Genomic DNA, 52,373 nt, shown 5'->3' with positions numbered 1-52,373 from the left:
TGTTCCCTCGTATTCCTGTGCATGATAAAATCATGCTACAGGAGGAACAGCCATGGCTAGTAAAGAACTAATAGCAAAGCTTAGAGAGAAATACATCCAAAATCCGCCGGAAGGCATGTCGGCGAACGAAATCCGCGAGATGGATGATGAAGACCTTCTCGACATGGATTACTTTATGCATGAAGATGATGAATTCTTTGACGAGGTAGATTGGTAATTTAAAACCAACATACCTCCGCTTTGCGTGGCCCGGTCTTGTCCGGGCCTTTTAATTCAAGGTTTTGCCGCAAGGCGAAATTTCCTATTAAATCAAAAAGAGCGGCACACTAAATATTAGTGCACCGCCTCGTTTTTCGCATTCAGCTCATAATTCTTATTTTATTTTCACACTCTTGGAGAGCCCTTTTTTAGCAAAGATCTTTCCATAGCTCTTCTTCATTTTTGCAGGAACCTTGATTGTAGCGTTACTGCTGATTCCTGAAAATGCCTTGCCGGCAACTGACTTCTTCGTTAGCTTTGAGGACTGAATCTTTATAGTCTTAAGGCTGGAGCAGCCCTTGAAGACATTTGCTCCGATGGATTCAATGTTGGATCCAAGAGTTACCGTTTTAAGCTTGCTGCAACCCTTGAAGGCCTTGGAGCTGACAGCTGTTACTGTGTAGGTAACATCGTCAACGGTTACGGTCTTCGGAACTGTGACTCTTGTAGCCTTCTTATCTGTGAGTCTCTCGAAGGTTACTGTAGGATTAGCCTTATCATCGGAAGTTACTCTGAATCTCTGTCCACGTCCAAATGCAAATGCGCTTCCGCGTCCCTTTGCTTCCTTACCGCTTAATATCTTGTCAGTTTCAGGTCTGTGAATCTTGTCAGGATCTATCTGTGATTTATCTTCTACCCATTCTGCATAAAGAGTAAAGCTGTTATGTACCGGTTTTGAAAAATCGTAGCCTTGTGTGCATGCTTTATCAGTGTACCATCCACCAAAGCCATATCCTCTGGGGTAATTGCTTATACTGATTTGATGCGCACATCTTCCGTCAGCAATCTGCTGAGGCTTGGGAGCAGTTACATTCTGGCCATTCATATCAAAGGTAACCGTGTAAACCGGACGGGATGCATCAAATCTAACCGTCTTCGCATCCTTGGAATCACCACCCATAATTGTGTAGAATGGATCACCGCTTTGACTCTTGCCGAAGCTGTAGCTTTCTGGTTCGAGAATAGCCACAGTATCTGCGACATTAACGCTCCTTTGCTTACCACCGTAAATAGCACACTGACCAGCTTTTATCGTTGTTAATCCGCCCTGAATATCAATAAGTCCTGCGCTTGTTTTGAGGCCATAGGCTTTCGCATCAATATCAACTATTCCATTGTTTATCGTAACTCCGGATCCTCCGAAAATACCTATATCTGTATCTTTAATGGTAAGCTTTGTATTCTTGCCATCAACCTTTACGCCCATTGCTGAGAAAATACTTGTGTTTGCACCACTAATACGAATATCACCGTCAATGGTTACATTCCCCAAATAACTGTAAATCGGATATGCATCGCTGTCTCTGGCAACAATATCAGCATCTCCTACAATCCTGATTGGCATACCTGTATAAATAAATGATTTAACACTATTTACAGTCTCGCTGTCCTGATAAATTCCAAACCATCCGTCAAGGTTAAGGGTATTATTTGCCGGATCAAATGATACCTTGCCATTAGCATTTACCGGAATATTATCCATATTAAGAGTTGTTACTCTGGTACCGTCAACCCAAAGGTTATACTGCTTACCCTTGTTCCACTTTGCATAGAGAGTTATACTTCTTTCTACTTTAGTATTAAAATCATATTCTTCACCATCTCTGCAGTCTCTTGAGGTATACCACCCGCCAAAGAAATATCCTTCCCTCGTAGGATCTTCGGGACGATCAAATGTGCTTCCTTTGGGCCTACCATTCCAAGATGTTTGTTTTGAATTAAAGCCCAACTGTTCATTAGTATCAAATGTTACATAGCATATGCTATCTTGCCCCATAACAAGATCAAGATCATAGGCATAAAGGCGATCCAGCTCACCTTCTTCATGCTTCAGCTTTACTATTGTCGAATAATCTCCATAGGTACCAACTCTTCCCTGTATAGGCTTATTCAGAGTATAACCATAAGCTAAGAAAAGACCGCCTTTTCTAGCCTTTACTGCCATACCTCCATTGCAGGCCATCTTATATGTACCTCCAAATAAGCAGACATCCCCCCAAGATGAATAAATGCCGTCTGAATAGCCCTCAATATTAATTGAGCCATTATTGACACATACTCCAAACAATCCATAAATGGCTGCCGAATCTTGTGGTGTTTTCGTAATTGTGATTTTTGTATTTTCTCCGTCAATAGTAATCTTTTGTCCTGCAAATAGTGCGCCATTACCGCCTTCAAAAGAAAAATTACCTTGAATATCAAGATATGATTCTGTTGATATCGCTGTAACATCATCTTCATTTTTGAGGTTTAATTCAGCGTTTCCTCTGATTTTCAGCGGTAATTTGGAATAAATCTTGGAACGTGTTCCATTATGCACAGTGTTCCCGTCAATTCTATAAACCTCATCCAAATACAGAGTATTTGTGTCGGGATCAAAATATGAATGTGTTTTGCGAGTAAATGGACCCACCACAATATCACTAAGGTCATTGCAATTCTCACTGGTTATCCTGGTTGCGCCAATCCACAAATCATATTCGGTTACTGCGTGTACCTTTGTCTTCACACCCGCGAGTACAAGCAGCGTCATGCACAGCATGAACAGCCATTTTGACAGTCCTGTTAATAGTTTCCTTTTCTCCATTCTCTTTTCCCCCTTGTGGAATTTTATTTCATAGAACACGCTTTAAATTGTAATAAAATCACAAAAATTCCACTACCGCCATTTGGGGGTATTTTCAATATGAGTACTCTTTATCTTACCAATCATCTATGGCCATTTCTTTTTTACATTCTTTTTATTTGGGTGCTCAAAAAATACGGACGATAATGCCTTTTAATAACATACCGTCCGCAAGTACAACAATTTTTCCTACTTCCTATAGATTTATTGTATCCATTTTCCGCCAGTACAATAAATCCAACTAATTCTTATATATTTGTTGTCAATAGTTTTTGTAAATACAATAAATCCGAATGATTCTTCTTGATTTGTTGTTGCGCCATTTTTTATAAACAACAAATCAGGCGGATTTTCTTGATTTGTTGTTACTCCAATTTTTATATACAACAAATCCGACGGATTCCTCTTGATTTGTTGTTACTCCATTTTTTATGTACAACAAACCACATACAATTTCGCTGATTTATTGTCTGGGCCGGCAGAATCTTCATCGTAGAATCTTCTTCGCAGAATCGTCTTCTAAAAATCTTCTTCGTAGAATCATCATCCTTGCAGCCCTCTTTGCTCTTATAGTCTGCATTCCCACTTCAAGAATAATAGATATGCGAGTGCCTTCACATCACATTTATATTGATCCGGCACTTACCGATCTCTTCTGTGATTCGGTGCTTCATCTGTTCCGAGACAGTTCTGACCTCGTCATAGGTCATATCCGGGCGAAACTGCAGGCCGATATCTATGTGCTTGTACTTGCCGTTAACTCTGCTGTTTACGTCGCCGAGAAGTTCATAGGAATCGTAGAATTCGTTCAGCACCTTCACTATCTTGAGCTGGCTCTCCTCGTCTATAGTGAGGTCCGCCAGTTCCATGAAGGCTTCACGAATATGGCCGTAGATTATTATTGAAAACGGGATGGCCATGATTATGCAGACGATCGGGGGAAAATAGTATATCCAGGATTTCTTGCTGAAAACAAGGCTTATGGCAAGCGTCAGAATTGATACGAGATCAAATCCAAACTCCTTCTGGGCACCAATGTATGCGGTGTGCAGCATCCTGCTGTGCTCCTTCTTGGAGAGTTCTTTTTCCCTGAAAAACACAAAGATATCGATAAGAACGCCGATAATGCTGACTATGAGCGCAAATACCAGAAATTCCTCCTCCTGTTCCCGCTCTATTAGTTTTCTTACTGAAAAGAACACCACACAGAAAAGACCTGCCATGTCGAACATCTCACAGCTAAGTGCGGAAATTGCCTCAACCTTACCGGTGCCGTAATTGAATCTGAACTTCAGATTTTTTTGAAGTTTTTTGGAAATAATAAAGAGTATAAGGCTCGGTAGGAGCACACTCAGGTTCTCAATGAATTCCATCCACAGGACCATGTAATCACTGGCCATAGCTGCAATGAAAGAAGCTATTGTGCCGGGAATTCTGTAAAGAGTGAGCATGAGTGCAATTTTTTCCTGCCGTACCAGTACTTCATTTTTCATGTTTTCCCCTCATCCGTCAGCTGCGCTGACACCTTCTCCAAAAGGAGAAGGCATTATCAATCGTCGAGTTTCATGCCGTTGATGCTAAGGTCGAAGCCCTCGCGGACGCTCTTCTCGGCGTATTTGATACCCTGTCTGACGCCCTTCTTGGCGCTCTCTCCAAGTTCCTTCGCGTTCTCGGAAAACTCCTTTACTCCCTCGGGAAGGCTCTCCTTGAACTCCTCAAGGTTCTCTTTGAAGTCTTCCTTGAAGTCATCGAAGTTCTCCTTCATTCCGCCGTAGATGTTGCGCGGGATGTCGAAGATGTGCTCGGTACCCTTGACTATCATTGATGCCGACTCGAGGAAGTAGTCCGAGCTCTGCTTCTTTCTTCGAGGAAGTGTTCCGTCCGCGACCATATCCCTGATCACGCCGTATCTCTCATAAGCTGCGTGCACGGCATCCTCCCAGGAGATATAAATCTCATCCATCGCATGCTGACCGGCGTCTCTCATTGTGTCATGTTTATCGGACAGTTCTTCCAGGAGTCCGGCCATAGATTCGGCAGTCTCCTCGATCAGATATCCGTTTCTCGCATGAGTGATTCCCTCTGCTGCGCAGGAGCCCTTTATAAGCACGCTGGCAAGTCCGCAGGCTGCTGCCTCTCTGACAACGATTCCATTGGTGTCGTATACGGAAGGAAACAGGAACAGGTCTGCTCTGGTATTCCAGGCACGAAGCATCTCTCTGTCGTGGATAGGACCTGTAAAAATAACCTTGTCAGTTATTCCATACTCCTTCACCTTCGCCTGCATCTCTTCAAGGTCCGCACCGCCGCCGACAAATACCATGCGGTAATCCACATTCTTCTCACTCAGGATTTTGAGTGCATCTATGATAAGCGGCAGTCCCTTGTACTTCATCATTCTTCCGACAAAAAGAAATACCGGAAGTCCCTCTGGAAGGTCGTACCCGGAAGTTACTTCTTTTACCTTATCCTCTGAGACTCTCCCCTTGGGAAAATCGACGCCGTTATTCATAACGCGAAGTTCGCCCTCGTATCCCAGCGAACGAAGATTATCTCCCGCACCTTCGGATACCACCCAGACTTCGTCACAAGCGGATATATTTTTAACCATAGCCTTCACGGTCTCATTTTTAAGAAAGCCCTCTCCGACTGCTCTTGCAATATCGACATCAAACTTGGTGTGATAGGTAAAGATGATCGGCGCGCCGGTCTCGTTCTGCAGTATCCTCGCCATAATTGTGGAAGCTGCAGGACAGTGCGTGTGAATGATGTCCGGCCCGAACTCAGCCATCTTCATGATCTCGCGCATCGCCAGAGGATTCCCCGTGCGGTAGCCCGCCACAAGATCTGTGGTATCAAGGCTGCTGTAGGGAATGACCTCGTAAGGATATCCCTCATAGCTCGCGTCAGGGTATCTGGGAGTCCCGACAACAACTTTTGCCCCTATATCATTCGTAAAAATTCTTCCGTAGTTCATGACCACGTTAGCCACGCCGTCAATAACTGGCGGAAACGAGTCATTAAGTAAACAAATATTCATACACCCCTCCTGTTTTATATTGAAAATCCCGGAATTGCCGACATATTCATCAAAATAATTCTCATCGTAATTTATGTGATATAATGTAGTAGTCAAAACCACCTGCATACAAATCTGTATGCATTTTCAGCCTTTTGACAATATATATTGTATTACTTTTTGGGAGGATTATATAGTGAGTTTTAAAATAGTTACGGATACATCCTGCAACCTTCCTTTGCGGATCCTTGAACCTGAGGATATCAAGCAGGTTCCTTTTTCATACTATCCGAAGGACAATGAGGATGACATCCGTCAGTGCTTTGATATAGAGAATTTTGATGGAAAGGGCTACTACGAGAGCATTAAAAATGGCCTTCTCTGCAACACTACCCAGCCCTCACCGCAGTACTACTACGATATAATGTCTGAATATGCCAAGGAAGGCTACGACTGTCTCTACGTCGCAATGTCATCAGGAATAAGCGGCGCTTACAACACTTCGCTTATCGCAAAGGATATGCTGGAGGAGGAGTTCCCGGACAGAAAGTTCTACATGCTTGACACCAGGGCCGCATCTCTCGCCGAGGGCATCATTGTCATGAAGGCTATAGAGTACAGAAAGCAGGGCCTTTCAATAGATGAAGCTTATGAAAAGCTGACCTACGATTCAAAATGCGTATATCAGATTTTCACGGTGGATTCCCTTCGTCATCTCCAGAGAACAGGTCGTCTCTCCAACGCAGCGATGATCATAGGAACCGTACTTAATATAAAGCCCATCCTTCGCGGTAATGAATTCGGTAAGATCATCAATTTTGATAAGGTTCGCGGAAACAAGAAAGCAATTCAGGCAATGGCGGAAGTCTACGATAGAATTGTCAAGGATGCCGGCTCCCAGACAGTGTGCATAGCCCACGCCGACAACGACGCCGACACTGCTTACCTGATAGAGCTTCTTAACAAAAACAATCCTCCGAAGGAGATTCTCTCCGTCATGTACGAGCCCGTAACCGGCACCCACGTCGGTCCCGGAACCGTAGCACTCTTCTTCATGGGTGACGAGGACTGTCGGTTTAAACAATAAAAAATAGCGCCGGGGAGGCGCTATTTTTTACATATTCTCACTCAAGTATATCTGAACTCTGTTCTGGATGACATCTGCTACTTCCTCGGCGGTTTTCTGACCTTCGTAAAAGGCTCCGGCCTCCTCAGAGATAATGTTGTTTACGGTATCCTCGTAAACCATCGTCCTTGTTACCGACTTGATGAAGTCCACAAGTTCAGTGGTCTCTTCCTTGGAAAGCTCGGTAATCTCTACCTCTGTATCGCCCACACTCCAAAAATGCGATGTCTCCTGCTTTTTACCCTGTGCGTCGATGTAGTATGGCTTCTCCTGAGCCTTGGCTGCAAGAGCCTCGAGAGCATCTTCCCTTGAAGGGAATCCCCACTCAATCTTCTTCTGATATTCATCCGATAAAAATGACTTCATGAACTCCCAAGCTACATCCTTGTGTTTGCAGTCGCTGTTCATAGCAATCTGAAGATTTGTGGAGATGAAGGATTCTCCTCCGTCGGTTGTAGGAAAACCGTTAAATACAATATCTTCCCCAAAGTATCCCTTTTTCAGAACCTGATAGTCATCAAAAGAGCTTATGTAGTATTCAAAAAGAAGTGACTTATTCTCTCTGTAGAATGAGTCAAAGTCCTCGTAGTCGTAGCCCGTCCCCTCCATATCTTCGGGAAGCTGCTTTACAAGATTAAGAAGATCTATGAATTCGGGCGTGTCGAAATTGCAGGTGCCGTTTTCATAATCAACAAAGGTACTGCCGACTGTGGAATAGAGCTCGGCGGCTGATGCTCTGTTCATAGAGCCCATTCCGAGCTTGGGATCAATCCCATTATTCTTACATACATCCGTGTAATTCTTAAGCGTTACTCCGTCATTCCCCGCTTTCTTTTTTGAAGCAACGCAGGTATCAACGTAAAATGAAGGAATTACACTGTACATCTTACCGTTTATCCTGGTTGCATCAAGAATGTTCTGCAGAAAATCGGAAGTGTTAACATCCTGATCAGCCTCAAAATAAGGATCGAGCGGTTCAAATACGCCTTTCTCCGCATAGCTCTCGATCGGCATGTTGTAGTCCAATACCAGCATGTCAGGTCCCTGCCCCTGAGTAAGTGCCAGACCGATTTTCTTTACTGTGTCGCTGTAAGCCTCTGCATCGTCCTCTGTATCGTCCTCTGTGTAATCAACAATTTTTATCTTATACTTGTCGTTAGACTTGTTGAACTGTACAACCTGTTTTCTGACTGCTTCAGGCACAAAAGTTGTTCCGATCGTAAGAATCTCTTTGTCAGTTACTTCGGAAGGCTCCACCTTGTTCATGCAGGCGAGTTTTCCATAGCCGTAATCAGTACTATTTATCACAAAGAGCTTTCCCTCACCGGCTTCAGCGATATAACTGATGTATTCTGTCATTATATCCGAGGCAGTAAAATCGCAAATGAGCGTTGTCTTTTCATCGCCAAGATTGAATGCCTCGATGTTACCGCGATCCGAGGTATAAAAATCATAAGAATTGCCGGCATACAGACTGGATGCATAAATGTTGTCCGGAAGCGATACATCCTTATCAAAAGTCCCGGTCTGCGGATTATATTTATTCAGGATGCTTCTGCTGTTATCGTCCCACTCATCCTCCGAGAGATAGACTGTGCCATCTTTTGATGCAAAGAGACTGCCGTAATAATAGTCGTCGTTCTTATCTCTTGTTGTGATATGCTTTCCCTCACCGGTTTTCATATCATAGAGCGAAATATTACCGTTGCAACAGGTCATGACGCCCTCGCCCTTAACAAAGACTAAGGACTGAACGTAGCTCTTTAAATCTTCCTCCAGAAGCTCGACATCAAAAAGGACCTCGCCTGCAGGTGACAGCTTAACAAGATGGTAGTCGGAGGATGCTTCCTCTTCCGCAAACACAGTAGTTTCTGAAGCCACATCATTTGGGTTCATCTCAATGTCTTCGCTCTCGGATTCAGCCAAAACTGCGCCGGCAGAAGCCTCCTCATCCTGTGACTCCTCAGATGACTTTTCCTCTTCTTCATCATTCCAGATGCTCTTAATAATATAGATGTTCCCATCTTCATCACAGGTCATGTTGTCGAAGTAGGAATTGTCATCATCACTGATCTCGATTTCTTCAGCCTCACCGGTCTCGAAGGACACCTTGAAAAGTTTGTTTGTCTCCGATTCTTCTCCGTATGTGGTTGCAAGCACATATAATCCGTCTTTTGTGGTGCAGCATTTGTTTACGCCGTAGTCACCCTCCATAGGAAGTTCCATATCATCCATGGTAAAAATATGGTCCTTGTCAATCTGTGCCTTAGTCTGCACAGTATCCTTAGGAGCATCCTCCTTCTTTTTGCCGCAAGCACATAAAAAAGCCATAGAGCATACCATGCCTATGGCGATACCCCTTCGTATAGCATACTTATTCATACCGTTTCCTCCAAAGTTAGTAATTCATATGTTGTAATATATTGAAGTGGCGGTCCCCTCATCCGGCACTTCGTGCCACCTGTCTACGCTCCGCTCCGGTCCGCGCTGGACCGACGTCCCCTGGACGTCGAGCGCCCCCCAAGGGGAAGGCTTTAAATGCTTCTTATACTATATCAAAAAATGCCTCCCCTGTCAGAGATTTCCGTCGCATTCCCCAAGTGCTTTGATATATATGTTCTCGTCCGTGACGCCCTCATCGCTTCTAAGGGCCATACCCACATTGACCATAACGGTGACGTTATTGCCGTCGACAGCATTGATTCCCTCAACGTTTTTCTTCACCTCACCGGCTAAATATTCCAGCGCTTCCCTGGTCTTGACGTAAGTAAGTATCGCGAAGTAGCTCTCCTTCGTCCTTGCAACAGCGCATGTCTGCCCGGTAACTTTAACGATCTTCCGGCCTATCTCAAAGAGAAGCTTATTAGATACATCCTGGCCATAGGTTGACAGTATTCGCTGATACTTTGTGTTTCTAAGAAGGATTAGTCCGTAGTTTTTACCCTTATCCGCATGTTGAACGGCATACTCCGTCGTACTTATGAAAATACCTTTCGCATTCATAAGTCCGGTTACGCTGTCCACATTTGAAGGAATGGCAATCTTTTCAAGCCTGTAGAGCTCCTCGTCCCTATCCTGGAAAAAGCCCACCAGACCAACTATCTCACCATTTCTGTAAATCGGCATCTTTTGACAGGTGATCTCATGCACAACTCCTGAGACAATGCACTGTCCCTGAACGTCAATCACCTTCGCACCGTTTTCCAGAACGTCAAACTCATCGTTCATATAAGGGTCTTCATCAACATGCCACTGCATGTCCTCGTCGGTTTTTCCGACTATTTCTTCAACAGATCTAAGACCGTAAAAATCGAGGAATGACTGGCTCGCACCAAGAAATCTGCGATTTTTGTCCTTCCAGAAAAACTTGATGGAAGAATCCCATATCATATTTTCCCAGAGCTCAGAGTATGTTATTGCTCCGCTGTCAGCAAGATACTTATCGACAAGTGAGCGCGCAGAAGCTGTGAGACCATCCAGTATCTTGGATATCTCATCGGGTACTGTCTTATAACAAATAAGAAACTCATTTCCTCCGGCTCCCGGAACCATCATGACGATCACGTTTTTCCTCTTGAAGGTTCCATCAGGCTGTTTAATTCTGAATATTTTCTCAATGTATCCCTTTTTGCTGCTCTCCACCCTCTCCCTTAAAGTCTCAATATCCATGAATTTTAAGAAATCCTGTCTCTCGGGAGCGTAAATGACCGACTCTACGAAAAGGTTGATAGCCTTCTTCATATCGGAATAAACATAGGTGGCACTATCAAGATACTTAAATCTCCCCAGCAGAGGTGCTATGATATTGGTCTCAATATTTACCAGATCAACCACCTCAAACAGACGATTCAGTTCCCTGATCTTGCTGTCGAGTCTGTCTCTCTCGCTGGTATTCTGGTCGAGTGTTATGTTTATAATCGAGCCCTTAATTATATGATGTCCGTTATGCGATGCGAGGCACTTAGCCCTGAAACGCAGATAGTATCCGTTATCTGTGTAATAAAAAGTCTCAATATTTGAGCTTTTCTCTATGGTATTTGCGAACTCCCTGTATTTTCCAAGAAGCGGTGTGCCCGGTGAATATAGTTTTCTGTCAATTTCCTCGGGAGTCGTTTCGCCCTCAAAGTCATGAAATACCTGTTCCAAATAAGCCTTATTCACAAATAAAGTATGGAAAGTCTCGCCGTCATCCTCGATTATTTCAAGCGGAATATCCGTATCCTTTACATGAATGCCGGCAATTTCATAAAAATGTCTCCACTCACGCCTTTCAATCTTAACGCTCTTTTCTCCAAGGAGTGTCAATGTATCCTCTATGGGTCTTGGCTTTCCGAAATAGTAGCCCTGGATCTGCTCACAGCCGATGTTTCTGAGAAATTCGAACTGTTCCTTTGTCTCAACGCCCTCTGCCAGCGTTTTAATTCCTATGTCTTTGGCCATAGCCACGGTCGAGCGCAGAATCGCCTTGGATTTCTCGGTAAAAGATGTAAGGAAGTTCATATCGATTTTCAGCATGTCAAAATCGTAGTCCTTCAGGAGGTTAAGCGAAGAGTATCCACTTCCGAAGTCATCCATCCAGATTTCGTAGCCCGCTTTTCTGAACTTATCTATGACATCATGAAGAGAGCCCTCATCCGATACGAAGACGCTCTCTGTTATCTCAATATGAATATAATCTCTGGGAATGTCATAATCCTTAATCGCATTTTCCACAGACTCGAACATGTCACACATCACAAAATCCAAGCGTGAAAAGTTGATGGAAACAGGAACCACCGGCAACTTGTTTGCAATGCGTTCGCTCAATATCCTACAGACTTCCCTCACCACATAGGCGTCCAGCTTGTAGATGAGTTTATTGTCCTCCAATGGCTTTATAAACCTGAAGGGAGCAAGCATTCCCCACTGTGGATCATTCCATCTCGCCAGAGCCTCCATACCACAGAGCCTTCCCGTGAGCGCACGAATAACAGGCTGGAAGTATACTTCTACCCAGCCCTGCTCCAAAGCGGTATCAAATTTGCTTATGACATGCTCTGTGATTTGTTTTTCCATGATAATATTTTAGCTGATTTATTGCTAAAAATTATCGACTTTAGATATTCTTACTGAATTTTAGAGATATTTAAGAGATTCCCCTCATCCGGCACTTCGTGCCACCTGTCTTCGCTCCGCTTCGGTCCGCGCTGAACCGACGGTCTACGTTCCACTCCGGTCGTTGCTAAGCACTCGTCCCCCGGACGAGTAGCAACCCCGGACGTCGAGCGCCCCCGGAGGGGGAAGGCTTTGTCAGGGATTCACCCGTACATTCGTAATTGCGCAGATATCTCCCGTAATAGCTGCGTAGAGCTTGTCGCAGTCCTCCTTGAGGGTGGTCTTGTTCTTGATGAACAGTCCCAGGACCTCGGTGGTCGAGATAACCGTATTGCCGTCGCGCTTGAAGGTAATGGTGCAGTCTGTGCCCTCCTTCATGCCCTTTTTCCAGGCTTCCCAGCTGTCAAAGTTATCATTCATATTGACAATTATCCTGTTCGAAGAGTATTTGCCGTCCTCCCAGGATTCGCCGTCTAATCTTATAAGTGCATATTCATGATAATCCGGTGCTTCAAAATCGACTTCGCCGCTCTTTGAACTAAAGAGCACCGCGTAGGCGCAGTGCCAGATAAGTCTTGCAGCCGGAAGGCTCTTTGTATGGAAAGTGAGTGTAAGCTCATCATCTATCGGAACACCCTTGGTTGCCTGTGTTCTGTGACTGTTTATCTGAACATTCGGTACATCGCCCTCAGGTCCATCAAGATAGCTTACAAACTCAGCAATTCTCGGGATGTAGTCCTCAGCAACCTTATCCTTGGACTTGGCTATGCTGACATCACTGATATCACAATATTCCCCTGTAAGCCCCATATAAACAAACCTGGTGGAGTCAGGAAGCGCAACTATTACTTCAACCTTCTTAACCCCGTCATCAATTCTTACAAGAAGATGATCGATGCACTTAACCGCTTCTATATCATATACCCTGTCAATCGGCGCAGCATCGTCGCTAACTACTGCTTCCTCAGAGGTTTCGTACTCTATCACATTAGTCTTTACTTTTCTCGTGCCATCACCGATGACCGTGCCGTCTGCGGTAACCTCACAGTACTCAAAATAACTCAGCTCCCTGATGATGCTCTCCTCTTCATGAGCTCTTCCGTCAAAGGAATCAAAGAACACCATTGAAGGCCCCTTCCTGTTCTCGGAAGTAACCTCATCGCAGTGATATTTGAAATTCATCTTTGTGATAAACGGAGAAAGCAAAACTCCGACGGATATCTCGCTTCTGTACTCCCCAAAATGCATTCCGCCCTTGTCCAAAAGCTCCTGCAGGGTGTTCTTTTCTCTCTTACTGAATTCGCCGTCGATATCCACAAGGCACTGCGCAATCTTAACTATCTCGGGATCAAACTGTGTTCCGGATCCCTTTATGATTTCTTCCCAGGCAAGCTGCTGAGGGAGTGCATCCCTGTAGCTTCTGCTGGAGGTCATGGCATCAAAAGTATCCGCCACCGCAATAATCCTTGCGATTTCGGGAATATCCTCACCCTTTAGACCATCCGGATAGCCCTTTCCATCGAACCTCTCGTGATGATAATGCGCACCAATACTAAGGTATGGGTACTCACTGATACTTGAAAGAATCTGATTACCGATAATCGGATGCTGCATGATAACATCATATTCCTCATCCGTAGGCATTCCGTTCTTATTGATGATAACGTCGGAGATACCGATTTTCCCTACATCATGAAGAAGAGCAGCATAATAAACCTCTCTACAGTCTTCCTCATCCTTACCCATCGCTTTTGCAATCTTCACCGAGTACTCTGCCACCCTGAGGGAATGTCCTCTTGAATACTCGTCCTTCGCATCGATAGCACTGACAAGCGCAGTAGCCGTCTGTTCAAACAGTTTTTGTGAAAAGACCTGCTGTTCCTTCAGGTGTTTAATCTCATTATTCTGCAGTTTTTCAATTTCCCTGTTTCTGCGGAAAATAAGCACAACAGCCAAAAGAGAGACAAGGCCTGTAAAAAATCCCGGAAATATCAAAAGATTATGTGAGAAGATAATTCCGCTCATTAAATTAAAAATGGTAATCGCATAGAAAAACAGGCTTATGACAAAGCCCGGTATGCCGTAAAACACGACAAGACATATGATAATTCCGTTTTGCACGGAATCAAAGGCGCCTGCAAAAGACGTGATCGCCAGCGGCTGCCCCATCACAACCAGTACATCATCTGAAGTAGCGCAGTACCTCGTGAACCTTGCCACAATCAGATATAAAATAATCAGAATAAAAAACCCTATCTTAGGTAGACGCAGATCCCCTTTTCCGCGATTGTTCCCCATGACTTTCCTCACAAAAATTCCCTTATAGTATCAAGCATCTTATTTACTTCAATCGGCTTTGTAATGTGACCGTTCATACCGCTGTCTTTAGCGTTATTGATGTCCTCTGTGAAGGCACTGGCGGACATGGCTAGTATAGGAATATTGGCAAGCTCCGGATTAGAGAGCTTTCTTATCTCTCTCGAAGCTGTGTAGCCATCCATAACCGGCATTTGTATGTCCATCAGTATTATACTATAAGTTCCGGGAGTTGACACAGAAATCATGTCCAAAGCAATTTTTCCGTTCTCGGCTGTGTCATACTGAAATCCGAATTTCTTCAAAAGTCTTGTCGCAATCTCCCTGTTGATTGCCTGGTCCTCAACCAGAAGAACCTTGTATTTACTGTAATCAATCTCTGTTTCTTCCTTGGTGGGCACATGTTTTTTCACAAAATCCGCTTCCGGAATCGTCTCAAAATCAAGGTCGATAATAAATTCCGATCCTTTACCCTGCTGACTCTTAACACGGATTTTGCCGCCCATAAGATCGACTATACTCTTGGTAATGGCCATCCCGAGTCCTGTACCCTGAATCTTACTTGCAGTATTTTCCCTTGAATATGCCTCAAAAACAGTCGCAGCGAACTCGGGACTCATGCCCATTCCGTTATCCTTTACGCTTATCTCGTATTTTCCCTTATTGCCATCCATTCCTCTCTGCCTGATAGTAAGGGTTATGCTGCCACCCTCCGATGTAAACTTAAAGGCATTACTAAGAAGATTAAGCAGCACTCTGTTTAATCTGTTCTCATCGCACTTTACATATTTGTTGGTAAGTTTGCTTGTATCAACGGTAAAGTTAATGCCCTTATTTTTCATCTGCGGAGCAAAAAGTACCTTGAGTTCGTCCACTGCCTCGGTCAGATCAGTATCCTCTATTTCAAGCGTCATCTTGCCGCTCTCGATACGCCCCATGTCAAGGATGTCATTTATGAGAGATAAAAGGTGCTTGCCCGAGTTATCAATTTTTTCAAGGTTATCCCTAACCTCCGGTGAGAGTCCTTCAATATCCTTAGTGAGTTCAGTGTAGCCTATTATGGCATTCATGGGCGTTCTGAGGTCGTGGCTCATGTTCGACAGGAACATAGACTTCGCCTTACTGTTCTCCTCAGCCTTAACCTTCTGAAGTTCCAGCTCACGCTCTCTTCTGTGCATGGAGCGATAAACGCTGAACATGATGAAAAGGGCAACCATGATGACCGCCATCTGGGCAATACTCTTTATCTGAAGTGAATCGGTTACTTCTTTAAGCTTTTGATCGCGGAAATAATTCATATCCAGTTTTTCTATGTAATCCTGCTTGATGCCGTGCTCCCTGAGGATTGTCGTATTATACTCATTGAATTCATCCAAGGCTCTCGCGGTAGTCTCGTGGGACTCCTCCCTGAACCAGAGCATGCTTATAAAGAACACCAGGAAAAGAAGTGACAAAAGCGAAAGCGTAGAATGCCCGAAACGTTTTCCCTTGTCTCTTTTGAAAATGAAAAAGTAGGATACAAATCCGACGATACTCCACCCTATTATTATCAGATATGAATGGGGTGAGAGCGCTTCCACTGACCATAGATTGGGAATAAGAAAATATAATGCGAAAACAGATGACAATACAAAACCTGTAATGCCTGTAATTCTTACAAGAAATTTCTTCTCCCTTTTTGCTCTGAAAAATGCGGCAAGAGAAGTGTACGCATAAGCGACGCAGGCGCCTATTGTACTGACATCGACTATCCAGCTTATCGCGGTTCTTCCAAAGAAAGGAATCACCATCGATATGCACGTAATAGTGATAATTGCCTTGTAGGGAACATTATATCTGTTGAGGTGCATGAGCCACTTGGGGAAAAGATTATCCCTGGCCATGGAATATATAAGTCTGCTGGCTGCAATCAGGTTTCCGATAAGGCCTGTGATAATTGCTGCTGCCACAGAGAGTCCCAGTATCACGAAACCGAGATCCCCCAGATAAGTGGTCGCTGCATTAAAGGTAGGCAGCCCTCCAAAGCCCTTAAATCTTCCAAGATTACATAAATAACCGGTCCAATCCCACACACCACGCGGAACTGCGGATACTGCTATAAGGGCAAGCAATGAATACGCTATCGCTCCCCAGATAAGGGCACCCACCATTATACCTATAGTCCTTTTTGTGGAGAAATTGAATTCCTCGGTTGAATGAGATATGGATTCGAATCCAACGTATGCCCAAGGAGCCAGTGCAACTATCTGAAATACCTGAAAATACTTTGATTTTTCAGGCACAAATGAAGGCTTCACGTCAAGAAGTGATACGTTTCCTTTTACTGTTATCAGAACTGCAACGAGCACGATGCCGCCGATGAGTACGAGCGCAAATACCGTCTGAACAAGAGAAGATATCCGTCCACCGCAGACACAGATAAAGCCGGCGATTCCGATTACAAGAGATGCCACAACGGATTCAACAAGGTAAACTTCAAACCCTGCCACGATAAATTTAGGACCAACTTCCAGAACTCCGGGGAACAGATTTCTGCAGATTATCGGAATAGCCGTAGCATTTGCCCACACTATCGCCATGTAGACAAGGAGCAAAAACCACGCACCAAGAAATCCCTGGTCATATCCAAACTCATGCTTGGAGAATGCATAGGTTCCTCCGTCATCGGGATACAGGTTCATCATGTAGTGGTAGTTGATTCCAATAAGCAGCATTACTGCAGCCCCCAGAATCATTCCAAGCATTGTGCCTATGGGGCCTGCAAGCGGAAGAAAAGTCGTTCCCGGCATCACAAAAGAGCCCCATCCTACAGCGCAGCCAAAAGCAAGCGCCCACGTCCCGATAGGAGATAAACACTTCTTAAGTTTTGGATTATCTACCGTGGTATTTTCCTTGAACATACTCCCTCACATAACCGCTTTTTCAAAACCGTCAATCCGGAACCATATATTCCTTAAGCACGCTGACGGTATAGCCTGCTGCCTTGGGATCATCTCTCCATTTGGCTTCTATTCTGTCGATCGGAACCTCACAATCAGGCTCTGTCACCTTCAGGAAAATAGCGAGCACTTTGTCATTTCCATACCTTGTAAGGACATCGCTTCCTCTGAGGGAACTCGCCGCAACCTCAAGAAAATGATCCGCTGCCTTCTGCAGATTTTCTTCATCACCGTTTTCAGCTTCTACCTTAAAGCAAAGGAAATGGACATCCCATGCATAGTTTTTCTGAAAACGCATCATAAATCTGTAAACAACTTTGAATTGATCCTCAGAGAGAACAAAGGCGCCGCGTGCAGGATTTCTTTCCTTAAAGAGCATGTTGATTTCCGCCATTGCTTCCGGACTTTTTCTGGCGCCATTATTTTCCTCATGCTTATATAATGCATAGTTGTGTTTTCCGCTCTGCTTTACCTCGTACAGCGCTCTGTCTGCCTTTTTATAAAGCGCCTGATAATCCGACCCATCATCGGGGCAAAGCACCGCACCCACAGATACACCGATCGGTATATTCATGTCCTCGCCGAGAAGTTCCTTGGCAAAGCTAACGATTTTCCGGTTCATGTACTGTGTTCTCTCGGCAACCATCTTCTCTTCTTTGGTGTTAAGGCAAAACGCTGCAAACTCATCGCCGCCGATTCTTCCTATAACATCGTTACTCCGCATAATACTGCGGAGCATCTCAGCAAACCAGATAAGTACTTTGTCGCCCTTTTCATGGCCATACAGATCGTTTACCAGTTTAAAGCTGTCGAGGTCTATCATCATGAAAATTCCACGGCCCTTAGCAGCTGCCTTATCGACTTCTCTCTCAGTCGCAATTTTATTAAGGAGTCCTGTCATCGGCTCAACCTCTGCAGCCATCTCAAGACCTCTTATGCGGTCGAGATTACTCATTATGTTGTCGATTCTGTATAAGAGAACATCGGGCTTAAAGGGCTTCCTGATATAATCGACAGCCCCAACTTCAAGTCCCTTGGACTCTGTGTCATCGCCTGAAAAAGCTGTCATAAACATAACCGGAATGACATAGCTGTACTTCTCACGAAGAGCCTGCATCATCTCAAAGCCGCTCATTCCTGGCATCATAAGGTCAGACAAAATCATGTCGGGCTTTTCCTTCTCATAGATTTCTATCGCTTCCATCCCTGACGAAGCAGTTATGACATTATATTTTGATTTGAGCATTCTGACTGTCATCATTCGAATCATTTCATCATCGTCGACGACAAGAATTTTTCTACCATCCATATGGTCTGTCACCCCGATCAGATATTTTTCAGTACTTCCTTATAATGCCTGTAGGCTTCAAGTAAATCGCTGTTATTATCTTTGATGTAATCAAGATTTCCCTGTTTTCCGGCTTCCTCGAGAAGTCTTGCCTTCTCTGAAAGGTCCTTGGCTCCGATTATTCTCGCAGAACTCTTTAGGGCATGAACCTTAACTGTATAGTCCTCTATCCTTTCTCCCAGATAGAGTTCTTCAATCTCATCCGCCTTTTTATCTATCGCATCCCTGAAGAATCCGAGAGTATCTATGAAAAGTTCCTCAGTTCCGGCGTATTCAATGCCTGCTGCGATATCTATGTAACCTGCATCCTGAAGATCTTTTATCTCTGAGGATTCCGTTGAAGGTTCCGCTGTTTCTGAGACGCTCTTATTATCTTCCTTGTTATCGCCCTCAACGTACTCCAGCTGCTTCTCCTTAGGAAGGTATTTCTGCAGTGCCTCCTCAAGTCGCATTCCACTCACCGGCTTTTCCAGATAATCATCAAAACCGGCCCTTAGATACATTTCTCTGACACCGGCAACCACGTTAGCTGTAAGCGCTATGCACGGCATATCGTGGTTCTCATTGCCCTCGTCATATCTTATGTGCTTAAGAAGCTCCATACCGTCCATCTCGGGCATTCGGTGGTCGATAAGTGCCAGATCATAGCGGTTTGCACTCATGAGATCAAGAGCCTGTCTTCCGCTTATCGCTGTGTCAATCTTGATCCTGGTAGGTCCGAGAAGTCCTGCCAGAACCTTAAGGTTTATCTCTGTATCATCAACAGCAAGGATTCTTGCATCAGGTGCAATAAAGCTTGGCTTGTAGCTCTCCTGCCTGGATACAGCTCTCTCGGCAGCGGCCTCATAGTCGCCGATCGGCTGCCAGTTCTCAACCTTCTGATGAATCACAAATGAAAACTCCGAGCCAGCGCCATATACACTCTTTACCTCAAGTGTTGTTTCCATCGCATCCATAATCTGCTTAACAATCGCCATTCCAAGGCCTGTGCCCTCGATGGTCTTATTTCTGTCCTCGTCAAGTCTTTCGAAGGCATTGAACAGTTTTGCCACGTCCTCAGGTTTCATACCTATTCCGGTATCCTTAATGGATATCCTAAGGTCTACATAATCTTCTCCCTTTTCTACCGTATCTATGGTCAAATGAACGAACCCTGCCATAGTGTACTTTACGCCGTTGGTCAAAAGATTTACTATAACCTGCTTAAGCCTTGTCTCATCTCCGATAAGTTCATCGGGAATTGTCTTATCAACCTTTGCCTGATAAACCAGACCTTTCCCTTCCGCTCTGGACTTGATCATTACATTTACGTCAGTGAGCACGGACGAGAGATAATACGGATCATTTCGAAGTGTCAGTTTTCCTGCTTCCATCTTCGAAAAGTCAAGGACATCGTTAACCAGTGTCAGAAGCTGAGTTGCGGAGTTTTTGATACTGAACGCATACTGCTGCAGCTTTGCATCATTCGTTTCTCTTGTAATAAGCTCTCCCATACCCATGATTGCATTGATGGGAGTCCTAATCTCATGTGACATATTTGCAAGGAATTGGCCCTTGGCCTTTGATGCGTCCTCGGCCTCCTGCTTTGCCTTCTTAAGCTCTACGCTTTCTCCTGCCTTAACAGAGGTAATAATCAGGAAAAACGAAAGTATGGTGGTCATGAGAACCAGGGTTACGTATACAGCCAATACAACAAGCGGAACTTTGGCAGCATATCCCACCGCATCCTCATATTTCATGACGCCATTCAGCATGAAATGCGTATTTTCAATCTGGGCGTTATAGAAATACATATCGCCCTTTACTGTTTTTACTTTTTCAACCGCAACCTCTTCAAGATTGTGATTATCGCGGATATTTTCAAAGGTCTTCATTACGGATTTGCTTCTGAAAAAGGCTTTGTCTTCCTCAGCCACATTCGTAAACGGCAGTACCTCATCGCCATCCCTTGTCATAAGTGCAATATTTCCAAGGTTATGTATTATATCAAGACTATGATTCTTACTTATATATGATTTAGAAAATATTGCATAAACTACGTACGCAACATTATCACCATGAATAATCGCATGCGAAAACAGGAATGCACCTGTCGGCATATAGGAAATGCCATCATTACCCGTCATTGAGCTAAGAAGTCCGTCATATTCATTGGGCGGAATTCTCTCACCGTATACCGCTTCGCTCTCACCGTTCATAACTCCTATAAGGATACTGGGTTCTGACCTGAAAACACTTTCAATGGCACGCTGTACTCTTTTTAAATTTTCTTCCTGATTTTCCTCTCTGTCATCCTCAAGAATAGACCCAATAAACTCGATGACATGCATCTCGTTACTGAGTTCCTCATAATAAAATTCAGTTGCTTCCTCAGCCTCCCTGACTATTTTATGCTTGGCGACACTATCTATGATATCCATAAGATATAAATAGAAGTGAACTCCCAAAAACGACATTATAAGAACAAAGGCTATAAGGATGGCAGCACGTCTTCTTGTGAAAAGGCGGAACTTTTCATTCATATACTTCCACCCCCTCTACGAACCAGTCCATTCTTCTAAAAAGGGCATCATCACTTATTCTTTGACCTTTGGAACATTTCTTTGTTCCATCGTTCGAATACAGATCCCCATAGAAGACATCCTGAACATTTATAAGCTTTTCTTTTCTGTCATCTATCTCCTTTATAACTTCCTCGGGTATAACCTTAGAGTACGTTTTCATCTCCACGGTTCCGAATACTACACCATGCCAGTAGTACTTTCCCGGATACATATCTCCAGTAAAGAAATCATGCAGTACCGTATTATACAGATTGCCCCAGTTGAAATTAACAGAGGCAAGATACTTCTCGGAATAGTCGGTTCCGTTGTTGTTATATCCTATTGAATAGACCGAATGTTCCTCAGCTGCATCAACAGCTGTGTGAATACTTGCATGATAAGTAATGAGGTCGGCGCCATCCTCCTCTATGAGTTTTGTCGCCAGCTCTTTTTCCTTTTCAGCATCCGTCCATGAATTGATGAATCTTACCTTTACCACAACGTCGGGATTAACCGATCTCGCGCCCAGAGTAAACGCATTTATTCCACGATTTACCTGACATGATTTTTGTCCTGCAACATATCCTATAATATTGCTCTTTGTCATCCTCCCCGCGAGCATACCGGCCAGGAATCTGATCTGGTATATCCTTCCGAAATATGTGGTTACATTTTCGGGAGTTGAATCCGGGGAAACCGTATAGAATTCAATGTCAGGATAATTTTGTATCACCGGATAAAGTTTTTCATCATATCCATCACTTGTAAGGAAGATAACACTGCAGCCCTTTCCTACTAATCTGTCTATTGCAGGCTCTGCATCCTCAAGCGTCTCAGATACATTTTCTTCTACTTCCAATGCAATTTCCAAATTATCACAGGCGTTTTTTAGCCCATTGTAGTGGCTTTCACTCCATCCCCTGTCATCTACTCCATCAATAAAAAGCGCACCTACTACTATTTTCTTCACATCCTGCGGGCGTGCATAATTTATAAGCCCCACCACAATAGCGAGCAGGATCAGTAAGAGAGTACTTAATATAATTATCCATAAGTTTTCTTTTAGTTTTTTCATACTTTTAATCCTTAGGTGGATAAGTATCTGCCTTCCCCTTAATTCTGGAAATAGTCACTGAAGTCATGTGCTATCATATACTTCAAAGCCGACGAATCCCCTATAACGTAGTCGACTTCACCGTTACTCAGCGCTATCAGTGCCTCCTTCATATTGGCACATTTCTTTAACTTGCAATTGCAGCCTGGGAATCCTCCCGGATCCTTCCCCAGCAGATAATCCTCACCGCTGGTTGCATCTTCCACTGCAACAGTCTTCGTCTCATCAAAGCCAAGAATGATTTTTTCAACATCCTCCTTAGTCTTTGCGTAGATGAATTCTTTATTATCCTTCCTTACAGCAATGCTCTGCCCGGCATGAAAGTATGGAACAGAGAAATCTACATACTTTTCCCTCTCTTCCTTAATGGTGATTCCCGCAATACAGGCATCGCATTTCTTCTGAGATATAGTCATAAATAATGTGTCAAAATTCACTGTTACAAGCACAAGCTCTTTTCCCAGATAATCTGCTATAGCCTTAATCAGTTCCTTATCTATGCCGTAGTATGCATTCCCCACATCGTAGTCAAAGGGCTCAAAATCGCCTGTAGTCGCCACAACAAGCTGGTCCTTGCTATTGTCCAGCTTGGCTGAATACACCGGCACCGGCTCCTTGCTTCTGTCAAAGTAGTGGCTGATGATCTCATCATAGGTTCCATCCACACGTCCCTTCTCTATAAAGGTATTTATCTGCTGAAGAAGTTCGGGGTTGTCCTTATCAACGCCTATTCCGTAATCTTCTTCAGTCAGCAGAATATCAACAACCATCACATTGTTTCCATCCTCTTCGGCATCCGCCCCAACAATCTCATCAGACGAGCCTTTACAGGACACCAGCATACTTGCCGTCATAGCTGCCACCAGAAGCAGCGAAACCACTTTCTTGTTCATAAATTCCCCTCATTATCAAAGCATTTTTATCCCAATAAATCTAAAAATACGTATAAAAATGCTATGTTACATACAATCACATTATTATTATGAAACACTCGTATTAAATTCTGATAAACAAGACGTGAAATTACGATAAATAATTATTATAAACAGAAAAGGTCGCCCATACCGGGCGACCTTTTCTGTAAAACAAATCATTTTAGGGTATTTAAGTGAAGAAAAAGCTTTTTAATAATTTATGCAGCTTTCTGAACTGACTTTCCGTTTTTGCCGGATTTCCCTTTTCCGAGGATCAGTCCATGAAGTTTCTTAAGAAGTATAGCTGACGGTACACCGAGGGCAAATACCACGAGCACATACAGGAATACATTCTTGATCGGGAAGGGTGACTTTACACCACCGTCAAAGGTGTGATCGCAGAGCTCTACAAAAAGTCCGTGAATCAGGTAAAACTCAAGTGTAATGGTGCCCATGAACTTCAGGAATTTGTTGCCGATTTTCACCTTCATTCCAAGAAGAATTGCTGCAAAAACAAAATCCAAAGTAACAAGAACCTGTGTAAGAAGTGTAATACGTCTTCTAAGTACTGTATCCGGAGCACCCCAGTTCTCACCATAGTAGGAGAACACATCCTGTGCATTTACCGAAAGAATATACAGAGGATAAAGTGCAAGCACTGTAACGATTACATATACCCAGAAATATTTTCTGAGATGAGGAACGATCTTATCCTCATATTTAGCAAACAGAATTCCCACAGGGAAGAGATGAACGCAGTTCCACCACCACTCACCTCGGATAAGATAGTCGTTGTGGTCAATCGTTGTTCCCACAAGCATATATCCGATTACGAAAGCAGCTACAACAGCTACTGCGAGGCCATCCTTTTTAATGAACTTAAATGCAAGATAAAATGCAAGATAGAAGAACGGCAGCACGATAACGTACCAGGTGTAAGGATTGCAAAGCTTGATGCTTGAAAGATACAAAAGTGCACCGTTTAAGTCCATCTTCTCACCGACAAGAAGTCTTGCAATAAAGTAAATCAGTGTTGTGGAGTACAATGCAAGAACAATGGGCAGGATTCTCTTTTTCACAAATCCATTAAGATAATCTTTCTTCGTATGGAAGCTTTTGTAAGCGCCATATCCATTGAAGAATACGAAAAATGCCACCATCACGTATCCGATCGGAACGAAGAACTCAAGCCCCGGAACAATTCTGCTCTTCGGAAAAAGCCATGAAGCACAAGTCTTCTGACCGATGTGATGAAGCATAATGCAGATTGCAAGGAACCCCTGAAATGCCTTGGTCTGCTCAAGTGAAAGACTGTCGTTCCACTGTCCCCTACCTGCAGGCCTTGCGTTCCACAGCAGCAGAACCGGTAGTATAAAATACACCGAATAAATTAGTTGTTTAGCCATAAAAATAAAACCTCCCAAGTTTTTTGCTATAACTTTATAATCCCAAAAAACAAGGTCATTGTCTTAGATAATCTTGCTTTTTTAATGTGTATCTTTTGCGATTATGGAAGATATTTATGCTATATTAGTATTACTGAGTCAAAATATATAACTCCAGAGGAAACGACATGAAAAGAATACTGATCACAAATGATGATGGAATAGATGCAGGTGGAATTCACAGACTTGCGGAAGCAGCAAAGGAATTCGGAGAAGTCTGGGTTGTCGCACCGGCGCACCAGAGAAGCGCAGCTTCACACAGCATAACCTTAAGAGATCCTATTGATGTGTTCCCGCATGATTTCCCGGTCGAGGGCGTGCACGCCTTTGCCTGCAGCGGAACCCCCGGAGATTGCGTCAGAGTCGGCGGTCTCAATATCATGCCGAAGAAGCCCCACATTGTGCTCTCCGGAATCAACTACGGCTACAATGTCGCTACTGACATCCAGTACTCTGCGACTGCCGGAGCAGCATTTGAAGCTGCTTTTCAGGGATATCACGCCATCGCATTCTCGGAGCACATAGACGACAATCACGAAGTTACAAACAAATACCTACGAGATATGCTTAAGGAAGCCCTGGAGGTAAAACTGGAATACGGCCAGATTGTGAATGTCAACTTCCCCGGATGTCCCCTTTCGGAATTCAAGGGCATCCGCAGAGATGTAGCAGTCTCCAGAGGTTCCTTCTTCAAGGACAGATACAAAGTCATCGAGCACTTCGAGGGCGGCGGAGTTCGCCTCATGGTAGACGGAATCTACAACGAAAAGTTCGAGGAAGGAACTGACTCCAGAGCACTTGTGGAGAACTACATCTCCTTCGGAATTGTTAACAACATAGGCTGCTGACATAAAAAGTCTACTACTATCAGCAAAAATAAAATAACCAACAATACAGATACCAACAAATGAGAAATAAAAACCAACCCCAAAACAAAAAACTGAAAATTTGCATGATCGTTCAGGATCCCAGTGTAAAGGGCGGAATTGCCGCCGTTACCGGAGGCTATTACGGAAGCCGCCTGGAGCAGGATTTTGACATCACTTATGTGGAATCCTACCGCGACGGAAGTAAGCTGGACAAGCTGACCAAAGCGCTTAAGGCCTACCGCGAATTTCGCAAGGTCCTGAAAAAAGACCGCCCGGACATAGTGCATGTTCACTCATCCTTCGGTCCCAGCTTTTTCAGAAAATATCCAATAATAAAGATGGCACATGATGCCGGGATTCCTGTCGTAAATCACATCCACGGCTCTGCTCTCGATGAGCTCTACACCAACGCGCCTGCATGGAAAAAGCGCATGGTGGAAAAGAGCTACGGAAGCTGCGACAAACTCATAGTTTTATCTGAGGATTGGAAGAAAAAAATCTCAGCCATCGTACCTGCTGAGATGATAGAGGTTGTTCCTAATTACAGTGTAATCGTTCCAGAAATGGTATCTGAAGGAGTGATGGATAAGCGCTTTGAAAAAAAGCAAATCCTCTACCTTGGAAGATTCGACAACCTTAAGGGCGTAGTGGATATCCCCGCTATCGCTGATAAAGTAATAAAGAAATTCCCCGAGGCAAAATTTATCCTCGGCGGCACCGGAGAAACAGAGCCCACCGAAGCCGAAATAAAAAGACTGCATCTTGAAGATACAGTCCTTTTGCCCGGTTGGATCCGCGGCGATGAAAAGATAAAGCTTCTTGAAGAAAGCTCCATCTTCCTTCTGCCCTCTCACATGGAAGCTATGCCCATGTCCATTCTTGAAGCTATGGGCTACGCCCTTCCGATCATCTCCTGTGAGGTCGGCGGAATTCCGCGCGTAGTCTCAAAAGATGTAAACGGAAAGCTCTACAAGCCACAGGACGTTGACGGTATGGCCGATGGCATCCTCTCCTACTTCTCAGACAGATCAGCCTGGGAAAAGGCAAGCCGCCAGAGCCTTAGACTTGCGGATGAAGGGTATAGCTTTGATTCACACATAAATAAACTTGAAGAAATCTACTACACTGTTGCAAGAAAGTAAATTATACCTGCACTGCCTTCTTATTTACTTCTTCAGTTCCTCAAACTTCGCCTGCATAGTGGGGTTGCCCTTGGTGAGTCTCTTCACGCTGACATCGTCCACTTTGTTGTTGGCGATTCGAAGCTGATTGTCTGATCCGAGCAGTTCCTTCTTGACCTTCTCAAGGTGTTGGATGGTCTTATCAATCTCATCGATAGCCTTCTCAAAATGGTCATGTGCTATGGAATAATTCCGTCCAAAGTCATCCTTGAATTTAAGAAGACTCTCCTCAAAGTGAGTGATATCAATGTCCTGATTCCTGATCTCCGCCAGCTCCTGCTTGTACATAAGCGCATTCATCGCAGCGTTGCGAAGCAGCGTTATCATAGGAATAAAGCACTGGGGACGAACCACATACATCTTGTCATATCTGTAGGAAACATCCACAATTCCCGCATTGTAGAGCTCATTATCGGCCTCAAGGAGTGATACAAGAACCGCATATTCGCAGCCCTTTTCTCTCCTATCCTTATCAAGCTCCTTGAAGAAATCCTCATTCTTATGCTTCGTGGAGGTCGTATCCATTTCGTTTTTCATCTCGAACATGATGGAGATAATCTCGTTGCCGAACTCATCATTCTCGCGGTAGATGTAGTCACCCTTACTGCCGGAGCGGGCATCATTGTCCTTCTCGAAATATGCATTAGGAAAAGCGGTGGCCCGCAGCTGATTGAACTGAATCTCGCAGTGCTGCTCAAGCGTCTCTCCGACCATCTTGGTGGACATCTTGGTCTTTAGATCCTTGTAAAACTCGATTTCCTTTTCCTTCTGAGAAAGCATATACTGATTCTTCTCCTTCTCAGCCTGAAGAGTTCTCTCAAGATCACTTCTTTTATCCTCAACCTCTTTTACAGCCTCAAGCACTGCAACACGCTTCTTATCCTCAGCACTCTCGATCTGGGATGAGAGTTTCTGCTTCTCAAGCTCCGCCTTTGATACCTCGTCCCGAAGCTTTTTTAGTTCCTCATCATAGGAATTTCTTAGCTTTTGTACCTCGGCGGTCTGCGCATCCCGGAGCTTCTGCGTGTCTTTATCATAGCTCTCGCGGAGCTGCGCCATCTGCTTTTCATAATTCTCCTGGAGCTTTAGCTTAACATCGGCTCCCAGAGCATCAAGTTCAAGCTTGTGCTTTTCCTCAAGATGCTTCTCAAGCTCCCTGGTCCTCTTCTCAACGTCCTTGTTAAACTCCTCATCCCTTATCTGACTTACGATGGAACTAAGCTCCGTATCATCAACCGAAAATACCTGTCCGCAATGCGGGCACTTCAATTCTGCCATGCCTTAACTCCTTATCACTCCACGTTCTTAAGTGCTTCACTCATGGGAATACGCCCGATCTTGCGATATTCAATCACGGCCACCACCACATAGGTCAGCACTCCCATAAGAAACATTTTAACGTAAACTGACGGATCAAGCCATATAATCATCCAGCCGCTCATCATCTGCTTCAGCATCACCCTGAATATCTCCACCATCACATAGGACAGTATCGGATACGAGATCAGCAGTGAAAAAATCACCACCAGCGCAGTCGGAATAATATAAAGCGCTGCTATTTCTTTTCTGGAATATCCCAGAATCTTTGTCATCGATATTGACTGAACATTTCTCTCAATAATAAGCTTCGACAGCAGATACATCAGCACAATGAACATTATCACTGAAAAGCCGTCCACCATATACATAAGATTTCCCATAGAAATCATAAGCTGCCTTGAAACTCTTGTAAGCGACTCCTCATCTACAGTTGTGCCGATATATTTTTTGTCTATGTCAGTAATCTCCGTGTCCGAAAAGTATCCCGAGAAAAATTCCTCGTCATAGCCCAGTACACTGTTCAGATGCTTCTGACTCATAAACACAGTAATTCCGCCGTCGTAGTCATAGATTCCCGTGACCTTGAAACCATAATACTTATCCTCGTAAGGTTCCTTCAATGTTATGACGGCTCCCTTTTTAAGGTCATACTTATCTGCATACGCCGATGAAATCAGCACCGTTTTTTCATCAAAATCGGCGTTTATATACCTGCTGTTTTCCTTGACGCCGTAGATGGTCACATCCTCGACTCTCGTTCCGCCATCTCCGGTTGTTTTCAAACTGCTCGCTGAGAACTTCTCCGCGTCTCTGTTATTGGTATTTATCTTACTCTTCAAAACCACATAGGAAAAAGCTGCCGAGAGTTCATTATCTGAATCTATAGCACCTGCCGGAATCTGCAATAGATAGATGTGCTTTGCCAGCATAGTATCCGTCACAATTCCCTGATAATGAACGAGTATCGGTGGAAGCATCATTCCAAAAAAGAGCAGCATGTTTGCAAACAAAAGTCCCAAAAACAGAATAATGTAGCTGCTTTTATTCTGTATGAGTATTCTTATTCTGAACCTGTTGAAAAAGCTGATGTTCTTATTTAAAGGCACCGCAGCTTTCTGCTTCTTTGTCGACAGATCGCGCCTTATCAACTTTAGCGGACTTATAGAAAGCTTTCTTCGTAGTACAACATAAGTGATTACCATCATGATTATCAGCGGGATTATTGTCGTCTTAAGAAATGCTTCGGCGCTCCACACCGTCACATAGGTCGGTAGTGAATAGCTGCCGTAGTACATTGCAACGCATTCCTCTTTGAAACAGGTATATCCCAGAATATTTCCTATAATAGCCGCGATGACGGTGACCAGAAGCGGCATCGCCATATAATGCCTTATCAGCTCATTTATGGTATATCCGGAAGCCCTAAGAGTTCCTATAACCGTGGCTTCCTTATGAATCGTATTATTTATGGTAACTCCGAAAACAAAGGCAACAATAATGATGATTATGTATAAAAGAACCGTCATCATTGCCTTATCTTTTCCCAGGTCGTCACCCGCAAATTTGATGGACTGATTAAGATACTGAGGTGTAAAACTCTCAAGGTCTGCCTTATTCGAAATGGCCTCCATAAGCTCATCGGAGACCTCTTTTTCCTCCTCTTCACCTGTCGGTTTCTTATCATATAGCCAGGCGTAGTTATACTGAACCTCACTGTCAGGATACTCCGCAAACTGTTTTCCCGATACAACCGCAACTCCGAAAGCTGATGAGTCAAACATCATATCGTTATTACTGTAAAAAAGCGCTGTATAATCCGACAATGCTACGAGTCCTACTATGTTGTAGGTTTTCCCGCCCGAAACCAGCGTATCCCCGACACTTAAGCTGTTATTGTCCGCATACATCCTGTCAATTGCGATCTCCAGATCAGCCTCGGGGAAGCTCCCCTTCATCAAACAGGCTCTGTCTATCTCTTCTCTGTTTGGATAGATTCTAAGCTTTGTGTTATTATCAAACTCCTTTTCCACATAGAAGTTTTCATATATCGTAACTCCCTTTTTCTCTATCCGCGCCTTCTGCGAAGCGGTGAGAGGATCTTCCGTCCTGAAATTACCATCCTCGACGGCGTACTTTTCAAAGCTCTCATTATATGCCTTGATCATGCTCTCCCCGGCAACCAGGAATCCCGAAACGAAGCCTATGGACAGAACCATCAATATGAAAATAACTATGTATTTTCCGATATCCCCTTTTAGCTCACGAAGGAGCCTTTTATTTAACGGATTTTTCATACCATGCTCCTTTACCAGTCAAGCTCCGCCGCTGAAAGCTTCTCTTCGTTTCTGTAGCTCTTACGGATAACACCGTCTCGCAGTTTCACTACAAAATCGGCCATATTCTTTATGGCGTCGTTATGAGTGACCATAATGACCGTATTACCATATTTCTGATTAACCTCTTCAATTAATGCCAGAATTTCTTTTGAAGTGTTGTAATCCAGAGCACCTGTCGGTTCATCACACAGCAAAATGTCGGGATTTTTAATTATGGCTCTTCCTATTGCACAGCGCTGTTGCTGGCCTCCGGAGAGCTGACTCGGAACCTTATTCTGGTGCTCGGTAAGTCCCAAAACACTTATTATTTCATCTATGTTCAATGGATTTTTGGAGAGATATGCTCCTACTTCGATATTTTCTCTTACCGTCAGATTCGGTATAAGATTGTACATCTGAAAAATGTACCCAAGATGATCTCTTCTGTATGCCGTCAGCGTCTTTTCATCCATATCCGACATACTCTTATCCCGGATGATTATCTTCCCGGAATCGGCGTTGTCTATTCCGCCTATTATATTTAGCAAAGTGGATTTGCCCGATCCTGACGGGCCCAGAAGCACCACAAATTCGCCCTTTTCCACACTCAGACTTATGTCCTTTAGAACCTCCACACGGCTTCCGTTTTCGCCGTATGACTTTTTAATATTCTGTAATTCCAGCTGCATAACTTTCCCCTTCATACCATAAATCCTATGCGCTCAGTGAAGCTTGATCATATCGATTCTTTCAACGATACCTATATCCTCAAGCGCTTTGATCATGCGATATACCGTGGCAGTCCCGATGGATTTGTCCTTTGCTCGCACAATACAGCATATATCCTTACATGATGCTCCATCATTTTCAGCAATGACATTTGCCACGATTTTTCTCTGCTTTGTAATTCGCATTCCCTTATCTCTAAGCGCTGTAATTATCTGTTCATTACTCATCATTATATCCCCAATTTGATTATTTTTCGTCACCACAAATAAGTAAATAACTGATAAAAAGTTGCCCCCTCTTGCAAGTTAGCTTTTGCTAACTCTCTGTTTAAAACAAGGCCCGCACGAGGCGGGTCTTGTCTTTTTCTTAATCATTTGCAGGTCTTTGTCTTATGACAGTTTCCTGCCATGGGACAACCTATACAATGAGTTCCTTTTTTCTTTTCTTTATAGATATAACCTGAGGCCAATCCCACAAGCAGTACAATAACTGCACCTGCAATAAAATTACTCATAATTACTCCTAAATCAATAAATCCTTTTAATCAAGCTTGTACTCAAGTACCATTTCTCTCTGGTTTCTCTTAATCAAATATACTACAATGCCTGCAAATACTGCAATTGCAATAAGTCCGAATGCAAAGCCGGTTCCGAAGGAACCTGTGGTAATAAGTGTACCTACCTGGTATACAAGGAAACCAACGGTGAAGCCTGTAGCAAGCTGAAGTCCGATTGCGCCCCAGAGCCACTTGGCTGACTTCATCTCTGAATTCATAGCACCGAGAGCTGCAAAGCACGGAGGTGTGTAAAGGTTGAACATCAGATATGCAAGAGCCGCAACCTTTGTAATACCCATAACTGCTGCAACTGCATTACCTTCTCCGATAAGCTCAAGTTCCTCTGTATCGATAAGATTTGAAATCGCATATACTGTAGCGATTGTACCTACAACGTTCTCCTTTGCAATGAAGCCTGTGATAGCTGCTGCTGCGAGCTGCCAGCTGGCAATACCAACAACCGGAACAAGAAGGTAAGCAAAAGGTCCTGCGATGCCTGCAAGGATTGATGTGCTCTCCATACCCTCTTCTACAGGCTGGAAGCTGAAGTTGAAGGTGCTCATGATCTGAACTACTGTGTTACATACAAGAATTACTGTTCCTGCCTTTACGATATATGCCTTACCTCTCTCAAGCATTGACTTAATCGCAAACATAAGGCTGGGTACCTTGTACTCGGGAAGCTCGATGATGAAGAAGCTCTTTCTGTACTTCATACCTGTGATAGCCTTGATGAGCAATGCTCCGAGAAGGATAAGAAGGATTCCAACAAAATAACTTACGAATCCAACCCATCTTGACTCAGGGAAGAATGCGCCTGCAAAAAGTGCAATAACAGGAAGCTTTGCTCCGCAGGGCATGAAGGTTGCAAGCATAGCTGTTGAACGTCTTTCTCGCTCGTTTCTGATTGTACGGCAAGCCATGATAGCGGGGATTCCGCAGCCTGTACCGATAATCATTGGGATAACGGATTTTCCTGAAAGACCTACTCTCTTGAAAATAGGATCAAGAACTACTGTCGCTCTGGCCATGTAACCACAGTCCTCAAGAAGTGCGATGAGGAAGTACATAACCATAACAAGAGGAAGGAATCCAACAACGGCACCGACACCGCCGATGATACCATCAACAAGGATCGCATAGAGAAGCGGATTAGCATCAGCCATCTTATCTCCAACAAAGCCCTGGAAAGACTCAATGTAACCTGCAAGAAGCTCTGAAAGCCAGGTTCCTACGGTTGTCTGTGAAATATAGAATACAAGCCACATTACTGCGGCAAAGATTACAATACCGAGAACAGGATGTGTAACAACGCTGTCAATTGTATCGCCGAAGTTCTTATCCTTTGTAAGAACCTTACGATTCTCAACTTCTTTAACAATGCTGTTTACAAATTCAAAACGCTTTCTGTCGGCAGTCTCCACCGCAGCCTTATCGGTAAGATCGATATCACCCTGAACGTAAGGCTCCTTCTGTCCCTTACCCTGAAGCTCTGCAGCGGCCTTTACAACTTCCTTAAGGCCTGTCTCAGAGGTTGCCACTGTCTTAATTACTGGACAGCCAAGCTTTTCGGATAACAGCTTTTCATCAATAGTGTTGCCCTTCTTATCGTTCGCATCTGTCTTATTAAGCGCAACAACTACAGGAACCCCCAATTCCAGAAGCTGCGTCGTAAAGAAAAGACTTCTGCTAAGATTTGTCGCATCAACAATATTGATGATAGCGTCGGGATGCTCGTTTTTTACATAACCACTGGTGATGCTCTCCTCTGATGTAAACGGTGACATGGAATATGCACCCGGAAGATCTACCGCGATCAGCTCCTTTCCGCCATCATAGAAACTCTTTTTGATGACACTCTCTTTCTTGTCAACGGTAACACCTGCCCAGTTACCAATCTTCTCGCTGCGTCCCGTGAGAGCGTTGTACATGGTCGTCTTACCGCTGTTGGGATTACCTGCCATTGCGATTCTCATTACTTTTCCTCCTAAAAAACTTTAAAAATTTATAATTATCCAGAGTAATTACTCTGAGAAGTTATAACGTGCTTTGATAGCATATGCTAACACCCATTCGATTTTATCAGTTGTTAATGTTTTATTCCATTTTTTATTAGCAACTAATATTATTTGGGCGTTTTGCTTAGCATTAAGCTCGAATTTTGATAGCGTTCGCTAACTCCGGATCAATATTATATCTTGCATCCTTTATAGCGACCACCAGATTTCTTTTCTTATCAACAACAGTAATGTTCTCACCGCTGTAGCAACCAAGCGAAAAGAGAAAGCTTTCCATCTCATCATCTCCGCTGGTATCTATCTCATCTATTACATATTCTTTACCGGGTTCTACTTCGTTAAGTGTCATATAATCCTCCTTAAACCAGTTAGCAAAGCATAACAATTAATTAGCCGTCGCTAACTTCATACATAGGATATTCTTATTAAGAATAATTGTCAATAAGAAATCTTATAATTTAAAAGTTTTTTAATATAAATGAAAGCCGCATTGGCAAGATGCGGCTTTTCAGGTAGGAGATTTCTTATGACTATGTGCGTCATACGTTAGTTATTACTAACATAATGTATGTTAGCATTTGCTAACTTTATTGTCAACCCTGTTTCTGAATTTTTTCTAAAAACCATTTTTTACACGCTCAAAATTTTGAAAAAATAATTCGACTGTTCAAAGAAAGCACTTTTATCATGGGTCTTGAGATTTGCGTAAAAAATCATATCAAAACAGCGCTATCGCCATTCCTATAAAAACGATCACCCCGACAATCCAGACAAGAGAAAGCATTATCCTTTTTTTCAAAATATGATTCCATGTAAGCATATGCCCACCTCCTCTATTAACTTGCTACAGTCAGTTTATCCAGTGATATGCCGTGCTTATGAGCTCTGCTGTATATTTCGGTGCACTTCTTGTATCTGTCGAAGGTTTTGAGTGCGGAGTCCATATCTCCGTATACCTTCCAGAACCCTGTATACTTCACACCCTCCTCAGGGCTTCGCATAAAACCCAAAACATCTTCCACCGGATAGCCAAGAAACAGCCCTATCTCATGAGGGAACGTGCCGTCCTTTGCAAGATGCCTTGCAAGCTGCGCCACACACAGGTCTGCGTTACTGTATGAATAACCTTTTTCTTTTAATATTCTGCATACCTCATCGCTTCTAAAATCTCTTTTAAGATATGAAGGTCTGTATAAATATATGAGTACGTGACCCTTTGAATATTTTACGGGTATCATGCGGATTCCTTTTGATAAGAATCTGCTGTTAAACTCCCTGACCTCCTTATTGAACTTCTCCCTGTCATCAATATCTACCGTAAAAAGATTCCCTGTCTTTAGTCCCGCCAAGGTAGGCGAGCATAACCTGATCAATAATTGATCCCCCATTGGTATGTCCCTCCGTCGTAAGTGTTAGGTATTGCTAACATTCTTCTCAAATAAAAACCCGCCTATCATCGGGATTTTTTGTCACTTGTTTACATCGTGATAAATGTTATCAATTACCTCTCTTGATTATTATGTTAGCATTTGCTAACTTATTTTGCAAGGAAATTTATTTGTTAGATGAAAGGATGGAAAAAGTATGAGTAAAGTTAAAGTAATATTTTGGAGTGGGAGCGGGAACACTCAGGCAATGGCAGATGCTGTTGCAAACGGAATAACAGGCGCAGGCGGCGAAGCAGAAGTAGCTTCCTTCAGTTCTATCAGTCCTGCTGATGCAGCAAGTGAATCAGTTATAGCTTTCGGATGTCCCGCCATGGGCGCCGAAGTTCTTGAAGAGAGTATCGTTGAGCCCTTCATGGCAGACTATGAGACCAAGTGCAGTGGCAAGAAGGTTGCACTCTTTGGTTCCTACGGATGGGGTGACGGTCAGTGGATGAGAGACTGGCAGGACAGACTTGTAGCTGCCGGAGCTTCAATTATCGGCGGCGAAGGTGTAATCGCCAACAACGCACCGGACGATGATGCAATCTCACAGTGTGAAGACCTTGGAAGAATGCTTGCACAGGCGTAAAGCGCACTAATCCTTCATACATGTTTCTTCAAAAAGAAATGAGACCGGAAACGATCATTTTAGATCCTCCGGTCTCATTTCTTTTTTAACTTATTGTTTTTTATACCCTGTATACATTGTCAGCAAAAAACAAATTACTGTAGCCCAAGCGAAAAACTTATGGTAATTCATGTTACCCCCTCTCATTATCTTCTCCTCTCAGGTTCGTCATACTGTGAAGCCCCAGCGCTATGGTTGAGCCGTTATGCAGCGTAGCGCTCGTGGCAGGTGTTATGGTTCCAAGAAGTCCCAGCGCTATAAGCCCCAGGTTGAATCCCACAACAAAGCGATAGTTGAAATGAATTCTCTTCATTAAGAGTCCGCTGAGTTCCTTCAAGGTAATAAGTTTGTACAGATCATCCTCGGATATCATCACATCCGCAATTTGTCTTGCAAGCTGTGCGCCTTCACTTATTGCAATGCCGCAGTCCGCTTCCGATAGAGCCGGTGAATCGTTGATTCCGTCTCCGATCATGACAACCGTATGACCCTTCGCCTTTTCCTGCTGAACAAATCCTGCCTTCTCCTCAGGCAGAACCTCAGCATAATATGAGTCAACTCCTACCTTCTTAGCTACTCTTTTAGCGATATGTTTAGAGTCACCGGTCATCATGACGATGTTCTTAAAGCCTGCCTCATGCAGTTTTTTAATAACATCCGGAGCTTCAGGCCTAAGCGGATCCTCCAGGCAGATTACTGCCGCGAGCTGTCCGCCTATAGCCAAAAACAGCCTTGAATAACGCTTTGATATATTATCAAGCTTATCCTGCTCTCCTTCAGGAATAGTGCACGCTTCATCTTCCATGACAAAGTGCCAGCTTCCGATTACGACCTTCTTATCCTCAATGGTTGATGCTATTCCATGAGCAACGACATATTCCACTTTGCTGTGCATCTCATTGTGCTCAAGCCCTTTTTCTGCAGCCTTTGCAACCACGGCATTCGCAATGGAATGAGGATAATGCTCCTCGAGACATGCCGCTATCCGAAGCATCTCGTCCTTGTCATTCCCTGAGAATGTGACTACATCCACAACCTTCGGAGTAGCCATAGTAAGCGTTCCTGTCTTATCAAAAACGATGGTATCCGCATCAGCGATAGCCTCAAGGAATTTTCCTCCTTTTACGGTGAGGTGGTTATCCTGACACTCACGCATAGCTGATAACACGGTTACCGGCATCGAGAGCTTTAGTGCACAGGAAAAATCAACCATTAGAACCGACAGCGCCTTCGTTACATTTCTCGTCAGGAGGTATGCTAGAACAGTTCCTCCGAGAGTATATGGAACAAGCCTGTCCGCAAGATGCTCAGCCCTTGACTCTACGCCTGACTTAAGCTGCTCAGACTCCTCGATCATCTTGATGATTTTCTCATATCTGGTTGCACCGGATGCCTTTTCTACTTTCAGGACTATATCGCCCTCTTCGATAACCGTGCCGGCATAGACATAGGCACCTTCCTTCTTTTCAACAGGAATACCCTCTCCGGTAAGTGTCGCCTGGTTGACCATTGCCTCTCCGGCAACCACGGTTCCATCAAGCGGGATTACGCTTCCGACTCTAACGGAAATCTCATCACCCGGAACCACCTGATTTATCAGAACCTGAACCTCTACTCCGTCCTTTTTAAGCCATACTCTTTCCGACTTAAGCGCCATGCTTCTCGCGAGGTCGTCTACAGATTTCTTATGAGTCCACTCCTCAAGCAAATCTCCTACTCCCAGCAGGAACATGACAGAGGATGCGGTCTCATAATCACCTGTTAAAAGTGAAACCGTTATGGCAGTTGCATCAAGGACTGAAACCTCGAGCCTCTTTTTCTTAAACAGGCTCACCAGTCCTTTTTTGATAAACTTCAAAGCAAGGATCCACGCTTTTATCCTTCGAAGAGGTGATGGCAGAAATACTCTGCAGCCATAGTGAATAACCACATTGGTTATGAGCTTTTCTTTATAGGATGCCATGAGTTCACGCCCGGTATTTTCCGGAACAAGAGCCTTCACATCCTCCGAATCGGCATCGAATTTCAGTATGCTCTCAAGGAGTTCTTCCCTGTCTCCCTTATAGACAACTACTGCATCCGCGCTTCTCTCATAGACGGTCGCCTTTTCCACCCCGTTAAGAGAAAGCAGATAGTACTGTAATCTATCTGCCTCTTCGAATGAAAACCGTCTCTTGGGCATGGAAAAGCGGATTCGGCCGTTTATCTCATGTTTTATGACTATTTTCATGTGTTATTACTCTCCGACTACGACGTCTTCCTTAGCCTTGCGCTCTTCATTGATTTCTTTAGCTTCCGCAAGGACATCTCCGCAGTTCTCCTGAACCTTGTTCGCGGTATCCATCACGCACTCTTTAGCACGAAGTACTGCTGCTGTTGTATGTGTGTAGCACTTCTTTGCATCCTTACTGGATAAAACTTTAATACCTGCTGTTCCGAAAAGAACTCCGCCTAAAAACCATGCACAATGCTTCCAATTCTTAATCATTTTTCCAATCTCCTTCTTTGTTAGCAAAATCTAATTGTCCGTATATGAAAACAAACAAATGCAAGATTCCTCCCGCATTTGTTTGCTTTTTAAGCATATCATAATCACATAGCCGCTGATAGCTTTGTACATGATAATTTTTCTCGATTAGGCCTGCTTTTTCAGGACAATCTCGTACATCTCTCCCATGTTTTTAAAGCCATCCTTTGGAGCACATTTGTTGCAATCTCCGCCGCAGCCTCCGCTGCAGCAGGACATATCCACTCTGCGGATTATCCCCATATGCTCCAGATATTCTATCTGTCTTTTCACATCCTCCACAGTCGTATGAAGTTCGATGGCCAGAAGCTTTTCGGTCCTTGCATGCCCGTCACTTAGAAGTTCTATCAAATCCCTCATTTTTATCCTCGCAAAACAATTAAATCAGAAAATTAAAAGCCCGATATGATAAGCCACTGCCGCAAGGAGAAGTGCCGTGAAGGTATAATACAGTGCTATTCTTGCAGTCCACTTAACCGAATAGGTCTCCTGGAAAGTAGCGGCAAGAGCCACAACGCAGGGCATATTGAAGGTCATGGCAAAAATGAATGCCAGCGCTTCAGCTTTTGATACGTTTGAAAGCAAGATCTCATTCAGATTGGAAGCTGCACCTGCTCCGCTCATAGCATCATTGAATGCTGTAGAAAGGTTTCCGCCTGTGAAAAGAGCACTGATTACGCCAATCGCACCCTCTTTTCCTACAGCAGAAGCTATGAATGCTATAAACAGCTGCCAGCTAAGACCGAATATCTTGGTTACGGGCTCTATTGCTGTACCAATGCGGTATAGAATCGGCTGTGTTCCCGGAATAAACGTGTAACTAAGGAGCCAGAAAACGCCGCACACCAAAAGAACAACACTTGCTACACGCTTAAAGGTATCACCTGTTCTTCCAAGAACGTATCTAAGGAGCGCCCCGATCTTCGGCTTATGATAAGGCGGAAGCTCCATGATCATTCCGTATCTGTCACTCTTTTGAACCAGTTTTCTTCCGAATATCTTAGCTGTTACCCACATATGAAGAATCATTGTAAGAAGTATTACCACAATGACAAGTACCGCGCCGGGTCCAAAGAAAACTGCCGAAAGCATAGGTATTACCGCCCATGCTGCTCCGCAGGGAACCGCCCAGGCAAGCGCAATAGTCAGAACCTTCTGTCCCCAGTTATCGATTACTCTTGCTCCGGCAGCGCCACCCATCGTACATCCAAAGCTTACAAGAAAAGGCATAACCGATTTTCCCTGGAGTCCCAGTTTTCCCATAGTATTGTCAAAAACATAGGAAATGCGTGCCATCACGCCCACTTCTTCCAATAGTCCGAATACAAGTGTTACTCCGAATACAAATCCCAGCATCTGGACAATATATGAAAATGACTGGATTACTACAGTGCAAATTATCTGAATCAGAATATCAGGAGCTCCGGCTGATGTCAGAGCAGAAGTAACCGGCGCTTTCAGTGCCGCAATACCCTGACCTATTCCCATAAAAGGAAGTGCCGGGATGAAAGATGCGATAAGTCCTAAGAGAACAGTAAGGATAACCGCCGGTTTTCCCCACACCTTGCTTAAATAAATCTTATCTAGTTTGCTAAGCGCTATATTTTCCTTTTTGGAAGTTACACACCCATCCAAAATCTCGTCTATCCACTTGAACTTACTGCTTCCGGTTGCAATAGCTCCCTGACTCCTGTCACATATATTTACAACGTTGGTGTAATTCTCATGTGTCAGCTTGGCCTTCAATAATGAAAGAACCTGTTTATCCCCTTCAAGAGCCTTGACTGCAAGCCACATCGAGGTATATCCGGGTATAAGATTGTCGGGAATAAGTTCCTTTAAAAGAGAATAACCTTCAATCTTTTCATACTCGCTTTCAAGTGCAGAAACGTTGATCTTTGCCTTTTCCTTAACGGCACGCTCCATTATCTCGTAGTATGGTTCGTACTTCTTACCTTCTGTAGCAGAAAACAGAAGCACCGGAATTCCCAGCTTTTTCTCAATAGCCTTAACATCAATGGACTTTCCCTGATCCGAAGCCACATCCGCCATATTAAGAACAAGGAAGCTCGGCACATCTATGCCCGCATAGTCTGCTGTCATGAAAAGACTTCTCTCAAGCTGTGAGCTGTCCGCAAGAATGCATACGACATCGGCTTTTCCTGAGGATATGTACTCTCTTGTAATAAGCTCTTCATCGGAATTGGCTGTGAGACTGTATGACCCCGGCAGATCCGCCACAGCACATTCCATACCTTTATAAGAAAAGCTCCCTTCTTTTTTCTCAACAGTCTTCCCCGGCCAGTTGCCTACATGCTGCCTGAGACCTGTAAGAGCATTAAAAAGCGTCGATTTTCCGGAATTAGGCTGCCCGAGCAGTGCTATAGTAGCTGTACTCATACTGCCACCTCCCTTACCTCAATGCCCATACATTCATTTCTGTTAAGCGCAATCATTGTATCTCTTGAGTAAATCAGCATTGGCCTGTTTTTATCATTCCTGATGACCTTGACGGTGCATCCCGGAGTAAGACCTATAGATGTAATCCTGCTCACAAACCTCGCATCCCCCGACAGTTTCTCAACCACTGCCTGCTTATTCATAGAAAGCTCACTCAGACTCATACTTTCCTCCTTCATAAAAAATAAAGTTAGCTTTAACTAACTATTTATGTTAGAATAGACTAACCAACAGTTCAATATTACTGTTTGAGAATATTTATCAGTTAAAGGAAGAAATACAGATGTCTAATATTTTTGCAGCTATAATCATTGTGGCAATCATAGCTTTCTCACTCAGAGGATCAATCAAACACTTTAAGGGCGAGGGAGGCTGCTGCGGAGGTGGAAACTCAGTGGTTAAAGAGCCCGATAAAAAACTCGATAATCCCGTCATCGGCAAAACCACTCTTAAGGTTGAAGGTATGCACTGCGAAAATTGCAGAAACAGAGTAAAGCGCGTGATAAACAGTATCGAAGGAGCCTCCTGCAAGGTGAACCTGAAAAAGGGGCTTGTCGACATTGAATATGACAGGGATATTGATAACGACATATTCATTAAAGCTATAGAGGACCTTGATTTTCATGTTGTTTCTACTCTGTAGTCTCATCATGACTCAGCAAAAATTAACGAAAAAAAGCAAAAATTCGTCGTCCAAAAACAACTATTTTATCGAAAAATAAGTTATAATTATCCCGAAGAAAGTTTTTTTTGACGGGAGGTTATAACATGATAATGAAAAAAAACAATTCTATTCGTAAGAGGGTGCAGTCTGTCATAATCGCGGCAGCCATCGCTCTTACAATCATTCCGGGGACATTTGCCATTGCCAAGCCTATCACAGCACAGGCAGCAACAGAGTCTATAGTCAATTCACTCAGCGAAAACGAGAGAAAGATCTACGACGCTTATCAGTATCTGGATACCAGGATCAAAGAGAAAGATGTCGAGATTACCGCTAAGAACAAATCCGAATTTGATTCAGCCGGATTCTATACAATGTATACCGGCGCTGAGGAGAGAGTTAAGTACTCAGCAGATGATTTGAAGTATGCCCGCCGCGCTTATATCTATTCCAATCCGCTTGAGATTGCAGGCGCCATGGCACAGATCAAATTCCTAACCATCAAGGGCAAGGACAACAAGTATTCCTGCTACGCATACCTTCAGAAAACCGGTGATAACGATTACACCGGCGAGACAAAGGCACTCAAAAAGGCAATCAAGAAAATCATGAAGAACATTGACGAGGACACCAACTTTGTCATGGAACTCCAGTGCTTCGACATGGTTATCAACAATACCACTTATGCAAAGATTGCAATCGACAACAAGGATCTGAAGAATACAGCATATGGTGCATTAGTTCAGCATCGCGCATCAACACAGGGTTATGCCCTTGCATTTGCTGCACTTCTTGATGAGCTTGAGATCAACAACGACATTCTGTTCAACAGCTACAGATGCTGGAATCAGGTAAAAATCGGAACCAAGTGGTATGAGACTGATCTTGTAGCCTGCGATAAATCCACAAAAGGAACTGTTGATTATACCTGCTTCAACACTTCTCAGAAGAAGATGAAGAGCTATGGTCTGACACGTGTGGACTATTGCACAAAGTTCCGTGAGTCAAAAGGATCCAATTCAACAACAAAGAGCAAGCTCCAGAAATACAGTGAGGAAATGTTCAAGGATTCCAAGAACTTTACACTCGGAGTTCTGAACCCGGATAATTCCGTAACACGTACTACTCTTCTTAGCACAGAGCAGACAGTTACACTTGTTCCTGTTTTCATTGACAATTCATCGATGCTCAACTGCAGCATGATTCTTAAGAGTCTGACCATCACTACCAACCCTGCAGAGAGCGCATTTACCTGGACTCAATGGACACCCAAGACACCTAAAATCACACTTACAAAGAATGGTCCGGGCGCAAGCAGAGTTCTCAGTGTTGTAATGGTCTATGATGACGGCACAAACGAAGGTACAACCATTTCCTTCAACGTTAATCTTGTTGATCAGGATAACACAACCGGAAGCTTTATTTACAAGGTTATAGATGATGATAATGTTTCACTTGTAAAGTGCACCAAGAAAACAATAAAGAATGTAAACATCCCTTCAACTGTTGCAGTTGACGGAAAGAGCTATAAAGTTTCAAAGATTGAAGCAAATGCCTTCAAGAAATGCTCAAAGCTCGAAACAGTAATGATCGGTGCAAACGTTAAGGAAATCGGTGCAAATGCCTTCTCCGGCAAGACCAAGCTCATCAGAGTTGAAACTCAGGGCTACGTTCTTAACACCTTAGGAAAAGATGCATTCAAATCAGCTGATGCAAACACCCTCTTCCTTCTCAAATCTACAAGCTACTCAAAATACAACAAGCTTGTTAAGAAGATTAAAAAGGCAGGCGGTTCCAAGGCTGTTTATAAGTTCAGAAAGTACTAATACATAGAGGCGTATCCGCCGAATACACAGCATATAATAAGAGCTGCACTCCTAAATCATGGAGTGCAGCCCTTTTCTTTATCCTATTATTTTATTTACTTCACAGCAGCATTTGTCTGCTTCTTTATATTTCTTACAAGCTTCTTTTTCGCCTGCCCCTTAACTCCCTTTACGGAAATAGTTGCCCCTTTGTGAAGCTTTCCGAAAGCTTTCTTACCAATGGTCAGCGATTTATTAGCCTTTATTGTAATCTTCTTTAGCTTCTTACATCCGTAGAAGGCTTTCTTTCCAATCGTCTTAACATCAGAGCCAACCGTCAGGCTCTGTAGCTTCTTATTGCCCTTGGCTGCGCTATCTGCAATCGCTGTTACAGGATATGTAACGCCACTAACTGTAACTTCGTTTATTGAAGCCTTCTTAACTGCTCCAATCTTAGTAACTGTGGCATTTCCATCAGTACCGATATCATAAGTAATGCCATCCACATCTACAGTCACAGGAAGCGCTGCGCTGTCTATGGTTTTTGACTTGGAATTGCTCTTACCGGGCTTTTCTTCGCCATTACTATTTCCCGTCGCATTCCCGTTTTCCGGATTACTATTATCACCGGGATTATCATCCACGTATTCTACATGCTTAAACTGATCACTGTAGGATTTCCCAAGTTTCTCAGCCTTGTAATAATTCATGCCATTATCATCAGCAAACAGATTACCACTAAACACCGCTTTCGTCTCATAATCTGACATTTCCGATTCGAAAGTTATTACATAGACGTAATTTGCCTTGGGATCAAGACCATATATCTTACAATTTGTGTAATAAGTATCAATATAAATACGATTCCGCTTAGTCATCCTGCGTGCATCATCATAGCTGCCAATAACATCTCTCTCATTATAATATTGGGGAAGCTTAGCGTAGCCTATCATTATTCGCCAATCAGAATACTCAGTTTTAGTCCTAAGCTTGGCAAAATGCTCTTTCATAAAGGGTTGTGAATAATAAGCATCGAGTGTCTTACTCCAATCAAGATAAGCCTCTTTCCCGTTTCGCTTTACCAGCACATCATACATGAACGGACTTTTCGCCTGTCTATCCTTTAATTCCCAGATATCATAGGTCCCGTTATCTCCCTCAGTGAATATTTTATTTTTATAATAATAGCAAGTGGGAGTATTGTAGTTTTTGCCTTTTTTTCCACACTTAAACATTACCAGATAATAGGTGTCGCTCTTAAGATTCTTAAAAGTATAGCTCTTCTTCTTGAAGTCTACCGTAACCTGATGAGCATCAGCTTTTTTCACAGCTTCTCTGACATTCGGACCAAAATTATGTATCGAACCATATTGCTGTCTGTCTTTATCCGGGTCATAATTCTTTTCTTCAACAAGTGAAAGACATATCTTCTTCTCGCCCTTTGCATTTACTATCGTATAACTCTTATCGCTTGGATTATCCCATTTTATTGTAATTGAATCCTTTGTCGATTCTATTTTGAAAGGGTTTGAGTCACTTATTGCATAAACCGAGGCGTTTTTTATATCCTCACGATAGTCTTTTACCGGCTTAGGTTCAGGCGCCTTGTAAAGATCCGAATCATCATGGTTTTTCGTCTTTACCCCCTGCACCAATGAATAAACATGATACTTCTTAGTGGTCGTTTTTCCTGAATTATAATATGACGCAAATACATCAAATCCAAATACAACAGTATATGAATGTTCCGGTTTAAGTCCTCTCAAAGAATAATTGGCCTGATTTGAAATCAGCGTATATTCACCTGTTCCGGCCCTATTCTTCGCTGTTTTAATTGCAGCATCTTTCCCATCTGCTTCATCAGCATAACCAGCAGTTACGTTTCTGATAGAACAAGACGCGGCGCCTTTTTTTTCATTGTCTTTTTCTATTTCCGAGAAAAGGCTCTTTAAATCGAAATCCGCAGTGGTTCCTGTAGTTCCCATAACAGATACTTTTCCGGAAACAGCGTCACCTGAAGTATATACCTCTTGCAAATAGTAATGTCTATAGCCATTCCCGTTCGAGGCTCCTTTAAATGAATGCTTCAAAGTGAGCATCATATAATAACCTGTACCCGGCTTAAGGCCTTTAAGAGTATAGCTCTTCTTCTTAAAATCAACAGTTATTTCCTTTTGTTTATTAAATTTATCCGAATCGTATGGAAGTGGCATATATTTTATATATGCTTTTTCAAAATTCCATGAAGTTACGCCCTTCTGTTTCCACTCATTCATCAGTTCCTGATAGTCATCACTCCAGTCAACCGTTATGGCATTATCTGTGGTATCCGCAGCGTACATTGCCTCTGCCTTTAACGGAAATACTATAACGCCAAGAAAAAGTGCCGCCAAAATCCCCCAAATTACTCTGTTCAATTCTTTTTTCATATCAATGATTTCCCCATTTATTTCTTTATATTAAGCTTATTCTGCTTCCCTCTTAAGCCTTTAGCCTTTATTACCGCATCCTTGTTTATCTTTTTAAAAGCGCCTTTTTCAATCTTAAGTGCTGTATTCGGCTTTATATTAACCTTCTTTAATTTCTTGCAGTTGTAGAAGGCCTTCTTTCCGATCCTGGTAACATTAGATCCGATTGTTACGGATGTCAGCTTCTTATTGCCCTTTGCTGCTCCATCTGAAATAACCGTCACAGGGAAAGTCATTCCTTTTGCAATAACGGTATTGATATTTACTTTCTTTACATTTCCGATTTTTCTGACAGCAGCGCTGCCACTCGCATCTATATCATAAGTGATTCCGCCCTCGGTAACTGTCATCGGAAGTTCTATTGAAACGCCGGTATTGCTTTCTACACTTGGCGTATCTTTTGATCCGGATTCACCTGACGTACCCGATGTGCCGCTTCCACCATCGGTCGCTCCGGGCTGTACCTGACCCTCACCGCCATTTGTATTAGTGGCTTCGCCTCCCTCCGGCCAGGGATTTGGAGTATCCCAATTTCCGGGTCCGGGATCTTCTCCTTCATCAGGGTCACCGGGTTCCGGATCGGTGATGTTTTCTACAGCCTCCAATTTAATAACAACCGGATCCGAATTAGCTGTTGTTTTCATATCATTGGTCATATTTCGAATCTCAAGCTCATACTCGTAGGCTCTTGCATCTACCAAAAAACTGGTGGCACCCGCGCCGACACTATAGCTTGCTCCCGAAGAGTGGGCTACGCGGCCATAGCCATCATTTTTACAAGTTATCTCGAACTGCTTTTTACCGTTTTTCTTTACAATTCTACGTTTTATATCCTGTGGCATTGGAGCCTTTTTAGTTACGTTTACCGTATAGGGTTTTGAAACCACACAATTGCTATCCTTTTTATAATCCTCGATAGTCTCGTAAGATACCGGCATCTTACTTAGCGAACCGATGACATAAAAGTTCACCTCTCCAAGATATATATAATTGTGGTCTATTGCCGTACTGGTCAAACTATGTGTATTGGGCACAGACTCATAATTATTTCGACTATGATAAATAGTATGAAGTTTTCCCGACTTCTCCTTACAGGTTATTAAAAGAGTGTAATAACCGGGAACTTGATTGGAATAATGTACCCAAGTACCCGAAAACCCCAAATTTGTAGCCGGATTAATTGTAGTTGCTGCTCTGGAACTGATGGATGAGTACCCAAATAAGACGATCACACACATCACAGATGCGATGATCATTGACAGACCCCTTTTTACTTTTTTCATAAATGATTTCCCCAAAATCCTTTCTATAATATATTCCCTCAATTTATGATTATAGCACTAACAAAATAAAAATGACAGATACTGATTTCTCAATATCTGTCAAGGAAATGATGTTTTTCGCCATCTGCTGTTTTGTAGGCAACTATCGCATTAAGGTGGACATTCTCAACGCTCTTAAAAATATTAGCCTCTATGAAGGGGCTTCTCTCACGAAGCTCTGCGATAAGCTCCTTTATCTCAGCACGCTTACTTCCCTTCTCGGTACCGCCGCAGCTTGCACAGCTCTCTGTGAGGCGGCAGGCGCAGTTGATGAAGGTCAGATTATTGTATTCTCTCCATTTTTTAATGCTCTCCTCGCGAATCAGATAGAGGGGCCTGATGAGTTCCATGCCCTCAAAATTCGTGCTGTGAAGCTTGGGCATCATGGTCTGGAACTGCCCGCCGTATAGCATTCCCATGAGAATCGTCTCGATAACGTCATCGTAGTGGTGCCCAAGGGCAATCTTGTTGCAGCCAAGCTCCTTAGCCTTACTGTAAAGTGCTCCCCTTCTCATTCTCGCGCACAGATAACAAGGCGATCCACTCTCATCAGCCACGATATCGAAAATATCCGAATCAAAAACGGTTATCGGAATCTGCATGAGCTTAGCATTATTAAGGATCGTGGTGTAATTGATGTCGTTGTAACCGGGATTCATAACCAGGTACACCACATCGAAATTCTTCTTTCCATGCTTTAGAAGTTCCTGGAAAAGTTTTGCCATCAGCATTGAATCCTTACCACCGGAGATGCAGACCGCAATTTTGTCGCCGTCCTTAATGAGCTCATAGGTGTTGATAGCCTTTGTAAACTGGCTCCAGAGGTCTCTTCTGTACTTCTTGATGATGCTTCTCTCAATTTCCCTGCAGCGCTTTTCCTGCTCTTCTTCATCTGAGAGCTGGTGCTCTATGGTGTATTTATAATAGCTGTAAATTCCGCTCTTTATGCTGTAAATCTCATATCCCTTGGGTGATAGTTCCTCGCACAGCTCATCCGAGTACTTTCCGGAGTAGCAGATAAGATAAATCGGCTCATCCTTCGGGAGCTCATCAATTCTTTCCCTGAACTCTTCCCTCGGAATATTCACAGCCTCCGTTGGCGAGTTTTTCTCAAATTCTTCGCTTTCCCTTATATCTATGAAAAGCTTCTTCCTGTCATCCGACAGCATTTCTTCGTAGGTCTTTGTATAATTCATTGGCACTTCTCTCTACATATAGAAAGGGAGCCTAGCAGCTCCCCAAACTGTTACATCTTTTCATAATTGTACCATAATTATCTTTTTGTGGAACCTTTATTCAAGCATCCTGTTTACTCTTTTTTAATAAATAGGGCACAATTTACAACTATTATGAAAGTTGTTATTGTTATAAACTTATATATTAAGAGGATGCAAAAATATTACTCATGAGGGCCTAATGTTTTGAAACAGATCCTTGTTGAATTAAAAGAAATGCCCGAACTCAATATTCAGGTTGAAGAAATAATAAAGACCTGGGAATCCGGCAAATATAAGCAGGTACTTTTTCATATTTACAGCGGTATGGAGGCGGAAAAGTTTACAGCTTATGCTGCGAAGAGACTTCAGAAGCTGTTCCCTGAAGCTGATATCGTAGGTACTATGTCAGCCGGAGAAATTATGGACGGACACCTTATCAAAAAAGGTATCCTTATTGGCGCGCTATTTTTAGAAAGCGCAACGGCAGAAGTATTCCGCTATGACAATGTTAAAGGAAATGAACCCTCTGTCGGCCGAAAAATAAGAGAGCAGCTAGACAGCATTCCAGAGATTAAAGCCGCAGAGCTCTTACTTCCCGGTACAGAGTTTGATACCAAAGAATTATTCGATGAAATTGATGAATGTGACAAATCCATAAGGATTTTTGGCGGCTATTCAGGCGGTCATACGATGAATTCTCCGGTGCACTATGTGTTCGATGCAAGCGGAATTATGTTTGATTCCATACTGGTAACAACCTTTGCCGGCAGCGATTTTCATATAGATATAGACAAGGTTATCGGTTGGGAGCCTCTGGGAGTCCCCTTCACAGTTACGAAGGCAGACGGACACAAGTTGATCGAGCTGGATAACAGACCTGCTTCCGGGATCTATGAAAAGTTCCTTGAGATTGACAGGCGACTTGATAGTAATGCTAAAGAAGGATATACTTTCCCTCTTCTTGCAGAATATAACGGCGAAGAGTGGCTAAGAAGTGCCATTCACATAGAAGAGGACGGTTCTCTTAATATGCACGGCTCCGTAATGGAAGGGATGGATATCCAGCTTTCCTACGGAAATCCCGCATCAATCGTTAAGCAGGTTAATGAGCGACTTGAAAAGGTTCACGATTTTAAACCGCAGGCAATTTTCATTTATTCCTGCATCGTCCGAAAGGCGTTCTGGGAAAGATATGTTGATCTGGAGCTAAAGCCCTTCGGCCAGCTATGTTCCACTACCGGTTTCTATACCTGGGGTGAGGTCATTCGCGATACAGAATCGGGGGAGATTGTTGAACACAATGTAACGCAGCTTTCCATAGCTATGCGTGAAGGGGAGCCCTCGGATGAAGAACTGCCCGAGGTACAGGTGGATGATTCCATACTAAAAGGGCCTGCTGCGCAGATGAGAAGGCTGACAAGTCTTGTTTACACGACCATGGAGGAACTCCAGAAAGCACAGAAAGACCTTCAGGTATTAAATGAAAAATTAAGGCTTATGGCAGAGAGAGATGCTCTCACCGGTCTTTTCAACAGGGGAAAGACTGAGGATATTATCTACGATTTTCTTGATGAAACAGCCAAAAATGGCACTCCACTTAGTCTTTTGATGATAGACATTGATTACTTTAAGAGTGTGAACGATGAATACGGCCACCAGACCGGTGATAAAGTATTGAAGGAAACTGCAGCCCTTTTGGATGATGCCGCGGGCGGCGTTCCAGATGGGCATGCGGGAAGATGGGGCGGAGAAGAGTTCTTCGTCATACTTCCAAATACCGGAAGTGAAGATGCGATGTCTATAGCTGAGGCTCTTAGGAAAAGAGTAGAAAACCACGATTTTCCCGGTGTCGGACACCTTACCATAAGTCTCGGAGTTATTACAGTTAGTAAACGTGTAAATGCAAAGGATATGTTCCTTCGAGTTGATAAAGCATTGTATGACGCCAAAGAAGGCGGCAGAAACTGTATAGTGAAAGTTGAAATGTAAAACCATTAACGTAGGAAACCCCCACCGCTTAGCGGTGGGGGTTTCCCATTGGTTAGATATTCAAATTCCTGTCGGAATTTTTTACTGTTGTTCTTCCTCTTCCTTACGTTTCTTACCTGTTACAAGGAGTGTTGCTACTGCTCCGGCTGCGATAAGAAGAACGATTATTCTGGAAGTGTTGGTGTTGTCGTCGGTTCCTCCACGTCTTGCGCCAAGTACCTTCTTCTCTTCTTCCTGGTCTCTCTTTGCTCCGAGAACTGCCTTATCATCAGCGGGATTTCTCTTATCTCCGAGTACCTGAGGATCACCTGTGTTGTCGTTATTGTCGTTGTTATTGTTGTCATTATTTCCGGGTGTATTACGACGTCTTCTAGGTGTATCATCGTCATCATCATCGTCGTCATCGTCAGGTGTAGGCTTCGGATCGGGCTTAGGATCAGGCTGAGGATCGAGCTGTTCAGGATTCTTGGTAACAATACTGTAAACCACGATATCTGATGCAGGCATTATCATCTTCTGGCTTTCAGCGCGAACATCCGTCTTACCTGTAATGAAATCTGCAACATCACCAAAGAAGTTTAGTATCTTTCCAAGTGTTGAAGGAGTTTCCTTGGCAACTTTTTCCATATTCCAAAGGCCGAAGGTGTATCCATCTACTGTCGGAAGATCAGGACACATAAACTCTTCACCGCTCATAGCGGTTCTGTTATGTGTTGCAAGCTCTGTTACAAGTGCATCCCAGTTTGCGGGTTTCTCAACACCCTCTGCAAGTCTGTATTCATAGGTAATGTTATAAATAACTGCCTTGAACTTAGCAACAAAGGTTGTATCTTCATAAGTTGTGTAGTAAGCGTTCGGCTCACCTGATGTGTAACCGGCTGCATTGTCTATGTTCTTTTCATTCTTATTAAGATAATCCCTTGCAAGGTCCTTGCTAAGAGTCTGCTCTGCGCCTTCAATCTTTACTAATGTTTCAGAGCCATCTTCATTCTTAACCTTCTTGTACCAGCCCTCGAACTCATATCCGTCTTCAGGAATAGCTGTTGAACCGGTTATATTTTCGAACGAACGAAGCTTATCTGACTGGTCACCGGGTGATGCAGTTCCGCCCTTTTCGCCGATGTAAAGAACGTGATATACTTCATCGCTTTCTTCAAATACGGCTATGAAATAAGTATCCTCATAGAGCTCTGTCTCAGGATTAATATTGAGGTTATTTGCTATAGTCGTGGCATCAAGGACTTCCTTATCGGAAACAACTATCTCTGTTCCCATAGGATTCTCAGGTGTCTCCGGACCATACTTAATCCATTTAACAAATCTGTATCCCTTGTCAGGTATAGCTGTTGAACCTTTTATCTTATCTGTTGTGCGCTGTACAAGATTCGTATCTTCCTTATTCGATACAGCACCGTTTCCTTTAGCATCATAGAATACGTTGTAATTTGCAGCCCACTGAGCATAAAGGATATCATCGCCGGAAGTTAATCTGTATGTACCTCCGTTATTGTATGCTGCTCCAGGATCATTGTCTGAAGGATTTGCAACCGTATTCCAACCATTGAAAGTGTATCCCTCTCTGGTGAATTCGTTATCGCTAATTGTTACATCACCTTCCGCAATTCCGGTTGTGGGTTTCATCGTACCCTCACCGCCATTAGCATCATAGGAAAGCGTATCTTCCCAGATTGCATAAAGGACGTCTTCCTTATCTGTGAGTGTATAAGTACTGGTATTCGGTTTATAACTTACACCGGTTCCATCATCCTTAGTATTCCATTCAACAAATGTATAACGTGTTTCATTAAAGGTACACTCTTTTACTATAAGTGATTCACCAATCTCACCTGAAGTTACACTTTCATCTCCGGTTCCATTGTTTGCCTTATAGGTAAGGGTGTCTTCCCAGATCGCATAAAGGACGTCATCCTCATCCGTGAGTGTGTATGTATTACCAGGCTCATATGTTGTTCCCTGTCCATCAGCCTGTGTATTCCACTCTTTGAATTTGTAGGTGCCGTTTGTGAATGTATCGGCTGCTCTTACTGTAAGTCCTTCGCCGATTTCTCCCTTATCAACAATATCCTCTACAGCTGCACCTGTATTTGCCTTATAGGTAAGGGTGTCTTCCCAGAT

The 52,373-nt window shown here is 43.4% G+C and carries 37 protein-coding genes; 8 read left to right on the top strand and 29 right to left on the bottom strand.

Translation table 11 applies throughout. The annotated features are described in order from the left end of the window. The first annotated feature begins 52 nt into the window (after nt 1-52). Nucleotides 53-217, top strand: coding sequence for a hypothetical protein (locus G630_RS25080; protein ID WP_170832732.1), 165 nt, complete (start codon nt 53-55; stop codon nt 215-217). A 156-nt stretch (nt 218-373) separates the two neighbouring features. Here the strand turns inward: G630_RS25080 and G630_RS0114110 are convergent, their stop codons facing one another. The 3 genes from G630_RS0114110 to G630_RS22045 all read right to left on the bottom strand — a co-directional run bounded on the left by G630_RS0114110 (nt 374) and on the right by G630_RS22045 (nt 5,924). Continuing rightward, the gene (locus G630_RS0114110; protein WP_026498957.1) at nt 374-2,845 is read right to left on the bottom strand and encodes an InlB B-repeat-containing protein; all 2,472 of its coding nucleotides are present in this window, start codon (nt 2,843-2,845) and stop codon (nt 374-376) included. A gap of 653 nt (nt 2,846-3,498) precedes the next feature. After that, complete coding sequence (locus G630_RS0114105) at nt 3,499-4,377, bottom strand: cation diffusion facilitator family transporter (RefSeq protein ID WP_026498956.1); 879 nt, start codon at nt 4,375-4,377, stop codon at nt 3,499-3,501. Nucleotides 4,378-4,433: 56 nt separating this feature from the next. Beyond that, the gene (locus G630_RS22045) at nt 4,434-5,924 is read right to left on the bottom strand and encodes a glycosyltransferase (protein WP_049946231.1); all 1,491 of its coding nucleotides are present in this window, start codon (nt 5,922-5,924) and stop codon (nt 4,434-4,436) included. A 175-nt stretch (nt 5,925-6,099) separates the two neighbouring features. Here G630_RS22045 and G630_RS0114095 point away from each other — a divergent pair, with 175 nt between their 5' ends. Next, nucleotides 6,100-6,990 carry a DegV family protein gene (locus G630_RS0114095; protein ID WP_022761520.1) on the top strand — a complete coding sequence of 297 codons (891 nt, stop codon included), beginning with the start codon at nt 6,100-6,102 and terminating at the stop codon, nt 6,988-6,990. 27 nt (nt 6,991-7,017) lie between these two features. Here the strand turns inward: G630_RS0114095 and G630_RS0114090 are convergent, their stop codons facing one another. From G630_RS0114090 to G630_RS0114050, 9 genes are all read right to left on the bottom strand, one after another. After that, complete coding sequence (locus tag G630_RS0114090; RefSeq protein ID WP_026498955.1) at nt 7,018-9,411, bottom strand: ABC transporter substrate-binding protein; 2,394 nt, start codon at nt 9,409-9,411, stop codon at nt 7,018-7,020. Nucleotides 9,412-9,603: 192 nt separating this feature from the next. Next, nucleotides 9,604-12,084 (bottom strand): EAL domain-containing protein, encoded by a 2,481-nt coding sequence (locus tag G630_RS23775; RefSeq protein ID WP_049946230.1) that lies wholly within the window; start codon nt 12,082-12,084, stop codon nt 9,604-9,606. A 234-nt stretch (nt 12,085-12,318) separates the two neighbouring features. Then, entirely contained in the window at nt 12,319-14,421 is a 2,103-nt protein-coding gene (locus G630_RS23770; RefSeq protein WP_049946229.1) for an HD-GYP domain-containing protein, read from the bottom strand. An 8-nt stretch (nt 14,422-14,429) separates the two neighbouring features. Next, on the bottom strand, nt 14,430-17,339 hold the full coding sequence (locus G630_RS23765) for an amino acid permease (protein WP_049946228.1): 2,910 nt from the start codon (nt 17,337-17,339) through the stop codon (nt 14,430-14,432). Between the two features lie 31 nt (nt 17,340-17,370). Beyond that, a complete protein-coding gene (locus G630_RS0114070) occupies nt 17,371-18,687 on the bottom strand; it encodes a GGDEF domain-containing response regulator (protein WP_026498954.1) in 1,317 nt (438 codons plus the stop codon). Nucleotides 18,688-18,704: 17 nt separating this feature from the next. After that, entirely contained in the window at nt 18,705-21,248 is a 2,544-nt protein-coding gene (locus tag G630_RS22025; RefSeq protein ID WP_049946227.1) for an ATP-binding protein, read from the bottom strand. Beyond that, nucleotides 21,241-22,344, bottom strand: a complete 1,104-nt coding sequence (locus G630_RS0114060) for a BMP family ABC transporter substrate-binding protein (RefSeq protein ID WP_026498953.1) — start codon at nt 22,342-22,344, stop codon at nt 21,241-21,243. Before G630_RS0114060 ends, G630_RS22025 begins: the two co-directional genes overlap by 8 nt. Nucleotides 22,345-22,382: 38 nt before the next feature. Then, entirely contained in the window at nt 22,383-23,276 is an 894-nt protein-coding gene (locus G630_RS22020; protein WP_044959393.1) for a transporter substrate-binding domain-containing protein, read from the bottom strand. Between the two features lie 239 nt (nt 23,277-23,515). Then, nucleotides 23,516-24,703, bottom strand: coding sequence for an acyltransferase family protein (locus G630_RS0114050; RefSeq protein ID WP_026498952.1), 1,188 nt, complete (start codon nt 24,701-24,703; stop codon nt 23,516-23,518). Nucleotides 24,704-24,870: 167 nt separating this feature from the next. Here G630_RS0114050 and surE point away from each other — a divergent pair, with 167 nt between their 5' ends. Together surE and G630_RS0114040 are read left to right on the top strand one after the other, a co-directional pair. Then, complete coding sequence (gene surE, locus G630_RS0114045) at nt 24,871-25,590, top strand: 5'/3'-nucleotidase SurE (protein WP_022763219.1); 720 nt, start codon at nt 24,871-24,873, stop codon at nt 25,588-25,590. 59 nt (nt 25,591-25,649) lie between these two features. Then, nucleotides 25,650-26,753 (top strand): glycosyltransferase family 4 protein, encoded by a 1,104-nt coding sequence (locus G630_RS0114040; RefSeq protein WP_026498951.1) that lies wholly within the window; start codon nt 25,650-25,652, stop codon nt 26,751-26,753. Between the two features lie 24 nt (nt 26,754-26,777). On the opposite strand, the gene G630_RS0114035 is transcribed toward G630_RS0114040, so the two are convergent. The 8 genes from G630_RS0114035 to G630_RS0113995 all read right to left on the bottom strand — a co-directional run bounded on the left by G630_RS0114035 (nt 26,778) and on the right by G630_RS0113995 (nt 35,118). Beyond that, the gene (locus G630_RS0114035; protein WP_022763221.1) at nt 26,778-28,070 is read right to left on the bottom strand and encodes a DUF2130 domain-containing protein; all 1,293 of its coding nucleotides are present in this window, start codon (nt 28,068-28,070) and stop codon (nt 26,778-26,780) included. A 14-nt stretch (nt 28,071-28,084) separates the two neighbouring features. Next, nucleotides 28,085-30,406 (bottom strand): ABC transporter permease, encoded by a 2,322-nt coding sequence (locus tag G630_RS0114030; protein WP_026498950.1) that lies wholly within the window; start codon nt 30,404-30,406, stop codon nt 28,085-28,087. A gap of 11 nt (nt 30,407-30,417) precedes the next feature. Continuing rightward, nucleotides 30,418-31,116, bottom strand: coding sequence for an ABC transporter ATP-binding protein (locus tag G630_RS0114025; protein WP_022763223.1), 699 nt, complete (start codon nt 31,114-31,116; stop codon nt 30,418-30,420). A gap of 33 nt (nt 31,117-31,149) precedes the next feature. After that, on the bottom strand, nt 31,150-31,386 hold the full coding sequence (locus tag G630_RS0114020) for a Fur family transcriptional regulator (RefSeq protein WP_242829212.1): 237 nt from the start codon (nt 31,384-31,386) through the stop codon (nt 31,150-31,152). Nucleotides 31,387-31,526: 140 nt separating this feature from the next. Continuing rightward, nucleotides 31,527-31,670, bottom strand: a complete 144-nt coding sequence (locus G630_RS24305) for a FeoB-associated Cys-rich membrane protein (RefSeq protein WP_022763225.1) — start codon at nt 31,668-31,670, stop codon at nt 31,527-31,529. A 26-nt stretch (nt 31,671-31,696) separates the two neighbouring features. Next, nucleotides 31,697-33,688 (bottom strand): ferrous iron transporter B, encoded by a 1,992-nt coding sequence (gene feoB / locus G630_RS0114010; RefSeq protein ID WP_026498948.1) that lies wholly within the window; start codon nt 33,686-33,688, stop codon nt 31,697-31,699. Nucleotides 33,689-33,860: 172 nt separating this feature from the next. Further along, nucleotides 33,861-34,079 (bottom strand): FeoA family protein, encoded by a 219-nt coding sequence (locus G630_RS0114005; protein ID WP_026498947.1) that lies wholly within the window; start codon nt 34,077-34,079, stop codon nt 33,861-33,863. 487 nt (nt 34,080-34,566) lie between these two features. After that, nucleotides 34,567-35,118 (bottom strand): DUF3793 family protein, encoded by a 552-nt coding sequence (locus G630_RS0113995; RefSeq protein ID WP_022763229.1) that lies wholly within the window; start codon nt 35,116-35,118, stop codon nt 34,567-34,569. Between the two features lie 196 nt (nt 35,119-35,314). Here G630_RS0113995 and G630_RS0113990 point away from each other — a divergent pair, with 196 nt between their 5' ends. Further along, nucleotides 35,315-35,746 carry a flavodoxin gene (locus tag G630_RS0113990; protein ID WP_022763230.1) on the top strand — a complete coding sequence of 144 codons (432 nt, stop codon included), beginning with the start codon at nt 35,315-35,317 and terminating at the stop codon, nt 35,744-35,746. A gap of 172 nt (nt 35,747-35,918) precedes the next feature. Here the strand turns inward: G630_RS0113990 and G630_RS0113985 are convergent, their stop codons facing one another. The 5 genes from G630_RS0113985 to G630_RS0113960 form a co-directional block, all read right to left on the bottom strand. Beyond that, nucleotides 35,919-38,015 carry a heavy metal translocating P-type ATPase gene (locus G630_RS0113985; RefSeq protein WP_026498946.1) on the bottom strand — a complete coding sequence of 699 codons (2,097 nt, stop codon included), beginning with the start codon at nt 38,013-38,015 and terminating at the stop codon, nt 35,919-35,921. A 6-nt stretch (nt 38,016-38,021) separates the two neighbouring features. Continuing rightward, the gene (locus tag G630_RS0113980; protein WP_022763232.1) at nt 38,022-38,273 is read right to left on the bottom strand and encodes a DUF6110 family protein; all 252 of its coding nucleotides are present in this window, start codon (nt 38,271-38,273) and stop codon (nt 38,022-38,024) included. Nucleotides 38,274-38,420: 147 nt separating this feature from the next. Continuing rightward, nucleotides 38,421-38,672, bottom strand: a complete 252-nt coding sequence (locus tag G630_RS22015) for a FeoC-like transcriptional regulator (RefSeq protein WP_044959391.1) — start codon at nt 38,670-38,672, stop codon at nt 38,421-38,423. A 24-nt stretch (nt 38,673-38,696) separates the two neighbouring features. Further along, nucleotides 38,697-40,712 carry a ferrous iron transport protein B gene (gene feoB / locus G630_RS0113965; protein ID WP_026498945.1) on the bottom strand — a complete coding sequence of 672 codons (2,016 nt, stop codon included), beginning with the start codon at nt 40,710-40,712 and terminating at the stop codon, nt 38,697-38,699. Beyond that, nucleotides 40,709-40,936: a FeoA family protein gene (locus tag G630_RS0113960; RefSeq protein ID WP_026498944.1), complete on the bottom strand. Its 228-nt coding sequence runs from the start codon at nt 40,934-40,936 to the stop codon at nt 40,709-40,711. The genes feoB (G630_RS0113965) and G630_RS0113960 overlap by 4 nt, the downstream gene beginning before the upstream one ends. 119 nt (nt 40,937-41,055) lie before the next feature. On the opposite strand from G630_RS0113960, the gene G630_RS0113955 reads away from it, so the two are divergent. Both G630_RS0113955 and G630_RS0113950 read left to right on the top strand, forming a co-directional pair. Next, entirely contained in the window at nt 41,056-41,415 is a 360-nt protein-coding gene (locus G630_RS0113955; RefSeq protein ID WP_026498943.1) for a heavy-metal-associated domain-containing protein, read from the top strand. A 125-nt stretch (nt 41,416-41,540) separates the two neighbouring features. Beyond that, nucleotides 41,541-43,262, top strand: coding sequence for a leucine-rich repeat protein (locus G630_RS0113950; protein WP_026498942.1), 1,722 nt, complete (start codon nt 41,541-41,543; stop codon nt 43,260-43,262). A gap of 95 nt (nt 43,263-43,357) precedes the next feature. Here G630_RS0113950 and G630_RS0113945 read toward each other — a convergent pair whose 3' ends face one another. The 3 genes from G630_RS0113945 to G630_RS0113935 form a co-directional block, all read right to left on the bottom strand. Then, nucleotides 43,358-45,670 (bottom strand): leucine-rich repeat protein, encoded by a 2,313-nt coding sequence (locus G630_RS0113945; protein WP_026498941.1) that lies wholly within the window; start codon nt 45,668-45,670, stop codon nt 43,358-43,360. 17 nt (nt 45,671-45,687) lie between these two features. After that, nucleotides 45,688-46,992, bottom strand: coding sequence for a leucine-rich repeat protein (locus tag G630_RS0113940; protein ID WP_081667961.1), 1,305 nt, complete (start codon nt 46,990-46,992; stop codon nt 45,688-45,690). A gap of 89 nt (nt 46,993-47,081) precedes the next feature. Beyond that, nucleotides 47,082-48,227: an ATP-binding protein gene (locus G630_RS0113935; RefSeq protein ID WP_196805798.1), complete on the bottom strand. Its 1,146-nt coding sequence runs from the start codon at nt 48,225-48,227 to the stop codon at nt 47,082-47,084. 225 nt (nt 48,228-48,452) lie between these two features. Here G630_RS0113935 and G630_RS0113930 point away from each other — a divergent pair, with 225 nt between their 5' ends. Next, on the top strand, nt 48,453-50,237 hold the full coding sequence (locus G630_RS0113930; protein WP_026498938.1) for a sensor domain-containing diguanylate cyclase: 1,785 nt from the start codon (nt 48,453-48,455) through the stop codon (nt 50,235-50,237). Nucleotides 50,238-50,318: 81 nt separating this feature from the next. Here G630_RS0113930 and G630_RS22010 read toward each other — a convergent pair. Then, on the bottom strand, nt 50,319-52,373 hold a 2,055-nt coding region (locus G630_RS22010), incomplete at its 5' end, for an InlB B-repeat-containing protein (RefSeq protein ID WP_044959389.1).

The sequence above is a fragment of the Butyrivibrio sp. WCD2001 genome, from assembly GCF_000424485.1.
Classification (GTDB): domain Bacteria; phylum Bacillota; class Clostridia; order Lachnospirales; family Lachnospiraceae; genus Butyrivibrio.
This window is presented reverse-complemented; position numbering and strand designations above follow the sequence as displayed.

Coding starts and splice junctions, on each gene's coding strand:
- G630_RS23765 (WP_049946228.1), bottom strand. CDS start 17,339: ATGTTCAAGGAAAATACCACGGTAGATAATCCAAAACTTAAGAAGTGT.
- G630_RS23770 (WP_049946229.1), bottom strand. CDS start 14,421: ATGGGGAACAATCGCGGAAAAGGGGATCTGCGTCTACCTAAGATAGGG.
- G630_RS0113990 (WP_022763230.1), top strand. CDS start 35,315: ATGAGTAAAGTTAAAGTAATATTTTGGAGTGGGAGCGGGAACACTCAG.
- G630_RS0113960 (WP_026498944.1), bottom strand. CDS start 40,936: ATGAGTCTGAGTGAGCTTTCTATGAATAAGCAGGCAGTGGTTGAGAAA.
- G630_RS23775 (WP_049946230.1), bottom strand. CDS start 12,084: ATGGAAAAACAAATCACAGAGCATGTCATAAGCAAATTTGATACCGCT.
- G630_RS0113995 (WP_022763229.1), bottom strand. CDS start 35,118: ATGGGGGATCAATTATTGATCAGGTTATGCTCGCCTACCTTGGCGGGA.
- G630_RS0114110 (WP_026498957.1), bottom strand. CDS start 2,845: ATGGAGAAAAGGAAACTATTAACAGGACTGTCAAAATGGCTGTTCATG.
- G630_RS0113980 (WP_022763232.1), bottom strand. CDS start 38,273: ATGATTAAGAATTGGAAGCATTGTGCATGGTTTTTAGGCGGAGTTCTT.
- feoB (WP_026498948.1), bottom strand. CDS start 33,688: ATGAGAATCGCAATGGCAGGTAATCCCAACAGCGGTAAGACGACCATG.
- G630_RS0114020 (WP_242829212.1), bottom strand. CDS start 31,386: ATGATGAGTAATGAACAGATAATTACAGCGCTTAGAGATAAGGGAATG.
- G630_RS22020 (WP_044959393.1), bottom strand. CDS start 23,276: ATGAACAAGAAAGTGGTTTCGCTGCTTCTGGTGGCAGCTATGACGGCA.
- G630_RS0113940 (WP_081667961.1), bottom strand. CDS start 46,992: ATGAAAAAAGTAAAAAGGGGTCTGTCAATGATCATCGCATCTGTGATG.
- G630_RS0114035 (WP_022763221.1), bottom strand. CDS start 28,070: ATGGCAGAATTGAAGTGCCCGCATTGCGGACAGGTATTTTCGGTTGAT.
- G630_RS0114070 (WP_026498954.1), bottom strand. CDS start 18,687: ATGGATGGTAGAAAAATTCTTGTCGTCGACGATGATGAAATGATTCGA.
- G630_RS25080 (WP_170832732.1), top strand. CDS start 53: ATGGCTAGTAAAGAACTAATAGCAAAGCTTAGAGAGAAATACATCCAA.
- G630_RS0114105 (WP_026498956.1), bottom strand. CDS start 4,377: ATGAAAAATGAAGTACTGGTACGGCAGGAAAAAATTGCACTCATGCTC.
- G630_RS0114005 (WP_026498947.1), bottom strand. CDS start 34,079: ATGACACTTAACGAAGTAGAACCCGGTAAAGAATATGTAATAGATGAG.
- G630_RS24305 (WP_022763225.1), bottom strand. CDS start 31,670: ATGAGTAATTTTATTGCAGGTGCAGTTATTGTACTGCTTGTGGGATTG.
- G630_RS0113985 (WP_026498946.1), bottom strand. CDS start 38,015: ATGAAAATAGTCATAAAACATGAGATAAACGGCCGAATCCGCTTTTCC.
- G630_RS0113950 (WP_026498942.1), top strand. CDS start 41,541: ATGATAATGAAAAAAAACAATTCTATTCGTAAGAGGGTGCAGTCTGTC.
- G630_RS0114060 (WP_026498953.1), bottom strand. CDS start 22,344: ATGAAAAAACTAAAAGAAAACTTATGGATAATTATATTAAGTACTCTC.
- G630_RS0113945 (WP_026498941.1), bottom strand. CDS start 45,670: ATGAAAAAAGAATTGAACAGAGTAATTTGGGGGATTTTGGCGGCACTT.
- G630_RS22025 (WP_049946227.1), bottom strand. CDS start 21,248: ATGAATGAAAAGTTCCGCCTTTTCACAAGAAGACGTGCTGCCATCCTT.
- G630_RS0114040 (WP_026498951.1), top strand. CDS start 25,650: ATGAGAAATAAAAACCAACCCCAAAACAAAAAACTGAAAATTTGCATG.
- G630_RS0114050 (WP_026498952.1), bottom strand. CDS start 24,703: ATGGCTAAACAACTAATTTATTCGGTGTATTTTATACTACCGGTTCTG.
- G630_RS0114025 (WP_022763223.1), bottom strand. CDS start 31,116: ATGCAGCTGGAATTACAGAATATTAAAAAGTCATACGGCGAAAACGGA.
- G630_RS0114090 (WP_026498955.1), bottom strand. CDS start 9,411: ATGAATAAGTATGCTATACGAAGGGGTATCGCCATAGGCATGGTATGC.
- G630_RS22045 (WP_049946231.1), bottom strand. CDS start 5,924: ATGAATATTTGTTTACTTAATGACTCGTTTCCGCCAGTTATTGACGGC.
- G630_RS0113935 (WP_196805798.1), bottom strand. CDS start 48,227: ATGAATTATACAAAGACCTACGAAGAAATGCTGTCGGATGACAGGAAG.
- G630_RS0114030 (WP_026498950.1), bottom strand. CDS start 30,406: ATGAAAAATCCGTTAAATAAAAGGCTCCTTCGTGAGCTAAAAGGGGAT.
- feoB (WP_026498945.1), bottom strand. CDS start 40,712: ATGAGTACAGCTACTATAGCACTGCTCGGGCAGCCTAATTCCGGAAAA.
- surE (WP_022763219.1), top strand. CDS start 24,871: ATGAAAAGAATACTGATCACAAATGATGATGGAATAGATGCAGGTGGA.
- G630_RS22015 (WP_044959391.1), bottom strand. CDS start 38,672: ATGAGGGATTTGATAGAACTTCTAAGTGACGGGCATGCAAGGACCGAA.
- G630_RS0113955 (WP_026498943.1), top strand. CDS start 41,056: ATGTCTAATATTTTTGCAGCTATAATCATTGTGGCAATCATAGCTTTC.